Origin of the sequence: Wenzhouxiangella limi (assembly GCF_010499265.1) — a bacterium.
Taxonomy (GTDB): domain Bacteria; phylum Pseudomonadota; class Gammaproteobacteria; order Xanthomonadales; family Wenzhouxiangellaceae; genus Wenzhouxiangella; species Wenzhouxiangella limi.
The window spans coordinates 30,779-88,449 of sequence record NZ_JAAGSC010000039.1; the positions used below are offsets into that span (position 1 = coordinate 30,779).

Below are 57,671 nucleotides of genomic sequence, written 5' to 3' on the forward strand. Positions count from 1 at the left end.
GGTGCGTCCACTTGCATGACCTCGCCAGAAACACCGTCCTGTCGTCCCGGACGTGATCCGGGACCTGTACCACACCAACCCCTCCAGCACCGAGCACGGGATCCTGTTCCGAACCGGAGGGCGCGGAAACCAGCACGCCCCCATCCGCGCGCCCAGCCAGGCGGCCAAGCCCACAGCGCGCAGCCCGCCAGAACCCTCGTCAGCGCCATTCGCTCGGCACCCAGGCGCCTCCAGCCCAAGCTCAACCACCAACAGCGTTCGCCCGCAGCGCCGGGGCAGGATCACGTGCTCGGGCCCCCGGCACCAACCCCTCCAGCACCGAGCACGGGATTCTGTTCCGAACCGGAGGGCGCGGAATGCAGCACGACCCATCCGCGCGCCCAGCCAGGCGACCAAGCCCGCAGCGCGCAGCCTGTCAGAACCCTCACCAACGCCATTCGCCCGGCACCCAGGCGCCACCAGCCCACGCCTTACCACCAACCGCGTTCGCCCGGAGCGCCGGGACAGGATCACGTGCTCAGCGCCCCGGCACCAACCCCTCCAGCACCGAGCACGGGATCCTGTTCCGAACCGGAGGGCGCGGAAACCAGCACGCCCCATCCGCGCGCCCAGCCAGACAACCGAGCCATCAGCGAACAACCTGCCAGAACCCTCGCCAACGCCATTCGCCTGGCACCCGGGCGCCACCAGCCCACGCCTAACCACCAACAGCGTTCGCCCGCAGCGCCGGGACAGGATCACGTGCTCGGGCCCCGGCACCAACCCCTCCAGCACCGAGCGCGGGATCCTGTTTCGAACCGGAGGGCGCGGAAACCAGCACGCCCCATCCGCGCGCCCAGCCAGACAACCGAGCCATCAGCGAGCAGCCCGCCAGAAATCTCGCCAACGATATTCGCCTGGCACCCAGGCGCCACCAGCCCACGCCTTACCACCAACAGCGTTCGCCCGCAGCGCCGGGGCAGGATCACGTGCTCGGGGCCTGCCACCAGCCCAAGCTTAACCACCGACCGCGTTCGTCCGGAGTCCGATCACCTGCCCGGCGCCCGGGCACCCACCCAGGCAATCCCCAGCGCCAGAAAAAACGGCACCAGCCGCTCGATCGCGTTGCCCGGCACCTGCGGAAAAAAGCTGATGAAAATGGTCAACAGGGCGCCGGTGAGCATCGCCGCGAGGCGATAGCGGGCCTCGACGGGGCCGAAGAACAGCAGCACGATCAGCAGCGGCCCGAAACCGTTGCCCATCACCTGCCAGGCAAACAGCACGCGCTCGAAGATACTGGCCGGGAAGAACAGCGCCAGGGCCACCGCGGCCAGCCCAAGGAGCACGATCACCGTGCGGTCCAGCGCCAGCGAGAGATTGCCGCGGCGCAGATCATGGCTGACCGCGCTGCCGGCGACCAGCAGCTGCGAGTCCGAGGTCGACATGATCGCCGCCAGCACCCCGCCGGTGACCAGCCCGCCGAGCACCGCCGGGAGCAGATCCACCGTCAGCACCAGCAGCACCGACTCGCCGTCGGCCAAGCTGGGCAGGAGCACCCGACCCGACAAGCCCAGCAAGACCATGCCCAGATAAATCAGCGTCGCCCAGGTCAGGGCAATGCGGCGCGCTGCGCGAATTTCGTCGGCCGAGCGCAGCGCCATGAAGCGGTTGACCACGTGCGGCTGGCCCGGATAGCCCAGGCCGATGCCGAACAGCCCGGCCACGAACACCATCGCCAGCAGCAGCGACGGCTGATCGACCAGGCGCAGCAGGCCGGGGTCGTCCAGCGCCTGCAGGCCGCTCCACAGCGCGCCGGGCCCGCCGACGGCCGCAAGTGCGACCAGCGGCAGGACCATGGCGACCGCCAGCATCATCAACCCCTGCACCGCATCGGTGACGCTGGCCGCCCAGAAGCCGCCGAGAAAGACGTAGGCGATGACGATGGCCGCGCCGATCAGCATCGCCGTGCTCGCACCGACCGGCGTGGCCGTACTGATCGCCGTGCCGGCGGCCTGGAACTGCGAGGCGATGTAGAGGGTGAAGCAAAACAGCACGATGACCGCGCCGATGACGCGCAGCCGGGCCTCGTCACGCTCCGGCGTGCCGCGGGCCAGGAACTCGACCAGGGTCAGCGCGCCGTTGGCGCGGCTGGCCGGCTGCAGCCGCGGCGCGATAAACACCCAGTTGATGAAAAAGCCCAGCACCACGGCCGGCGCAAGCCAGATCGCCTGCAGGCCCCAGGCGTAGGCCGCTCCGCTCACGCCCAGTAAGGTCCAGGCCGAGGCCGAGCTGGCCGACGCGCTCAGGGCTGCCACCACCGGCCCCATGCGGCGACCGGCGAGGTGAAAATCCTCGCTGTCTCCGACCCGGTTGCGGGCCCAGATGCCGATACCCAGCAAGACGATGAGATACACGATCAGGGTCGCGGCAACCATGGGGATTCCGATGCAGGCCTGGCCGCATGGTAAACCGCTTCGACATGAAACAAAAAAGACCCGTTGACGGCAGCGGCTGCTGCAAGGCGCTACCCTGAGCGTCAATCAATGTCCCGGAGGCTACGTCATGACCGTCCGCCTGCTGATGCTGGTTACCCTGCTCGCGCTGGCCGCCTGGCTGGTGCCCGGCCAGGGCAATGACGACGAACGCCGCCTGGCGGTGCCGCCCGAAGACCTGATCGCGGTAGAGCTGGCCTCGGTCGGCATGGTGCCCATGACCGGTGCCCCGGTGGTCCTGCTGCGCGAGCCCGAGAGCGGCTCGGTGGTACCGATCTTCATCGGCCCGAACGAGGCCCGAGCGATCATCGCCGCCCAGCGCGCGATCGAGATGCCGCGGCCCATGACCCACGATCTGGCCACCGCGCTGATCGCCGGGCTGGGCGGCACGCTCGAGCGGGTGATCGTCGACGAACTGCGCGACGGCACGTATTACGGCGCGCTGGAGGTCTCGCGGCCCGACGACGGAGCGGTGCTGATCGACTCGCGCCCCAGCGACGGTCTGGCGCTGGCGGCGCGCACCGGCGCGGCGATCCTCGTTGCCCCGGACGTGCTCGAAGCCGGCGCCGATATCCCGTTCGAAGGCCTGGGCGGGGACGAGGATGTGGTCACCGCGCTGGGCATTACCGTCATGCAGCCCGACGATGATCTGCGCGCGGCGCTGGACCTGCCCGAAGGCCCCGGCGTGCTGGTCAGCGCCGCGGTCGGCCTGGCTGCCTTGAGCGGCATCGAGCCCGGCGCTTTCATCACCCGGATCAACGACACCGAGGTGTCCACTCCGCTGGACTTTCTGGATCAGATCAACGCCACCCCGCGCGGCGAAAAGGCGGTCCTGGAATTCCAGGTCGGCGAGCAGACCCGAACCGTGGAACTGGACGTCGACGTTCCCGCCGTCGCACCCCGCCGCGAGCGCCGCGACAGCCTCTGACCGTTCGTGCGCCAATTCAGGCGGTTCAGGCGGGTTGTGCCTGGAAAACCCGTTGCCGCAACATGCCTGACACCTTCCGGGTGTAACCTTGCCGACCCTATAAAAGTGTTCAACCTCGATATCTCAAGGATCTGTTTCATGATGCGAAAACTCCTGCTGTCCGCCCTGCTCTCCTGCGCCACCATCGCGCCCCTTTACGCCGTTGCGGCCAACGCCGTGTTCATCCATCCCGACGGCACCGGACTGGGCCACTGGAACGCCGCCCGGCTGCTCTACGCCGGCCCCGACGGCCAGCTCAACTGGGACCGCATGGCGCGCCTTGCCGCCTACCGCGTGCACCAGGAAAACTGGCTGTCGACCACCTCGCACGCCGGCGCGACCGTGCATGCCTACGGCAAGAAGGTCCACCACGATTCGTACGGGCTGGACCGCGATCAGCCGCTGGTGGCGGCCTCGGGCGAACCGATGAGCCTGATGCACGAAGCCATGGCCGCCGGCAAGCGCGTCGGCGTGGTCAACTCCGGCCATATCGGCGAGCCCGGCACGGGGGTGTTTCTGACCAGCAACGAAAGCCGCGGCAACGTTGCCGAGATTGCCGCCGGGGTGATGGAAAGCGGCGCCGACCTGATCTTTCTCGGCGGCGAAATCTTTCTGCTGCCAACCGACGTGGTCGGCGAACACGGCCAGCGCGGGGTTCGCGACGACGGCCGCAACCTGATCACCGAGGCCCGCTCGCGCGGCTACACCGTGATCTTCAGCCGCGACGAGCTGCTCGACCTGGATCCGGCCACCGACAAGGTCATCGGCATCTTTGCCGCCGTCGACACCTACAACGATGTGCGCGAGGAACGCCTGGCCGCGAGCGGGCTGGAGACCTACAACCCGGACCAGCCGAGCTTTGACGAGATGGTCGCCAAGGCGCTGGAAGTGCTCAGCGCCGACGCCGACCGCGAGTTCTTCCTGGTCGCCGAAGAAGAAGGCACCGACAACTTCTCCAACAAGGCCAATGCGCGCGGCATGCTCGATGCCATGGGTCGAGCCGACAAGGCCATCGGGGTCACCCTGGACTTTATCGAGGCCAACCCCGACCGCCCCACCCTGCTGCTGGTTGGCGCCGACAGCGACGCCGGCAGCCCCGGCATCTGGGCGCCGCGCGAGCCCGAAGAGGACTACCAGCTGCCGGAGCAAAGCTCAAGCGGCGCCGAGCTCGACGGCCCGGACGGCACCGGCGGCCGTCCCTTCGTCAGCCAGCCCGACCAGTTCGGCAACCGCCACGTCTTCGGCATCGCCTGGGCGATGGAAGGTGACCAGCAGGGCAGCACCGTGGCCAAGGCCCACGGTTATCGCAGCGATCTGCTGCCGGTCGATCTGGACAACACCGGCGTCTACAAGATCCTGCACACCGTGCTGTTCGAGGACTGAGCGGCTTTAGCTACAAGGGAAACAGCAAGGGCACCACCGCCAGCGTGGCCAACAGCATGACGACCTGCAGCGGCACGCCGACGCGGACAAAATCCATGAAGCGGTAGCCGCCGGCGCTCAAGACCAGGGTGTTGACCGGCGAGGCGACCGGAGTGGCAAAGGCGCTGGAGGCAGCGATGGCAATCGTCATCAGCATCGCGTACGGGCTGACCTCCAGCGCCAGCGCTGCCTGCAGAGCCACCGGCGCGACCAGAACGGTGGTCGCGGTATTGGAAATCACCTGGCTCAGGCCCGCGGTGAACACGAACAGCACGGCCATGACCGCCAGCGGCCCGAACTGGCCGCTGGCGCTCATGAGCGCCTCGGAGGCAATGGCCAGGCCGCCGGTCTTGTCCAGCGCCGTGGCCATGGGCAGGATGGCCGCGATCAGCACCACGGCCTCGAAGTTGATGCTGCGGTAGGCCTCCTCAATGCGCACGCAGCCGCTGATCACCAGCGCGACCGCGGCCAGCATCACCGCGATCACGTTGCTGACCAGACCGGTCGTCATCAGCGCCATCATGGCCAGCATGATGGCGATGGCGACCGGCGCTCGATGGGCGCGCTCGCTGCCGTCTTCCTGCAGATCTTCCAGCAGCACCAGGTCATGGCGCGAGCGCGCGGTCTCGCGCAGCGCCCTCGGGCTGCCGGTCAGCAGCAGGGCATCGCCGGCCGCCAGCGGCCGGTCCAGGTCCAGCAGCAGTTCCTCGGAGCCTGCCGTTCGCTGCGCCAGTACGGTCACCCCGGCGCCGCTGTGCAGGCGCAGCTGGCGCAGCGTTCGGCCGATGAAGGCCGAGCGCGGCGGCACCACGGCGTCGACCAGCAGCAGCGAAGCCGGCAACTCGGCCCGCTCGGCCACCACGCGCAGGCCGAAACGCTCGACCACCCCGGCAATGGCCCCGGACCGGCCGACCACGTACAGATCGTCCTCATCGCGGATCATGGTGCCCGGCTCGGCCTTGCGCACGAACCGTCCCCTGGCCGTGGTGCTGGCAATCGCCAGTACGGTCACGCCGAAGCGCGAGCGCAGCTCGCTGCTGCTGACGTCGGCGGCCGCCAGCAGCGACCCGCGCGGCACCCGCAGCTGCTGCAGCTGCTCGTTGAGCCCATACTGGGCAAACAGCTCGATCCACTCAGGGTCGGACCGGCCCCGGGACTCGGACTCGGCCTGCCGCTCGGGGAGCAGCAAGCGACCCAGCAGCAGCATATAGGCCATGCCGATCAGCAGCATGACCAGCCCGGGCGCGAGAAACGAGAAAAAGCCGAACCCCGCCATCCCCGACTGGACCAGCTGGCCGCTGACGATCAGGTTCGGCGGCGTGCCGATCAGGGTCAGCATCCCGCCCAGCAGCGCCGCGTAGGCCACCGGCATCAGCAACAGCGAGGGGCTGATGCCGCGCCGACGGGCGATGGCCAGCACCACCGGCAGCATCACCGCGACCGTGCCGGTCGAGCTCAGCAGCCCCGACAACACGGCGGTGACCAGCATGACGACGGCCGTCAGGCGCGCCGTGCTGCCGCCGGCCAGCACTTCGACCTGCCGCCCCATGGCGTCGGCCACCCCGGTCCGGAACAGGCCGGCGCCGACCACGAACAAGCCGGCAATCATCAGCACCACCGGGTCGGAAAAACCGGCCACGGCCTCGGTGGTCGTGATCACCCCGGTCAGCACCAGCGCGAGCAGGCCCACCAGCGCAACCAGGTCCAGGCGCCAGCGATTGCTGACGAACAGCGCCAGCATGCCGGCCAGCACGGCCAGGGCAATGGTCAGATCCGTGGACATCTCCAGTAGGCCGTTGGCGGATGGCTCAGGCGTTCGATTCGGCCGTACTCAGACGTCCGGCCGCAGCCAGCCGGGCGAGGCAGTCGCCCACGTCTTCCGGAGCAAAGGGCTTGGGCAGGAAATCGTCGGCGCCGATCTGGCCGAGAAAGAACTGGTCGGTGGCCTGCGGGTTGCCGCTGATCATCACCACCGGCACATCGGCCATGGCCGGGTCTTTGCGCAATTGTCGCAAGGTGGCAAATCCGTTGATGCCCGGCAGCAGAATATCAAGAAATATCAGTTCCGGCACTTGCGCGCAAGCCCGCTCCAGCCCCTGCTCACCGCTGTCGGCGGTCTCGACCTCATGGCCGGACTGTTCCAGAATCCGGCTGAGCGTTTCGCGCACGGTCGATGAGTCGTCGATCACCAGGATGCGGCGACGCAATGCGGCCGAGGGTTCAACGGATTCCACCGGCTCCTGCGGCTGCACCGGCGGCGTCGGACCGGCATCCGGGCGCCGGCCAAAAAGCTTGCGCAGACCCGAAAAACGCCAGCGCGACCCGGGCGAGACCAGCGGCTCGTCGGCGCCGTCAGGATCCTCGGCCGCATCGGGGGCCGAAGGCTCGCCGGCCTCGTAGAGCCGCATCAAGGCGCCGGTCAGGGCCCGCATGCTGATGTTTTCAGCACCGTCGGGCAGGATGTCGCGAATGCCGATCCGGCCCTCGTCATCGTCCTCGAACTGGGCCGCCAGTTCCTGCTGCGGCCCCAGCACCAGTTGACCTTCGACCCGCCGCACCGAGCGAACCACGGGCCGCTGTTTCGAGCCCGAGCGCATGTTCATCACCACGCCCAGTTCATCGTTGACCAGGCGGACCAGCGTGCCGGGCGGCACCCATCCCAGAAACTGAATGAAAGCCTCGACCAGGGCGGGTTCGAACTGGCTGCCACGCGCGCGCCAGAGTTCGCCCAGCGCGCGCTGGTGGGACCGGGCGGCACCATGCGGTCGAACCGAGGTGATGGCGTCATAGGCATCGACCACGGCAATCAATCGGGCCATCACCGGAATGGCGTTCCCATTCAATCCATGGGGGTAGCCGCTGCCATCCGGGCGCTCATGGCTGCTGCGAACCGCGCTGGCGACTTCCATGGGCACATCCGGATGGCTTTTGAGCAGATCGAAGCCCACGATCACATGACGGCGGACCTCCTCGATCTCCGAATCACTTAGCGGACCCGCCTTGTCGAGCAGGGCGTGATCCAGCCGCGCCTTGCCGATATCGTGCAGCATGCCGACCTGACCGGCGGTCTCGATCCGCTCCCGCCGCCAGCGCATGCCAAAGGTCAGACCCATGCTGAGAATGGCGGTGTTGACGACGTGCTGGGCGGTGTAGTGCTGCGCTTCCTTGATCCGGGTCAGCCAGACCAGGCCGGCCAGACAGTCGTCCAGCGCGTCAGCCAGATTCCGGACCACCTCGTTGACCGCCGCCATGTCCAACCGCGCGGAATCCTGAAAGGTCTGCAGCAATAGCGCGGTTTTTTCATTGAGCTCGCGGTGCAGTGCCCAGGCACGCCGCAGTTGCGACGGTCCGATCCGGCTGTCCTGCAGGGCCCGGATCTGATCCGGGATGGCCGGCAGAGGTTCGTAGATCGGATCGGCATACCGTCCCGGCGGACGGAAAAGGTTGCGGCTGCGGCGCAGATCGATGATGACCCAGCGGCAATGCTCGACCATCCACTGCTTCTGCTCCGGGCTTTCCAGCAGCAGCCCGGTCGGGTCGGGATAAGGTGTTTTACTCCACGCAATATCCAGACGTGCGACCATATGCCCCGTCTTGAGCTGGGAAGGCAGCGTACGAATCAGGTGTTCGGCGGCATCGCCGCGGTCGAGTCCGTCTGCCGTCAGAGGCTTGATTGCATTCTCCCCAAACTCGGAGCTGTTCGAAACCTCATGCAACTTTTGCGCCAATATGGGAAAATCCTCGAAAAATGACCCCTGACTATCGGTACCCACCTGTTTTCAGAGTGTTTGTTTCCGGCACTGGCATCGGCAAGGTGCCGCTTTTGGGCCATAGCGGCCTTGAAACGTCAGCGGCAAGCAACTCGAGGCATCCCGGTCACGGCCAGGCTTTCAGCGGGAGAAGCCGGTGACAGACTTGGGCAAAGCCTTTGCGCTGATTGCATTGACGGTTCTAAGCGCCGGCGGTATCGCGGCCGATAAGCCAGCCGAAGAGGAAGCCGAGCCCACGCTGTGGTTGATCGAATACGAAAACGACCTGGTCGCCGGGGAGGACCGCTACTACACGAGCGGCATTCGCTTCCAGCGCATCGCCGAGGCGCGCTCGGCGCCGGACTGGCTGGCCTCGGTCGCACGCCGCTTTCCGGGCTTCTCGGAAGCCGATGCCCTGCCCTACGCCTTCTCGATCAACCACAACATCTTCACCCCGGCCGACATCGAGAATCCGCAGTTCCCGCCGGATGACCGGCCCTACGCCGCCTGGCTCAACGTCGCCTTTGCCACCGGCACCCTGCAACCGCGCGGGGCCGATCGCGTGCGCGTCGGCCTGGGCGTGGTCGGGCCGGCTGCGCTCGGTGAGCAGATCCAGAAAGGCGTGCACGAAATCATGGACGCGCCCGAGCCGGTGGGCTGGGACACCCAGCTGCGCAACGAACCCACGCTGCTGCTCGGCTACGATCGCTTCCGCCGGCTGCTTGACGGTCGCAACGACGACGGTCTGGGCTACGATCTGACCGGTTTCGGCGGGCTGACCCTGGGCAACGTCTACACCAACCTCGCCGCCGGCCTGTTCGCGCGCTTCGGCCACAACCTGGCCAATGACTACGGCCCGCCGCGGATCACGCCGGCGGTGTCGGGCACCGGCTACTTCCAGCCAGGCCGCGACCGGACCTGGTATTTCTTCGTCGGTACCGAGGGACGCGCGGTCGGTCGCGACCTGTTCATCGAAGGCAACACCTTCGGCGGTCGCGACGGCGTCGAACCCCGGCGCCTGGTCGACGAGCTATTCGCCGGCTTCCAGTACAGTCACGACCGCTTCAGAGTGGCCTACACCCACGTCTGGCGCAGCCGCGAGTTCGAAGGCCAGATCAGCGGCCAGGATTACGGCTCGATTTCGATTTCGCTTTGGTGGTAGCCGGCCGGAGGGCGCCGGGCGCGCCTTACTTGCCCGTCCGGGCGGCCGCCTTGCGCGCACCGCGTACCATCAGCCCGAAATAAGTCTCCGGCAGCCAGCGCCGCATCCGGTGCAACCAGCGCGTGTTGCCGTGGGTGAGCAGCATGAAGCGCGGCTTCTCGACCGCACCCAGGACCACCTCGGCCACGTCCTCGGCCGACACCCCGGACTTGTCCATCCAGCGCTCGACCCGGCGCTGATAGCCTTCGTCGGGCGCGCGCATGGTCTCGGTCAGGCGGGTCCTGACGAAGGCCGGACACAGCACCGAGACCTCGACCCCGCTGTCGGCCAGCTCGGCCCGAAGCATCTCCGACATCGCGATCACCCCGGCCTTGGCGGTGCCGTAGGCGTTGATGCCGGGCGCGGCGGCAAAGCCGGCGAACGAGGCGACGTTGATGATGTGGCCGGAGGCCCGCTCTCGCATCAGCGGGGCGAAGGTCTTGCAGCCGATCACCACCCCCATCAGATCGATCTCCATCACCCAGCGCCAGTCCTCGAGCGAGGTTTCTTCCAGCGTGCCACCCACGGCCACGCCGGCGTTGTTGATCAAAACGTCCAGCGCGCCGAAGCGCTGCTCGATGGTCGCGGCCACGCGCCGCCAATCGTCCTCGGTGGTCACATCCATGGCCAGCGCCAGGGCATCGCCGCCGATCTCTTCGGCCACGGCCCGGGCGCGCTGCTCGTCGAGGTCGGCGATGATCGGCGTCCAGCCGGCCTCGGCAAAGCGCCGCGCCATGGCCGCGCCCAGCCCGGCGCCGCCGCCGGTGATCAGCACCGTCCAGTGTTCGGCTTCGGTTTCACTCATGTCGATTTCGGGTTCTCGCTCCTGGTTCATTGAAAATCCAGCCAGACCGCGCCGATCAGCGTCAGGGCGGCGAAGGCAAACAGCTTGAGCATCAGCGGCCAGGCAAATTTCAACCACTGGGCATAGGAAATCCCGGCCATGCCCAGAATCCCCATCAGAATGGCGTTGGTGGGAATGATCATGTTGGTAAACCCGTCGCCGAGCTGGTAGGCCAAAACCGAGACCTGGCGCGAAACGCCGACCAGGTCACCCAGCGGCGCCATCAGCGGCATGGTCACGAAAGCCTGGCCTGAGCCCGACGGGATGAAGAAGTTGAGCAGCGACTGAATCGCCAGCATGCCAACCGCAGAGAGCTCGGCGCCGACCAGCGACAGCGGCAGCGACAGGTAGTGGACGATGGTATGCAGGATCTGGCCGTCCTCCATGATCAGCGCAATCCCGCGCGCCACGCCCACCAGCAGCGCGGTCTCGGTCAGCTCTTTGGCGCCCTGGATGAATTTCTCGGCGGTCAGGCTGGGCCCCAGGCCGCCGATGACGGCAGCCGCCAGCCCGAGAATCAGAAAAGCCGCGCCGAGCTCGTTCAGGTACCAGCCGCGCGTGGCGATCCCCCACACGGCCGTACCCAGGGCCAGAAAGAAGCCGATGACGATCGCCACGTGGCCGCCGTGCATGGCCGGGTAATCGCTCGGCGGCTGAACAGGCTCGACCGGGGCATCGTCGTAAACCAGGCTGGCGCTCGGGTCGCGGCGCACCCGCTCGGCGTACGACCAGACGTGATGAACGGCAATCAGCACAAACGGCACCAGCAGCGCCAGTCGCACCGGCCAGCCGGAATAGGTCGGCAGCTCGGCCACGCCCTGGGCCACCACGACGGTGTAGGGGTTGAACGCCGCCACCCCGTAGCCCACGCCGTAACCGCTGACAATCATGGCCACGGCCGTCATCGGGTCCATCCGCATGGCCCGGCACAGCGCCACCAGGATCAGCACGAACGGGATGTACTCCCCCGACGAGCCGATCGCGCTGGAGGCCAGGGCAAACACGAAGATCACGGCGGTAATCAGCAGCGCCGGCCGGGTGCCGAATCGCGCCAGCAGCTGGCCGAGCAAGGCGTCGATGGTGCCGGTCGCGCGAATCACGGCCAGCACACCGCCGATGATGAACAGAAAGAAGATGATGTCGCTGGCCGAAGCAAACGCCCGCGGCACCGCGGTGAACAACTCCAGCGGGCTCATCAACTCGCGCTCTTCGACGACCTCGAACGAACCCGGCACAACCATTTCCCGTCCCTGGGCGTTGAGTTCAGTGTCGAATGCACCCTGCGGAATCACCCAGGTCGCAACCAGCGCCGCCACCATCAGGAAAAACAGCAGAGCCAGGGTGTTCGGAACGCGAAAGGTCATGGCGGCAGGGTGCGGGGCAAAGCGTGCGATTGTAGCGCGTCGGGCCGGGTCGGTTGGTGGTGGGGCTGGGCTCGGATGGTGGCACGCGCCAAGCACGGAATCCTGTCCCGGCGCTACGGGCGAACGCTGTTGGTGGTTGGGCTTGAGGTGGTGCGAGGCACCGAGCACGTGATCCTGCCCCGGCGCTGCGGGCGAACGCTGTTGGTGGTAAGGCATGGGCTGGTGGCGCCTGGGTGCCGGGCGAATGGCGTTGCCGAGGGTTCTGACAGGCTGCGCGCTGCGGGCTTGGCCGCCTGGCTGGGCGTGCGGATGGGGGTGCTGTATTCCGCGCCCTCCGGTTCGGAACAGGATCCCGCGCTCGGTGCTTGAGGGGTGGGTGGGTGTTCAGGTCCCGGATCGAGTCCGGGACGACGGGACGGTGTTTCTGGCGAGGTCATGCAAGATGACGCACCTGTCATCCCGGCCGGAGCGCAGCGCAGAGCCGGGATCTCCTGCCAGATCGATAGCACGGCGCACGCCCCGCAGCCAGCCTCTCAGAAAACCCTTCGCCAAGCTGCCATAGCAGCCAATTCCGGTCACCCCGCAACAGGCGCCCGAAAAACCTTCCACAAACCTGTCAGATCGGGTGGTGGTGGACGCCCCGCCGCCGCAGACGGCAGCGGAAATCAGCACGGAGCCATCCGCCCATCATCCGCGGCATCTGCCTTCAGCCGAAACCGGATCCCGCCCCGCGCCAGAGACCAGACCTACAGGCGCCCAAAAGCCACCGCGCGATCGGTATCCACCCACATCGATGCCGCCGGAGGCGGCGGGGCGTCCGCCACCACCCGATCCGTCTCCATCCTCCGGCACCACCCGATCCTTCTCCTCCTTAATGCGGCAACCCGTATCATGGCGCTTCAGCAATCGAGAAATCCGCTCAATGACCGATTTCAAGACCTTGATCGAGCAGCGCCTGCGCGAGCTCGAGGATCGGGCCGAAGCCAGCCAGGCGGCCACGGCCACGGTCGAACTCGACCAGACCCGCCAGGGTCGTCTGAGTCGGATGGACGCTTTGCAGGGTCAGGAAATGGCCAAGGCGGCCGAGCAGCGTCGCAGCGTTTCGGTGCAGCGGCTCAAGGCCGCGCTGGGTCGCCTTGAGCGCGGCGAATTCGGTGAATGCCTGGAATGCGGCCAACCCGTTGCCGAAGCCCGGCTGCGGGCCGATCCGGCCACCACGCTGTGCCTGCACTGTGCCGAAGACCGGGAGCGCGCCCGCTGATGGTCAGCCGCAAGCGCGCGCCGGCGCGCGAGATCTTCGGCTGGGCGATGTTCGACTTCGCCAACCAGGCCTACACCCTGCTCATCATCACCGTCGTCTTCGGCGACCTGTTTACCCGCGTCATCGTCGGCGACGGGCCCGACTACCGCCTCGGCAACCTGCTCTGGAGTCTGGCGCTGGCGATCAGCTACCTGATGGTCGTCGTTGCCAACCCGGTGTGCGGAGCGATCATGGACCACTCGCGCCTGCGCAAGCGCTTCCTGTTTGCCAGCTACCTGGCCACCGTGGTCACGACCGCACTGCTGTGGTTCATCGAGCCCGGCTGGATCGTGCCGGCGATGATCCTGATCGTGCTGTCGAACTTTTCCTACGCCATCGGCGAGGCCTTCATCGCCAGCTTCCTGCCCGGGCTGGGGCCCAAGCGGGATCTGGGCTGGATCTCGGGGCTGGGCTGGGGGCTGGGCTACATCGGCGGCCTGGTTTCGACGATCTTCGCCCTGGCCTTCCTGGGCGAAGTCAGCGCCGAGAACTACGAGCGCGTGCGCCTGGTCGGCCCGTTCGCGGCCGTCTTCTTTCTGCTGACAGCCATCCCCACCTTCGCCTTTGTGCGCGAACGCGGGCGCCGAAGGACGCTGCCCGAGCACCAGGGGCTGTTAAAAACGGGCTTCAAGCGAATTCTAGGAACAGCCGGTAACTTGCAACATTTCAGTGACCTGCGAAACCTTCTTGTCTCGATTTTTTTCATGATGGCCGGCATCTACATCATCATCAGTTTCTCGTTCATCTACGGCAGCCAGGTCATCGGCTGGGATGAAGACGTGCGCGTGCTGATGTTCGTCACCGTCCAGATCACCGCCGCGGTCGGCGCGCTGACCTTCGGCTTCATCCAGAGCCGGATCGGCGCGCGCCGCACCTACCTGATCACCCTGTGGCTGTGGCTGGCGGCGATTCTGGCGATCTGGCAGACCCCGCTGCTGACCCGGCTGGCCGCCAGCCTGCTGGGGGTGGAGTGGCAGGCGCAGTACGTGTTTCTGTTCGCCGGCGTGCTGTCGGGGCTGAGCCTGGGCTCCTCGCAGTCGGCCGGGCGGGCCCTGGTGGGGATTCTCACGCCCAACGGCAAGGCCGCGGAATTCTTCGGCTTCTGGGGCACGGCGTCCAAACTCGCCGCCGTGTTCGGCATTCTTGGTCTCGGCTTGCTCCAGGCCCTGTTCGGCCTGGCCACGGCGATCGTGTTCTGCCTGCTGCTGTTCGCCCTTGCGATCGTCAGCGTGCTGCCGGTCGATGAGCAGCGCGGCAGCCGCATCGCCGACGGCTGGCACCGCCCGGATCAAAAGCCCGTAACCCGTAACCCGTAACCCCGTAAACTACCGCCACCACGAACCGTTCTGCCAACCATGCCCGAAACGATCACCCGCCCGACCGAATCACCCGCCATCGGCCTGGTCTCCCTGGGCTGTCCCAAGGCCCTGGTCGATTCCGAAGACATCGTCTCGCGCCTGCGCGCGGAAGGCTACCGGCTGGTGCCGAGCTATGAGCAGGCCGACCTGGTGGTGGTCAACACCTGCGGATTCATCGACTCGGCCAAGGCCGAATCGCTGGAGACCATCGGCGAGGCCCTGGCCGAAAACGGCAAGGTGCTGGTCACCGGCTGCCTCGGCGCCACGCCGGACGAAATCACCCGCATCCACCCCAAGGTGCTGGGCGTGAGCGGCCCGCATCAGGCCGACGCGGTGCTGGCCTCGGTCCACCGACACCTGCCGCGGCCGCACGATCCGCGCATCGACCTGGTGCCGCCCGGCGGCCTGAAGCTCACCCCGTCGCACTATGCGTATCTAAAGATTTCAGAAGGTTGCAACCACAAGTGCAGTTTTTGCATTATCCCCGATATGCGCGGCAGGCTGCGCTCGCGGCCGATCGGCATGGTCCTGCGCGAGGCCGAGCAGCTGGCCGAGCGCGGGGTCAGGGAGCTGCTGGTGATCTCGCAGGACACCAGCGCCTACGGGGTTGATCTGCGCTACCAGTCCGACTACTGGAAAGGCCGGCCGATCGAAACGCGCCTGTTCGACCTGGCCGCAGCGCTCGGCGAGCTGGGGGTGTGGGTGCGGCTGCACTACGTCTACCCCTACCCGCACGTGGACAGGATCATTCCGCTGATGAGCGAGGGCCGAATCCTGCCCTACCTGGATATCCCGTTTCAGCACGCCAGCCAGCGCGTGCTCAAAGCCATGCGCCGGCCCGCGGCGGCCGAGAACACCCTCCAGCGCATCGAGCAGTGGCGCGCCGACTGCCCCGAGCTGACCCTGCGCTCGACCTTCATCGTCGGCTTTCCCGGCGAGACCGAGAACGATTTCTCAGAACTGCTCGACTGGCTGGCCGAGGCCCGACTGGACCGGGTCGGCTGTTTTACCTACTCGGCCGTGGAGGGTGCGCGCGCCAACGCCCTCGCCGACCCGGTACCCGAGCAGGTCAAGCAGGAGCGCTGGGAACGCTTCATGCAGGCCCAGGCCGAGATCAGCGCCGAGCGCCTGCAAGACCGCGTCGGCGGAATTGAAACGGTGCTTGTCGACGAGGTCGAATCCGACCACGCCATCGCGCGCAGCCGCTCCGATGCCCCGGAAATCGACGGCCAGGTCATCATCGAAGATGCCGGGCATCTGGCCCCCGGCGACTGGGCCGAAGTGGTCATTCACGGCGCCGACCGCTACGACCTGTTTGCCCGAATCACTGCAGGCCGGGAACTGTCGGCCAACGTGCCCCTCTAACGCCAGTAATTTCCCGAACCCATGTTTGCAAAAGCGGAGTTCCCAGCAGTGAAAAAAGCAGTGACCCTATTGTTTGCGGCCGTCTTTATAAGCGCCTGCTCGTCCGAGCCCGAAGAACCGGCGGTGCCCGAAACCACCCAGCAAGACCAGACCGAAGCGGTCAGCGACCGCGTGACCCGCATGCGCTCCCAGGCCGGCGAGGCGCCGGAAGAGCCCGTCCAGGATCTGGGCGATCCCGAGCGCGATTTGCCCCGCCTCCAGGGTCAGTTCGCCGAACCGGGCATGGGCCTGGCCAACCTGGTCGACGGCACCTCGCCAGAGGCCTTTGCCGAAAGCCTGCAGCGCATTGCCTCCGAAACCTCGCCGGACCAGTACCGCGAGCTCGACTCCTCGCTGCGCTACCTGCGCATGTACTCCTCGGCCGCCTGGGGCGGACTGCCTGGGCTATACGAGAGCCTGGACAGCATGAGCGGCGAGGAAATCATCGCCCACGCGCGCCGGCTCCAGGCCGAACGCCGCAGCCGCTAGCGGGCTGATACAGCTAACCGACCATCGCGTCAACCAAAAAACCCGCCTTCTTGGCGGGTTTTTTCTTGCCGGAACTGGCCTGCCCGAGGGCGCCTATTTCGCTTCGTTGGCTATGCCGTGCGGCACGTGCCCGGTCGCGACTTCCTGACTGGCGGTGGAGCAGTGCATCTGCTGGTCGTCGAAGAAAATGTCGGCGCCGAAGGCTCTCAGAAACGGCGCCTTGGCCCGACCGCCGAGGAACATCGCCTCGTCGATGCGAATCCCCCAGGCCCGCAGGGTGAGAATCACGCGCTTGTGGGCCGGTGCCGAACGGGCGGTGACCAGCGCGGTGCGGATCGGGTTTTCTTCCATCGGATAGGCCGACTGGATGCGATGGATCCCTTCGAGCACGCGCTTGAAAGGGCCCGCGGCCAGGGGATTGAGCGCCGCCCGCCGCTCGCTGTCGGAAAACGCTTCCAGTCCCTGCTCCTTGTAGACCCGCTCGGCCTCGTCGGAAAAGATCACCGCGTCGCCGTCGAACGCCAGCCGCAGCTGGGTTGAACGATTCTCGCGCGTGGCCGAGGGCAAAATGGTGGCGGCGGCGTAGCCGGCCATCAGCACGCGGCGAACGTCTTCTTCGTTGGACGACAGAAACAGCTGCGCACCGGACGGCTCGATGTAGAGCGACGGCGAGGCACCGCTGGTAAACATGGCGCGCTGAATATTGAGGCCGTGATGCTCGATGGAATTGAAGATGCGCAGACCGATGTCGGCGTTGTTACGCGACAGCAAGATGACCTCCACCCCGGGGTGGTCCATGCCACCCTCGTTGAGCGCCAGCAGCTTGCGCACCAGGTTGAAAGCCACACCGGGCTGCAGGATTTCATCTTCTCGCTGGAGCTGATAATCCATGTAGGCTTCCAGCCCGCCTTCTTCGTAGACCTTGTGGCTGCTGTCGAGGTCAAACAGGGCGCGCGAGGAGATGCCCACCTTGAGTGGGCCTGGATCTGCGGGCTTGTGGCTGGATTCCGACATGGCAGCGGCAAGATATCACAGTAGGTTGGTGGCCGGCACCGAGCACGTGATCCTCTCCCGGCGCTGCGGGCGAACGCTGTTGGTGTTTAGGCGTGGGCTGGTGGCGCCTGGGTGCCGGGCGAATGGCGTTGGTGAGGGTTCTGGCAGGCTGCGCGCTGCGGGCGTGGCCGCCTGGCTGGGCGCGCGGATGGGTTGTGCTGCATTCCGCGCCCTCCGGTTCGGAACAGGATCCCGTGCTCGGTGCTGGAGGGGTTGGTGGGGGTTGAGGTCCCGGATCGAGTCCGGGACGACAGGGGTGGCGTTTTTGGCGAGGTGATTGAAGCAGGCAAACCTGTCATCCCGGCCGGAGCGCAGCGCAGAGCCGGGATCTCCTGCCAGATCGATAGCACGGCGCACGCCCGGCAGCCACCCTCTCAGAAAACCCTTCGCCAAGCTGCCATAGCAGCCAATTCCGGTCACCCCGCAACAGGCGCCCGAAAAACCTTCCACAAACCTGTCAGATCGGGTGGTGGTGGACGCCCCGCCGCCGCAGACGGCAGCGGAACCGGGCACGAACCCATCCGCCCGCCATCCGCGGCACCTGCGTCCAGCAGCAAGCAGATCCCGACCCGCGCCAGAGACCAGACCTACAGGCGCCCAAAAGCCACCGCGCTATCCGCATCCACCCACAGCGATGCCGACGGAGGCGACGGGGCGTCCGGCACCACCCGATCCATCTCCGTCCTCCGGCACCACCCGATCCCTCTCCATCCCCCCCAATGCCGAAGGAGGTCGCGGGGCGTCCGGCACCACCCGATCCGTCTCCGCCCTCCCGCACCACCCGATCCTTCTTCGTCCCGATACCGTCGGAAGCGGCGAGGCGTTCTCCACCACCCGGCCCTTCTCGATCCTGAAGCCGCCGGAGGCGGCGGGGCGTCCACCACCACGCGATCCATCTCCCTGTCCCCGATCCATCTCCACCCTCTTATCCGTCGGGAATCAGGAACTGCTCCTTCAGGATCCGCTCCTCCAGCGAATGTTCCGGGTCGAACAGCAGGCGCGGGCCGATCTTGCGGTCCAGCGACACCCAGACCCGGCTAACGTCACGCACCTCGTCGTAATCGGCCGTGGCGCTGACCGGGCGACGCTTTGGTTGCAGCACCTCCAGCTCGATCTCAGCCTTGGCCGGCAGAATCGCGCCCTGCCAACGCCGCGGGCGAAACGGGCTGATCGGGGTCAACACCACCGCTTCGGTGCCCAGCGGCAGGATCGGGCCGTGGGCCGACAGGTTGTAGGCGGTCGAGCCGGCGGCGGTGGCCACCAGCACGCCGTCGGCCACCAGCCGCTCCAGGCGTTCGCGGCCGTTGACCACGATACGAACATGGGCGGCCTGGTTGATCTGGCGCAGCAGAGAGACCTCGTTGAACGCCAGCGCCTCGAAGCGCTCGCCCGCCTTCGTTTCACAGACCATCCGCAGCGGATTGAGCGTGACCGCGCGCGCCGCGCTGATGCGTTCCGGCAAGTCTTCAGGGGCGTAGCGGTTCATCAGGAAGCCGACCTCCCCCAGGCGCATGCCGAAGACGGGGAGATCCAGCTCGGCGTGCTCGTGCAGGGTGTGCAGCATGAAACCGTCGCCGCCAAGCACAACCAGCACGTCGGCCTTTTCCGGGGCCACCCGACCGTATCGATTCTCCAGCTCGATCACCGCCTCGCGCGCCCCGGGATGCTCGCTGGCCAGCAAGGAGATGGCCGGCGCTACGGTCATTGCGCGGTGGCCTTGAGCAGCTGATCGATCCCGTTCAGCGCCACCTGCAACGACGGGTAATCACCGGCCGAGGTGTTGCGCATTTCCTCCAGCATCACCGCCACTCGGGCGGTCTCGGCCTGGTAGTCGCCGAACCAGGCCGCGACCGGATCGGCTTCTTCGCCTTTTTCGGCCAGTATCCGCCGGGTCAGCTGACGGTGATAACCATAAAGCGTATCGCGCAGATTGCCGCGGGCATGGGCGTGCCACTGCCGCTCCACCGGCAGCTGCTCGATCTGTGAACGCAGCCACTTCAGGCACAGCCGATCGATCAGGCCGAAGTAGATCGCCGCTACCCGACCGACGGGCAGATCCTGGCTGGCCGCCTCGTCGACAATGTCCAGCGACGGTTGCAGATAGCGGATCGCCGTGACTCGGGAAGCCAGATCTTCGGGGAAACCGTCTTCGACCAGCCCCTGGCGCCGCTCGGCCAGCTGGGCGCACAGTTCCTCGTCCAGCAGATCGGGCAGCTGGGCCTCGTACTCGGCCAGCCCCGGCGCGAAACGGTCGACCTTGCTCGAGATGTCAATCGCGCGGCCGCCGGGCAGCGCGATCAATCGACGCGTGGCCTGGCGCAGCAGGTTCCACATTTCCAGCACCGCCTCGGTCTGCTGCGCGGCCGGCACCTGGTTGTCCAGCGCCTCGATCCGGGCCCAGTAGTCGCGCGCCCGGAAAACTTCGCGCGCGACCGTGTAGGCCTTGGCCATGGTGGCCGAATCGGCGCCGGTGTCTTCGCGAATGCGGGTCGCGAAATGCGCCCCCATGCGGTTGACGATGGAGTTGGTCACTCGCGTAGCGATGATTTCGCGCCACAGGCGATGGCCGGGCATCATGTCGGCAAAGCGCTCGGTAAGCGGCGCCGGGAAATAGTCCTCGAGCTCGCGCGACAGGTAGGGATCCTCGGGCACGTCGGAGTCGAGCACGTCCTGATACAGCGTGATCTTGCTGTAGGACATCAGCAGGGCCAGCTCCGGCCGGGTCAGGCCGACCCCGCGGGCGACGCGCTCGCGCAGCTGCTCCTCATCGGGCAGGTCCTCCAGATCGCGATCCAGCACGCCCTTGCGGTCCAGCATGGCGATCAGGTGGGCCTCGGCACCCAGCCGGTTGCTGGTCAGGCTCTCCATCATGCTGATGGCCTGGGTCTGGAGATAGTTGCTGCGCAGCACCAGCGATGCCACCTCGTCGGTCATTTCGGCCAGCAGTTCGTTGCGCTCGGCCGGCGCCAGGCGGTCTTCCTTGACCGCCTGGTCAAGCAGGATCTTGATATTGACCTCGTGGTCGGAGCAGTCGACCCCGGCCGAGTTGTCGATGAAATCGGTGTTGAGCCGCCCGCCGGCCAGGGCGTACTCGATCCGCCCACGCTGGGTCAGACCCAGGTTGCCGCCCTCGCCCACCACCCGGCAGCGCAGGTCGCGCCCGTCGACGCGCACCAGGTTGTTGGCCAGGTCGCCGACGTCGGCGTGCGATTCGCCGGCCGCCTTGACGTAGGTGCCGATACCGCCGTTCCAGAGCAGATCGACCGGACTGGCCAGCAGCGCGCGGATCAGCTCGTGCGGCGCCATGCTCTCGGTCTCCACGCCCAGCCAATCGCGCACCGGCTGTGACAGCGGGATCGACTTGGCCTGGCGCGAGTACACGCCGCCGCCTTCGGAGATCAGCGCCTCGTCGTAATCGGCCCAGGTCGAGCGCGGCAGCTTGAACAGGCGCTCGCGCTCGCCGAAGCTCGCGTCCGGGTCCGGATCGGGGTCAAGAAAGATGTGCATATGATTGAAGGCGGCTTTCAGGCAGATCTGGCGCGAGAGCAACATGCCGTTGCCGAACACGTCGCCGGCCATGTCGCCGATGCCGACCACCGTGAACGGCTGGCGCTGGATGTCGGTGCCGAGCTCGCGAAAATGGCGCTTGACCGACTCCCAGGCGCCGCGGGCGGTGATCCCCATGGCCTTGTGGTCGTAGCCGTTGGAACCGCCGGAGGCGAAGGCATCGCCCAGCCAGAAGCCGTGCTCGGCCGAGATCGCGTTGGCGATGTCGGAGAACGTGGCCGTGCCCTTGTCGGCCGCGACCACCAGGTAGGGATCGTCGCCGTCGTGGCGGACGACGTCACGCGGCGGCTTGACGTCTTCCCCGTCGAGGTTGTCGGTGATGTCGAGCAGGCCGTTGATGAAACTTCGGTAGCAGTGAACCACCTCGGCCATGAGCGCGTCGCGGTCGTCGCCGGGCGGCGGCTGCTTGACCACGAACCCGCCCTTGGCGCCAACCGGGACAATCATGGTGTTCTTGACGCTCTGGGCACGCATCAGGCCGAGCACTTCGGTGCGGAAATCGGCCAGCCGGTCCGACCAGCGCAGGCCGCCGCGGGCCACGCTGCCGCCTCTGAGGTGGATGCCCTCGGTACGCGGCGAGTAAACCCAGACCTCGCGGTCCGGGCGCGGCCGCGGCAGATCGGGTACCCGGGTCGAGTCGAGCTTAAAGGCGACGTAATCGCGCGGCTCGCCGCGCCGGTCCTGCTGGAAATAGCCGGTGCGCAGAATGGCGCGTACCAGGTCGCAGAAAGCCCGCAGGATGCGATCCTGGTCGGCCGAGGCCACGCTGTCGAGCACGCGCAGAATGGTCTTGCGCACCAGCTTCGCACCCTCCTTGTCGGGCGCTGCATCCCGCGTGCAACAGACCTCTTCGAGGTATTCGCCCAGCACGGCGTCGTCGTAGCCGTCGGCCAGTTTCTTACAGTGGGTCTCCAGGGTGCGGCGGGCGGTCGCGCGCTGGGCTTTTCCTTCATGGTGGCGGGCCGGATCCAGGCGGCGCTCGAAATACTCGACCAGCAGGCGCGCGACCAGCGGCGACGAGGCCAGGGTCTGTTCCATGTAGGCCTGCGAGAACGGCATCCCGGTCTGGAGCAGATACTTGGCCAGGGCGCGCAGCAGGCTAGCCTGGCGCCAGTCCAGCTGGGCCAGCAAAATCAGGCGGTTGAATCCGTCGTTTTCGCAGCGCCCGCGCCAGATCTGTTCGAAGGCGGCCTGGAAATTATCGCGCACGGCGGCCAGGTTGATCTCCTGGCTGCCGGCCGGGTGCATATCGAAATCCTGGATCCACAACGGGTGGCCGGTCGCCAGCTTGAGCTGATACGGCCGCTCGGAAACGATCCGCAGACCCAGGTTTTCCAGCATCGGCAGTACTTCGCTGAGCGGAATCGGCTGGCCGTGCTTGAACAGCTTGAAGCGCAGGCTGTTGTCGCTGCGGTTGCCGTTATCGCCGCGCTGACGCGGTCGGTACAGGCTCATGCGCAGATCGTCCAGGTTGCGCAGGCTGGCCGCGTGGGCGACGTCATAGCTGGCCACGTGCGGCGAGACTTCTTCGGTATAGGAGGCCGGAAACGCCTCGCCGAAGCGCCGGCTGAGTTCCAATCCCTGGTCTTCGCCGTGTTCGCGCACGAGGATTTCAGCCAGTTCGTCGGACCAGGAACGGATTGCCTGCTTGATGCGCTGCTCGATGGCCTGCAGGTCGAATTCGACCGGTCCGTCAGCGCGCGGACGGACGATGACGTTGACCCGGGCGAGCTTGGACTCGCCGACCTGGACGGTGAAGTCCAGGCGCTCGCCCTTGAGCGATCGCTTGAGGATCGCCTGGATCTTTTCGCGGTTTTCGGTATTGAAGCGGTCGCGGGGGATGAACACCAGGCAGGAGAAAAAGCGGCCGAAGCGCTCGCGCCGGATGAACAGGCGCGTCTGGCTGCGCTCCTGCAGGTCGAGAATACCGGTGCCCAGCTCCAGCAGTTCATCGGCGCTGGCCTGGAACAACTCATCGCGCGGCAGCGATTCCAGGATGTGGACCAGGGCCTTGCCGGCGTGGCTGTTGGACCGCAGCCCCGAGGCCTGCATGACCTCTTCGACCTTGCGCCGGACCAGGGGGGTGTCCTGGCAGCGGCGGATGTAGGCGCCCGAGGTGAACAGGCCGATGATGCGCTTCTCGCCGGTCACCTCGCCGGCCTCGTTGAAGTCCAGCACCGAGATGTAGTCCATGTAGCCGCCGCGATGGACGGTGGACTTGGCGTTGGTCTTGGTGATGATGATCGGGTTGTCCGCGGTCTGGCGCTCGGCGCCGCGCGACAGTTCGCGCAGCGACCGGGTCGGCGCCGAGCGATGATCGGGGTGCATGATGCCCAGCCCGGTTTCGGGCAGCGCGCGCAACACCCGTTCGCCGTCGCGCTCTTCGATGCGGTACTCGCGGTAACCCAGGAAGGTGAAATGATCGTCGGCCAGCCAGATGAAGAAGTCGTGTGCCTCCCGGCAGGTGAGCTGTCCGATCCGGTCGTCCTTGCCGCCGAAATCCCGGGCGATGGCGCGGGCGCGCTCGCACATCGCCGGCCAGTCGGTCACCGCCCGGCGCACGTCGGCCAGGCCGTCGCCGATGCTTTGCTCGATTTCCGACAGGGTTTCGGGGTAGGACTGACGGTCGATCTGGACGTGCATCATCGACTCGCCGTTGATGTCGGTCTCGGCCGGACACATCTCCAGCCAGTGACCGCCCTGGTCGCGACGGATCCTGAGCACCGGATGGATGATCAGCTGGGCCGAAATACCCAGCCGGGTCAGCGCCAGAACGACCGAGTCGACCAGAAACGGCATGTCGTCGTTGATGATTTCGACCACGGTGTGCGGGCTTTGCCAGCCGTCACGCTCGCGCTCGGGGTTGTAGACCCGGACGCGCGCCGCGCCCGGCAGGCGCTGGCGGGCAAACTCGCGCATGCCGCGCGCCATGGCGGCCAGCTCTTCCACCCCCGCCTCGGCCAGCTCGGCCGGCGGCACTCGCTGCAAAAACGCATGCGCAAAGCCGGCGTCGGCCTCGCTACCGCCGCGCTCGATGATTTCCCGGCCGACAGCGTCGAGACGCTCGCGCTTGACCGCTTCTTCCGATGCACTCATGTCCAGCCCCGACTCTGGATGTTTTTGTTGTCGTGTCCGGCGGCCGATCCTCTCTCGTCCAACCGCCTTCTTGTTCTGCTGCCTAGCGCAAGCCCGTCTCGCTGCGGGCGATCACCATGCGCTGGATCTCGCTGGTGCCTTCGTAGATTTCCGTGATCTTGGCGTCGCGGAAATAGCGTTCAACCGGCATCTCCTTACTGTAGCCCATACCGCCGTGCAGCTGTACCGCCTGGTGGGCGATCCACATCGCGGCCTCGGAGGCAAACAGCTTGGCCATGGAACCGTCAACGGTAAAACGCGCCCCGGTCTTTTGTGCCTGCTGTTTGGCCCAGGCCGCGTGCAGCGTCAGCAGACGCGCCGCTTCCAGCTTGGTCTTCATGTCGGCCAGTTTTTGCTGGATCATCTGGAAAGTGCCGATTTCGGCCCCGAAGGCCTTGCGCTCGCGGGCGTAGCTCAGCGAGGCCTCATAGGCCGCCTGGGCGATGCCCACAGCCTGGGCGGCAATGCCGATGCGGCCGGCATCAAGCACGCCCATGGCGATCTTGAAGCCCTCGCCTTCTTCACCCAGACGATGCGCCACCGGGCAGCGGTAATCGGCCAGCTCGATCTCGCACGTCGCCGAGGCGCGGATGCCGAGCTTGGGCTCGGTCTTGCCGCGGCTGAATCCAGGCTCCTCGGTATCGATGATGAAGGCGGTAATACCCTTGGCCCCGGCCTCGGGCTTGGTCGAGGCAAACAGCACCAGGTAGCGCGCGTAAGGGCCGGAGGTGATCCAGGACTTGCGCGCGTTGATCAGGTAATGACTGCCGTCTTCGGACAGAACAGCGCGCGATTTCATGGTCGAGGCATCCGAACCCGACTGCGGCTCGGTCAGGGCATAGGCACCGATTTCCTCACCCGACGCGATGGCGCGCACGAAACGCTGCTTCTGGTCTTCGCTACCGTGCTTGAGGATGCCGTTGCAAAACAGCGAATTGTTGACCGACATGATGGTCCCGTGCGAGGCGTCGGCCGCGCTGACCTCGATCATCGCCAGCACGTAGCCAATGGTGTCCAGTCCGGCGCCACCGTAGCTGTCGGGGACTTCGATGCCCATCAGGCCCAGGTCGCCCATCTTGCGAATATTGTCCAGCGGGAATTCGGCCGATGCGTCCAGTTCAGCGGCAACCGGCGCGATCTCGTTGACGGCAAAATCCCGCGCAGCCTCCTGAATCATCTGCTGTTCTTCAGTCAGTTGAAAATCCATGCCTGTTCTTCATTGCAAAAACAGCCGCAATTATAACGGTCTGGCGGCGCCTTCCCGTGGACGACATCACCGGCGCACACCCCACCTTGTTCGTGCAAAAAACCCATCTGATCGGCAAAAGTGTGCTTGACATCTCGCTTCATGGTCGTAAAATGAGAATTCCGGACTGGGGGATCCCCCTTCCCCGCCGGGATCGTGGCCGAGGTTCCCCCCCTTGCCTCGGCCACACTTATCCCAAAAGGCGACCGTTGCGGCGGTCGCCTTTTGCGTGGTGGCGGCGGAGAAATGGATGACAAAAGCGCCCCGAATGCTTATAATGCGCGGCTTGCTGGATCAACTCCAGCGCATCGCGACACTGCCCACTCGGGCAGCACCTGTGCCCAGGTGGCGGAATTGGTAGACGCGCTAGCTTCAGGTGCTAGTATTCGTAAGAATGTGGGAGTTCGAGTCTCCCCCTGGGCACCACGATCCTGATTCCGCTCCCCTATCCCAGCACCTGAAGCGCAAGAACCAATATCGCAGCGGGGGCGGCTTTTCGCGCCAGCGAAATGAAGCCCGCGCGCAGCACCGCAGCTAGTCGCTAGTCGTAAGAATGCTGGTGCCGAGGAGAGGACTCGAACCTCCACGCCCAAAGGGCACCAGGACCTAAACCTAGCGCGTCTACCAATTCCGCCACCTCGGCAGGGGCACTTTTAAAGAATTTTAGCAGGGAACCAGGCGCCCCACCGGGCGCCCGGTGAACGGGCAGGTGTTGCAAAAAGCGAGCGCTTCAGTCCTCGATCAGGCCGCGGCGCTCGAGCAGCGGCTCGATGCCGGGAACGCGGCCGGCGAAGTCCTGGTAGAGCTCCATGGCCTCCTTGCTGCCGCCTTTGGACAGCACGGTATCGCGCAGGCGCTGGCCGGTTTCGCGATCCAGGCCACCGTTTTCGCGGATCCAGAGCACGCTGTCGGCGTCCAGCACCTCGGCCCAGAAATACGAGTAGTAGCCGGCCGAGTAACCGCCCATGCTGTGCGAAAAGTAAGGCGTGCGGTAGCGCGGCGGGACCGGGTCGTAATCCATGCCGGCCGCGGCCAGGACCTCGGCCTCGAACGCCATCACCTCATCCGGGCCCGGGACCTCGTCGGGGCCAAGCTGGTGCATGGCCATGTCGAGGACCGATGCGGCCAGGTACTCGGTGGTGCGGAAGCCCTCGTTGAACAGCGCGGCCTCCATCACCCGGTCGAGCAACTCCTGCGGGATCGGCTCGCCGGTCTCGTAGTGGATGGCGTAGTTGGCCAGCACTTCCGGCCAGTCGGCCCACATTTCATAGACCTGCGAGGGATACTCGACGAAATCGCGCGGCACCGAGGTGGCGGCAAAGGTCGGGAAGCGCACGTCCGAGAACAGGCCATGGACGGCGTGGCCGAACTCGTGGAACATGGTCACGACCTCGTCCCAGGTCAAAAGCGTGGGCTCGCCTTCCGGCGGCTTGGGGACGTTCAAGTGGTTGCCGACCACCGGATAGCCGCCGAGCAGGCCGGAGTGGACCCGGTAGGAGTTCATCCAGGCCCCGCCGCGCTTGGACGAGCGGGCGTAGAAGTCGGTGATGAACAGGCCCATGCCCTCGCCATCGGCGTCAAAAACTTCCCAGACGGTGGTGTCAGGGTGGTAGCTGGGCAGGTCCTCACGCTCGACGAAGGTAATGCCGAACAGTTTTTCGGCCGAATAGAACACGCCGTTGACCAGCACGTTGCGCATCTCGAAGTACGGGCGCACTTCGGCATCGTCGAAATCGAAGCGCTGCTGGCGCAGCTTTTCGGTGTAGTAGGCCCAGTCCCAGGAAGCCAGCTCGAACGGCTCTTCGCCGCTTTCTTCGGCGGCCTCGTCGATCAGGGCCTGCAGCGCCTCGCCCTCGCGCCGGGCGTTGGCCACGGCGATCGGACCGACCCGCTCGTGCAGCTCGTTGACGGTCTCGACGCTGCCGGCGGTCTGCTCTTCGAGCACGTAGTCGGCGTGGGTGTCGTAGCCCAGCATGCGGGCGCGCTCGGCGCGCAGCGCCAGGATCTGGCTGACGGTGGCAGTGGTGTCGTGCTCGTTGCCGCGGCTGCCGCGATCGAGCGAGGCGGTGTGCAGGCGCTCGCGCGCGGCCCGGTTGTCCATGGACGCCAGCGGCGGCTGACCCGAAGTATTGAGCAAGGTGATGACATAGTTGCCCTCGCCCTGCTCTCGCTCGACGGCCTCGCTGGCGGCCGACTCGATGCGCGAATCGCTCAGGCCGGCCAGCATGTCGACGTCGTCGTAGACCACGGCCGAGTCGTTGACCTCGGCCAGCACCTTCTGGCTGAACTCCGTGCCCAGCGCGGCCAGCTCGGAGTTGATCTCGCGCAGACGCGCCTTGCCGTCTTCGTCCAGCCGGGCGCCGGCGCGGACGAACTGGCGATACACGTGCTCGAGCAGGCGCAGCGACTCGGCGTCCAGCTCCAGCGAGTCGCGGTCCTCGTAGAGGGTCTCGATGCGGGCAAACAGGTTCGGGTTAAGCAGGATGGCGTCGCGGTGCGCCGCCAGCCGCGGCGAGACCTCGCGCTGGACGGCCTGCAGGTCGGGGTTGGTGTGGGCCCCGCTCAAGTTCCCGAACACGCGCTGCACGCCGGCCAGGGTCTGCCCGGCCCGCTCCAGGGCAACAATGGTGTTGTCGAAGGTCGGCGGCTCCGAGTTGTCGGCAATCGCCTCGATTTCCTGGATCTGCTCATCCATGCCCTGCTCGAAGGCGGGCAGGAAGTGCTCGTTGCGGATCTGATCGAACGGCGGCAGGCCGTAGGGCAGATCGCTGTCGGCCAGCAGCGGATTGATTTCTTCCGGCTCGGGGATGACGTCCTCGGGCTCGGCTTCGGTACCCATCGGCGCGGTCGGCGCTTCAGGCATGGGCGGTGGCTCGGACTCCGAGCAGGCGACCAGCAGCAGCGCTGCCGGCAAAGCTAACAAAAGGGTTCGGTTCACGGTTTCATGGGTCCATGCGAATCAACAAGCGGCAAATCATACCACCGGCAGGGCTTGCCCAATCAGCGCCGGGCCCGGAAGAAGGCGCGCAACATCGCGGCCGATTCTTCGGCCAGCACCCCGGACACGACCTCGCAGCGGTGATTCAACGCCGGGCTGTCGAGTACCCGGAAAACCGAGCGCGCGGCGCCGGTGCGCGGATCGTCAGCACCGTAGACCACGCGAGCGATGCGGGCCTGGACGATCGCGCCGGCGCACATCGCGCACGGCTCCAGGGTGACATAGAGGGTGGCGCCGGGGAGGCGGTAATTGCCCACGCGAGCCGCCGCGGCCCGGATCGCGATCATCTCGGCGTGGGCTGACGGGTCGTGGTCGCGGATCAGGGTATTGAAGCCCTCCCCCAGTACCTCGTCGTCGCGCACCAGCACGGCACCCACCGGCACCTCGCCGATGGCTTCGGCCTTGCGCGCCAGGGCCAAGGCGTGGTGCATCCAGTCGCGCTCGCTGTTCATCGGGCTGGCCGCCAATCCAGCGCGGCGTTCGCCAGCCAGACCGCAAATTCCATCGCCGTCGCGATCAGCCGCAGCCACAAAGCACTGACCAGGGCCGCTTCCGGCGACAGACCGGAGGCGAGAAAAACAAAAGCCCCCTCCCGTACGCCGATGCCGGCGGGAATCACCACCACCCCCTGACCAATGATGCGAGCCGCGGCATAGGCGCAGATCACCGACACCATGCCTGAAAGATTCAGCTGTTGATCGGCCTCGGCGACCGCCTGCCAAAGCGGAATCAGTGCCCCACCTTGCAACACTCCGACGAGGATGAACAAGGCGAACCCAACCGCCCACTGGCCCACCGACCCTTCGAACACCAGGTGCTGCCGCCATCGGGCCGGCAGCGGCAGGCTGCGCTGGGCGACGGCAAACAACGGGCGTGGCGCCAGTGCCCAGGTCAGCGCCGCGGCCAGGGCGGCGGCCAGACCAATCTTGGCCGTGGTGCTCAAGGATTGAGCTTGCGACAGCAACAAAGGCAGGCTGCCGATGGCCAAAACGGCGGCGCTGGCCGTCAGATGCATCTGGGCCAGCAAGTAGCTGCGCAGTGCAGGCGCCGGCGCAACCAGGTCGGCCAACCGGTCGCACAGGACAACGGCCGGCCAAACCTTGCCCGGAACATAGCGGCTGATGAATGACTGCATGAAGGCGGAAAAAAGCCCTCGCGGCCCCGCTGGCGTCACGGTCCCTGCATGAAAGCGCAGCATCCACCACCAGCCGGCCATCATGGTCAGCAACCACAGCAGACTGAGTGCGGCTGACAGCATGACCGCGTCCAGCCCCGGCACGACGGTCTGCTCGACCACAGACCCGCGCAGCTGCAACAAACGCTGGCTCAAAAAGCCCAGCGCCAGCGCCAGCAAGACGTAACCCAGCGCGCGCCTGAGCCAACGCCAGTGCGTCATCAGCGATTGACCGGCAGTGGTCCCAGCGTGCGCAGCGCCAGCTTGCGCCGAATCACGCAGGGGATGTAGCCAGTACGGTGGGTGGCGTAGTGACGCACTTGCGCTGCCAGGCCGACCAAACGCCGGGCCGCGAAACCGGATCGAGGGAGCCAGCCCGGCCGCAGTCCGCCGCCGGTCTGGCGCGCGTAGCCCAGCTCATCCATCAAATCACCGCAAATCGACTCGACCAGCGCGATCTGAGAGGAGTCAGTCCGGCTTTGCCAGGCATGGACCGAGCGCGCCGAAACCGGCTGCGCCAGACCGGCGTGAATCCCCTGGTAATAGCTGCCGTAAGCATCGGGTGCGCGTTGATGGTATTCGAGCATGGCCGGTTGAAAATCGAGGTCCAGAAAGGCACACACGCTTCGCAGCACGACCTCCGGCTCATTCACCAGACGCTCATAGGTAATGCGCAGCACCTCGTCGGGATGATCGCGTTCGAAATCCAGACCGGCAGCCACGTCATTCTTCCAGCGGCACGCGGCGTGGTACCAGGTCGAGCGATGCACCTCCGAGCGGACCAAAGAACTGGCGACAGCGCGCGGATCACGGACAACATGCACGAAGCGCGCTCCCGGAAAGTGCGTTCTCAGCAAACGCATATAGCGCACGAAGCGAGGGGTTTTCTGCCCCCAGCGCTGCTTTTGTTGGCGGTTCAGGTAGAGTCGGTGAACGCGGTCAACAAGCTGCGCAGCCGACCGACAATTGTTCAAATCAGCTGTGGTACAGGACAGTCCCCATTCCTTGAGCTCGTATTCTTTCGGTAACAGTCGCTGCAGCGCCGGCAGCGGCCGCCGTGCATTGAGATAATCAATGATGAACAGCGACTCCAGCGGCACGCCGACCAGTGAATGACTGTCGAGCATGGAACGCAATAGCGTGGTTCCGGAACGACCACAGCCGACTATAAAAAACGGAGCAGAAAACATCCGGATTATTTCGCCTGCCAGGGCTGCTGCTTGTCGGAGTGTCGCTCTGCTGACATTGTCCGGACGGTGGTGAACCAGTTGCCGGAAACAACCTCGAAGCCTTCCAGTGCATGGTAGCTCTCCGCCACAGCACGCAACTCTGCCCGTCGTTCGTCGGCTGGTGGCCAGGTATAGCTGTCCCAACGCATATGGAAATGGGGCACGACCAACACGTCGAAGTCCACCTCGTTGAGCAGTTGCGCGCGCTGCGCCGCGCTGGCTGATTGCGTCAGCCGCTCGCGCAGCGCCTCCGGCCAGGAAGCGACTGCCAGGCGGCGGGGCTTGTCGCCGGAGACGTTGAAGGTCCGGCATCCTGCACGCGCGCACAAGTAGGTCGAAAAAAACTCGTTGCCGTAGCGGTCACCGGCCACGAAGACCACGCGCTCACCTGGACTGACCAGCGTTGACAGTTCTTCGATTGCAGCGGAATCGAGCTGCCGGAAAGCGTTCGAAAAACCTTCGCTTAATGCCAGACGATGAGAAAAATCGGGAAAATACTCAGCAGCTACCCAGAGCAGCAGCGTGATGGCAACAGCATTGCCCGGGCGGCCGCGTCCAGTTAACTCCTGGAAAAAGAGCATCAGCATAGCCACCAGTCCTATGGCAACCAGGAGGTACCAACGCGAGACCGATCGCATATTGGAAAACGGCGCGATCTCGTAAACAAACGCATGGGGCAAACCCACCACCGCAGCCTCGGCGGGCATTCGATAGGTATCAAAGGTCACGGGGGCATCAGCAACACGGTCTTCAGCCACCGAGGCAATTTTCAGCGAAGGCCCGAGCGCCATCAGAAAGGCGGCCACCACTGAAACCAGCAAGACCATATGCAACGTATTTCGCCAGGGTCGCACCAAAATGACGAATCCCAGCAGACCCATCGCCAATCCGAGACCCAGGTAACTGTGAGCGGTCATCTCACCGTCGGTGTAAAAAAGCGCGGGCTCGAGAGCGCCGACACCCCACAGCGGACCCAGTGCGTACAACGCAGGATTTCGCGACAGAAAGGCCAAAAGATCGATACCCTGCCCGCGAAAATAGTCCATCGGCATAACCGCGTAATCCGCCCCGCCAGGAATGTATTGACGATAGAGAAAAACGGCGAGCAGTGCGGCGGCCAGCCAAACCAGGACACGAAGCACCTTAGACGGCCAGCTTGCGCGTGCGGCGGTCAGTAACTGCGCAATAGCCAGCCAGCCACCGAAGGTAAGCGCCATGACCAGACTGTAGGGCTCCTGGAACAGGGCCAACGAAAAAACCACCGCCAGCAACGCAAAAGCGAATACATGATTGTGTAAACGCCAAGCCACTAACTGGGCCCAAAGCACCGCCGGCAGCAGAGCAAAACCCCACAGCATGAGCGGGTAGCCACTCTTGGCAAAAACGATCGGCAGCGCAAGAAACAGGATCGAACCCGCCACCGCCAACCAGACATTTACGCCAATTGCGCGGAGAAACCCCTGGCTTCCCAGACCGGCCACATACAACACCAGCAACGAGGCCAGGTTCCATGCCGTGAGCAAATCAACCGGGGCCAGTCTGCGGATCAAACCAGCCACCTGCACCATCGGCAATCCATAGGTCAGCGCATGCTGCTCACCCAGCGAGGTCAGCGGGCAGTAAAACCAGGCGCCAGTCTGAGCAAAGCATTCGATCGCGCCCAGCGCCGGCAGCATCAGGCCCAGCGACATCAGGTGATCCAGCGGCCAGGTCCCGTAGAGCGGTGCCAGGGAAAGCACCGGCAACCCCAGTAGCGCCAGGAACCACAGTCCGGAATCAGAGGAGTCCCGGCTCAAATCTTCTTACCGGATCGATCATAGTCGTTACGAAGCATGCGCGAGCGAATCTGCTGCAGCAGCAGCCGGTTGGCGGCCAGCTGATCGGCCAGAAAAGCCACCAGCACGGTCTGGAAGCCAGCGATCAGCAGCACCGCGGCCAGGATCAGCGACTGGACATGGCCGTCACCCTCGCCCAGCAGCCAGTAGACCAGGAAACGCAGCCCGAGCAGCGCGCCGAGCAACAAGCTGACCGAACCGATCGCCGCAAAGAAACGAAACGGCCGATAGATCACGAAGATCCGCACGATCGTGATCATCGAACGCTTGATGTAAGACGGTATGCTCTTGACCAGTCGCGAGGGCCGCAGGTCGTCGTTGACCCGCACCGGCACCGAGGCGATGGCCATGTTGCGCTGGCCGGCCTGGATGATGGTCTCAAGCGTGTAGGTGTAGTTATTGAATACGTTGAGCTCGGTGGCCGCCGCCCGGCTGATGGCGCGAAAGCCCGAGGGCGCGTCGGGAACCTCGGTGTCGCTGGCCTTGCGCACCACCCAGCTGCCCAGCTTCTGCAGCTGCTTCTTGAGCCAGGAGAAGTGTTCGATATGGCTGATGGGGCGCTCGCCGATGACCAGGTCAGCCTCCTTGGCCACCACGGGCGCGACCAGTTTTTCGATATCGCCGCCGTGATACTGGTTGTCGGCGTCGGTGTTGACGATGACATCGGCGCCCAGCTCCAGCCCGCGCTCCAGACCGGTCATGAACGCCCGCGCCAGACCCTGGTTGCGCGTATGGCGAACCACATGATCCACACCGTGGGCGCGCGCGATCTCGGCCGTGTCGTCGCTGGACCCATCGTCGATGATCAGCCATTCAACGACATCACAGCCGGGCACCTCGCGCGGCAGTTCAGCCAGCGCCAGCGGCAGGGTTTCCGCCTCATTGAAGCAGGGAATCTGGATGATGAGTTTCACGAAATGTCAGCGCCCGAAGAGTTCACGGGAAAGTGTAGCCCATCCATCCAGCCGGACTGGATCGGCGATGAAAACATGCACTAATCAGGCTGGGAATTCCGACCGGAACGGATCATCATTGGCCCAGACACTGCTTCGGGGTGTCGGCTCACGTTCATCAACTAAGGAGAAAACATGGCTGGCAAATTCGAGATCTACAAGGACAAGGCCGGGGAATTTCGCTTTCGGTTAAAGGCCGGCAACGGCCAGAACATCCTCGGCAGCGAGGGCTACGGCCAAAAGGCCAGCTGCCTGAACGGGATCGAATCGGTCAAGAAGAATTCGCAGAACCCGGACCGCTTCGAATGCAACCAGACCGCCACCGGCAAATGGACCTTCAGGCTCAAGGCCAGCAACGGCCAGGTCATCGGCACCAGCCAGACCTATGCCTCGGAATCGGGCTGCCGCAACGGCATGAAGAGCGTGGCAACGCAGTCGGCAGACGCGAGCGTCGACGACCAGACCTGAGCGCTCACTCCCACTCGATGGTCGCCGGCGGCTTGCCGGAGATGTCGTAGACCACGCGCGAGACCCCCCCGCACTCGTTGATGATGCGGCGCGAAACGTGGTCTAAAAACGCGTGGTCCAGGTAGGCCCAGCGTGCGGTCATGAAGTCCACGGTCTCGACCGCGCGCAGCGCAATCACGTACTCGTAGCGGCGTGCGTCACCGACCACGCCCACCGACTTGACCGGCAAGAACACCGCGAAGGCCTGGCTGACCTGGTCGTACAAATTTGCCTGGCGCAGCTCGCTGATGAAGATGTGGTCGGCCTTTTGAAGCGGCTCGACAAACTCCGGCCGGACCTCGCCCAGAATCCGCACGCCCAGCCCCGGCCCCGGGAAGGGGTGGCGCATGACCAGCTCGCGCGGCAGGCCCAGCTCGATGCCGATGCGGCGCACCTCGTCCTTGAACAGCTCTCTCAAGGGCTCGACCAGCTTCAGGTTCATCTCCTCGGGCAGGCCGCCGACGTTGTGGTGCGACTTGATCACCTTGGCCTTGCCGGTCTTGGCCCCGGCCGACTCGATCACGTCCGGGTAAATCGTGCCCTGGGCCAGCCAGGCGGCTTCCTGGTGGGTCTTGGCCGCGGCTTCGAATACCCGGATGAACTCGCGGCCGATGATCTTGCGCTTTTCCTCCGGATCCGACACCCCGGCCAGCGCGTCCATGAACTGCTTTTGCGCGTTGACCCGCTCGACGCGAACGCCCAGGTGCTCGGCAAACGTGGCCATGACCTGGTCACCTTCCTGATAGCGCAACAGGCCGGTGTCGACGAAGATGCACAGCAGTTGATTACCGATCGCCTCGTGCAGCAGGGCCGCGACTACGGAGGAGTCGACCCCGCCCGAAAGGCCCAGCAGCACGGTATCCGAGCCGACCTGCTCGCGCACGCGCTCAAGCTGGTCGTCGATGATCGCCTCGGTGGTCCAGGTCGCGCCGCAGCCGCAGATCTCGTGGACGAAGCGCTCGAGGATGCGCTTGCCCTGGGCGGTGTGGGTCACCTCGGGGTGGAACTGCAGGCCGTAGTAATGACGCTCGTCGTCGCCCATGCCGGCAATCGGCGCTGACGGGGTGGTACACAGGGTCTTAAAGCCCAGCGGCAGCTCGGTGACCTTGTCGCCGTGGCTCATCCAGACTTCCAGCAGCGCCCTTCCATCGGCGTCGATGCGATCCTCGATGCCGCGGAACAGCTCGCCCGGCTCGTGCAGGGCCACCTCGGCGTAGCCGAATTCCTTTTCATCCGACGGGCTGACCGTGCCGCCGAAATGCGTGGCCATGGCCTGCATGCCGTAGCAGATCCCCAAAAGCGGCACGCCCAGCTCGAACACCACCGGCGGAATGCGCGGACTGTCGTCGAAGGCCACCGACTCCGGCCCGCCCGACAGGATGATGCCCGAGGCGGCGAAATCGGCAATCGCCTGATCGCCAACGTCAAACGGCATGATCTCGGAATACACCCCGATCTCGCGCACCCGACGCGCGATCAGCTGGGTGTACTGCGAGCCGAAGTCCAGAATCAGAATCCGGTCGGCGTGAATATCGGCCGTCATAGCGACAAAGCTCCTAAAGAAACCGCAGATGAACGCAGATCAACGCAGATAAAAACCAGAGAAATTCAAATCCGCGTTCATCTGCGTTCATCTGCGGTTCCCTTAAGTTTTTTGACCTTGGCAAGCCCATCAACCCAGCTTGTAGTTGGGTGCTTCCTTGGTAATCGTCACATCATGCGCGTGCGACTCGCGCACGCCCGAGGCGGTGATGCGCACGAAGCGCGGGCGGGTGCGCATCTCGTCGATGGTCGCGCAGCCCACGTAGCCCATGCTCGAGCGCAAGCCGCCCATGAGCTGGTGGACCACGCCTTCCATCGAGCCCTTGTACGGCACCCGGCCCTCGATACCCTCGGGCACGAGTTTTTCGGCCGAGGTGTCGGCCTGGAAATAGCGGTCCTTGGAGCCCAGCTGCATCGCGCCCAGCGAGCCCATGCCGCGGTAGCTCTTGTACGACCGGCCCTGGAACAGCTCGACCTCGCCGGGCGCTTCCTCGGTGCCGGCCAGCAGGCTGCCGATCATCACCGCCGAGGCGCCGGCGGCGATCGACTTGGCCAGATCGCCGGAAAAGCGGATACCGCCGTCGGCGATCACTGGCACCGACAGCTCTCTGAGCGCCTCGGCGGCGGCCGCAACGGCGGTGACCTGCGGTACGCCGACGCCGGCCACCACCCGGGTGGTGCAGATCGAGCCCGGTCCCTGGCCGATCTTGACCCCGTCGGCACCGGCCTCGGCCAGCGCCTGGGCGCCGTCGCCGGTCGAGACGTTGCCGCCGATGATCTGCACGTCCGGATAGTGTTGCTTGACCCAGCGGATGCGCTCAAGCACGCCGCTGGAGTGGCCATGCGCGGTGTCGACCACGACGATGTCGAGGCCGGCCTCGACCAGGGCTGCAATCCGGTCTTCGGTATCGCCGCCCGTGGCCACCGCCGCGGCGACCAGCAACTGCTCCGAACTGTCCTTGGCGGCGTTGGGGAAATCCTTGGACTTCTGGATGTCCTTGACCGTGATCAGACCCCGGAGCTCGAAACGCTTGTTGACCACCAGCACCTTCTCGATGCGATAGCGATGCAGCAGCCCGAGCACCTCTTCCTGGCTGGCACCCTCCTGGACCGTGACCAGCTTGTCCTTGCGCGTCATGATGTTGCGTACCGGATCGTCGAGGCGGGTCTCGAAGCGCATGTCGCGGCTGGTGACAATGCCGACCAGCTCGTCGTGGTCGACCACCGGCACGCCGGAGATGTTGTGCAGGCGGGTCAGGTCGATGACCTCGCGGATGGTGGTGTACGGGCTGACCGTGATCGGGTTCTTGATCACGCCGGCCTCGTATTTCTTTACGATGCGGACCTGCTCGGCCTGGTGCTCGATGGACATGTTCTTGTGGATCACCCCGACGCCGCCGGCCTGGGCCATGGCGATCGCCAGGCGGGCCTCGGTGACGGTGTCCATGGCCGCCGAGGCCAGCGGCACGTTCAGGCGCAGATCGCGGGTGATGCGGGTCGACAGGTCGACGTCGCGCGGCAGGATATCGGAGTAGGCCGGCACCAGCGAGACGTCGTCAAAGGTCAGGGCTTCTTCGATCAGGCGCATGGCAAATCACTCCGGCAGGTCAATTTCCCATTATAACAGTCAGCCCCGATTGGCCGGCTTGCTACCATACTCACGCATAGCCGGCAGCAGCCTATCGGCTCTCCACTCACCCGAGGACGCAATCCATGGCAGAAAAAGGCGCAATCATCGAGCTCGTCGCCCTGATCCGCCTGGAGCGGGCCGAGGAAATGGCCGAGAAACTCGAGGAGATGGCCGTCCAGGACATCGCCGATGCCATGGGCGAGCTGGAAGCCGAAGAGCGCATCGCGGTGCTCCGTACGCTGCCGCCGGAGCGCCGGACCGACACCTTCTCCTACCTGACCCCGGGCCTGCAGCGCGAGGTCATCGACAGCCTCGAGCAAAACGAGGCCCGCCGGCTACTCAGGGAAATGGTGCCCGACGACCGCACCGCGTTCCTGGAAAATCTCGAGCCCGAAGATCTCGAGAACTTCCTGAAACTGCTCAGCCCGGACGACCTCAAGCAGTCGCTCAAGCTGCTCGGCTACCCGGAAGAATCCATCGGCCGACTGATGACCCCGCGCTTCGTCGCCGTGCGGCCGACCTGGACGGTGGCCCGGGCGCTCGACCATATCCGCCACGAAGCCCATCGAGGCGAGACCATCAACTTCGTGTTCGTCACCGACGCCCGCGGCCACCTGCTCGACGCGGTCAAGCTCAAGGATTTCATCCTCGCCCGCCAAGACGCCAAGGTCGAGACCCTGATGGACGAGGAGTACTACTCCGTCCACGCCGCCGCCGACCGCGAGGAGGCCGTCCAGGTCATCCAGCGCTACGACATCAACACCCTGGCGGTAACCGACAAGAACGGGGTCATGCTCGGCATCGTCACCGTCGACGACATCATGGACGTGGCCGAGCAGGAAACCACCGAGGACTTCCACAAGCTCGGCGGCACCGGCAGCCTCAACGTTTCCCTGCGCGAGGCCTCGGCCGGCTTTCTGTACCGCAAGCGCATCGGCTGGCTGCTGATCCTGGTGCTGGTCAACCTGGTCTCCGGGCTGTCGATCGCCCTGTTCGAGCCGGCCATCGAAGCGGTCATCGCGCTGGTATTCTTCCTGCCGCTGATCATCGCCGGCAGCGGCAACGCCGGCAGCCAGTCGGCCACCCTGATGGTGCGCGCCCTGGCCACGGGTGATGTCGAGGCCAAGGACTGGCTGAAAATGTGGGGCAAGGAATTTGCCGTCGCCCTGGGCCTGGGCCTGACCATGGGTGTGGCCGTGGCCGCGGTCGGCGCCTGGCGCGGCGGTCCCGAGCTGGGCCTGGAGCTGGCGCTGGTGGTCGGCCTGGCGATGCTGGCGGTGGTCATCATGGGCGCGATGATCGGCGTGCTGCTGCCGTTCATCCTGCAGCGGCTGAACATGGACCCGGCCACGGCCAGCACCCCGCTGATCACCTCGGTAGCCGACGTGCTGGGGATTCTGGTTTACTTTTCGATCGCCAGTGCGATTTTGAGTTTTTAGGGTTCAGGGTTCAGGGTTAAGGTTTCGGGAAAAGCAGATAGGAAACTACCTGAACCCTGAACCCTGAACCCTGAACCCTGAACCCCGAAACCTGAAACCTTTACCCCCGAACCCATTTAAAAAACCGCATCGGCGGAACGTTCAGAGCTTCAACCTCGATATCCGGCTGCCCCAAGACTTCGCGCCCCATGCGGCCGACGTGGCCGCGGAACTGGTAGGCGACGAATACCCCGCCGGGCGCCAGGCGGTCGCGGACGGCCTCCAGCACCGCGTTACCGATCTGGCGCGGCATGGTCGAAAAAGGGATGCCGGAAACGACCGCGTCCGGTGCGGGCAGATTGTGCAGATCAAGAATCTCGCCAAGCTCGGCCGCGCTGCCAGTATGCGAGATCAGGCGCGGGTCGTCGATCTCGGACAGCAGCTCGGCAAAGCGGGCGTCGAGCTCGATCGTCAAAAGCTTCGCGTCGGCCGGCATCCCCGCCAGCAACGCCCGCGTGGTGCCGCCGGTTCCGGGACCGAGCTCGACCACGCAGCGCGCCTGCCCCACCCCGGCCAGCCGCACCAGGCGCTGCTCCAGGAAACGCGAACTCGGCACCACCGAACCCACCTGCTCCGGACTGCGCAGAAAACCGCGGAAGAACGCCACCACACCGCTGCCGCGGTGACTGCGTTCACGTTGAGGTTCCTCGAGCATCCAGCGCGCCTGCTGACTAACAATCCGCAGTCTAACACCGCGAAAGGGTTTACCTGAAACCCCACAAACGGTATCCTTGCGGGCTTCGATGGAAAACGGCATGCGCCGATGCCATCGAACGGATGCGACAATAAGTCTTACGGAGAGGTGGCCGAGTGGCTGAAGGCGCTCCCCTGCTAAGGGAGTATGGGGTTTGTAGCCTCATCGAGGGTTCGAATCCCTCCCTCTCCGCCATCATCAAAGAAAGCCCGCCGCGCGCGGGCTTTTTTGATGATCGCTGCGAGGGAGGATCGATTCAACCCCTGCGGTTCGAACCGAGCCGAAGGCGAGGACGATGCGGCGCAGCCGCACCCGAAGGGCAAGCGCCGCAGGCGCGCAGTCAATCCCTCCCTCTCCAAGCACGCTGTTTCCAAAGAACCTGCCTCTAGCAGGCTGGAGATCCCGGCTCTTTGGCCGGGATGACAGGGCCAGCGCGGATTATTTTAGCTATTCCGGGCTCGGTTAGCACAAAAGTCTGGGACTGTGCCTGGTCAACCCTTTGCGTGGTCGCCGAGAATCACCCGCACCAGTTCCTCCGCCAATTCCTCCGCCCTCGCCTCCACCGTCTTCAGCACCATCTCGGCGTTTTCCGGCACCTCGTACGGCGCGCTGATGCCGGTAAAGTTCGGAATCAGGCCGGCGCGGGCCTTGGCGTACAGGCCCTTGACGTCGCGCTGCTCGCAGACCTCCAGCGGGGTGTCGACGAACACCTCGATGAACTCGCCGTCAGGGAAACGCTCGCGCACCATGCGCCGCTCGGAGCGGTAGGGGGCAATGAAGCTGACCAGCACGATCAGGCCGGCGTCGGTCATCAGGCGGGCGACCTCGCCGACCCGGCGGATATTTTCGATCCGGTCGGTCTCGGTGAACCCTAAGTCGCGGTTGAGCCCGTGGCGGACGTTGTCGCCGTCGAGCAGGTAGGTGTGGTGGCCCAGGGTCAGGAGCTTTTTTTCGGCCAGGTTGGCAATGGTCGACTTGCCCGAGCCCGACAGACCCGTCAGCCAGACGCACTTCGGCACCTGGCCTTTCTGGCGGGCACGCACGCTTTGATCGACATCAACCGCCTGCCAGTGGACGTTCTGGGCGCGCCGCAGGGCATAGTCGATCACCCCGGCCCCGACCGTGCCGTTGGTCTGGCGGTCGATGATCACGAAGCTGCCCAGGTCGCGATTGAGCGCATAGGGCTCAAACGGGACGGCGCGGTCAAGTTCCAGATCGACCCGGGCGACGGCGTTGAGTGAGAGCTCGCGCGCGGCCAGCTCCTCCTGGGTATTGACGTCGATCTGGTGCTTGATCTCGCTGACCCGGCCGCCGACCACGCTGGTGCCGGTCTGGATCCAGTAGTTGCGCCCGGGTTTGAGCGGCTCGGCGTCCATCCACAACAGATGCACGCCGAACTGGTCGGAGACCTCCGGCGGATCGGCCGCCGCGGCCAGCACGTCGCCGCGGCTGACGTCGATTTCCTCGGTCAACTCGACGATCACGGACTGGCCGGCAAGCGCCTGGTCGACCGTCTCGGACCCCACGTGCAGCCCGGCGACAGTCGAGCGCCGCCCCGAGGGCAGTGCCACGACCGCATCGCCGACCTTCAGCGGCCCGCCCAGCAGCGGTCCGGCAAAACCGCGAAAGTTCTGATTCGGGCGACATACCCACTGCACCGGCAAACGGAACGCGCCGTCGGGGGCCTGGCCCTGCTCTGCCGCGGCCGCCTCCAGCGCCGCCAGCAGACTCGGGCCCTTGTACCAGGGCGTGTTGAGCGAGCCCTGGATGACGTTGTCACCATCCAGGCCCGAGATCGGAATGGCCGTCACCCGCGCGATGCCCAGTTGATCGGCCAGGAAGCGGTAGTCGGCCACGATTCGCTCGAACACGGCGCGATCAAAGTCGACCAGGTCCATCTTGTTGACCGCCAGCAGCACGTGGTCGATACCCAGCAGCGAACAAATGTAGCTGTGCCGCCGGGTCTGGGTCAGCACCCCTTTGCGCGCATCGATCAGCACCACCGCCAGCCGCGCGGTCGACGCACCCGTGGCCATGTTGCGGGTGTACTGCTCGTGCCCGGGGCAGTCGGCGACGATGAACTTGGCCGCGTCGGTATCGAAAAAGCGGTAGGCGACGTCAATCGTGATGCCCTGCTCGCGCTCGGCGGCCAGGCCATCGACCAGCAGGGCGAAATCCAGCTTCTCGTTCTGGGTGCCGTGGCGCCGACTGTCGGCTTCCAGGGTCGCGAGCTGATCGGCGAACAGGCGCTTGGAGTCATACAGCAGCCGGCCAATCAGCGTGCTCTTGCCGTCATCGACGCTGCCGCAGGTAATAAAGCGCAGCAGGGGTTTGGTTTCGTGGGTTTCCAGGCGCGCCTGGACGGGGGATAGGGTCGTCATTGCAAAAGGGTCAGTTTATCGGTAATCCATAGTGCCGGGCAAACTCCGCAAAGGGCGCCGGTCGGTCGAAAAGATAGCCCTGAAACACCGGGCAGCCCAGCTGCTTGAGCAGATCGCGGTGGGCCTCGGTTTCCACGCCTTCGGCCACCACGTCCATGTTCAGCGTCTTGGCCAGGGCGATGATGGTTTCGGTGATGCCGCGGTCGTTTTCATCAACCATCAGGTCGCGCACAAAGCCCTGATCGATCTTGACCTGACCGATCGGAAGGCGCTTCAGGTAGGCCAGCGAAGAGTACCCGGTCCCGAAATCATCCAGCGAGAAGCCAAGACCCAGGTCGCGTAGCGCCTTCATGCGGGCAGAAATCTCTCCCAGATCGCGGGCCAGGGCACTTTCGGTGATTTCAAGCTTCAGCGACGACGGGCGCAGGGGCTGATCGGCCAGCGTATCGGCCAGTTTTTCCATGGCAAAGAACTGATCGACTTCCTTTGCATTGATATCCAGCTGTAGCGCCGAAGACCGCAGTGGCTGATCGGCCAGTATGCCCGCCAGCTGTTCGACGAAATCGGGCTGCTCGAAGTGCTTGGCGCTGATGTTGACCGAAAGAGACAGCTGACGGGTGCGCTCGTCGGCGGCCCAGTGTAGCAACTGCTGCACTGCCATTCGCACCACTTTGTACCCAAGCTCCACGATCAGACCGCTGGCCTCGGCGATGGGAATGAATTCTCCGGGCGCAAGCAGTCCGCGCTCGGGATGCTGCCAGCGAATCAGCAGTTCCGCGCCCACCAGCCGACCTTCGGCATCGACCTGGCCCTGGTAGAAAGGCACCAGTTGCTCGGATTGAATCGCCTCGCGCAACTCGACTTCGATGCGGTGACGCTGGAGCAGGCCCGACTGCACCTGGGGATCGAAAAAAGCAAACGTGTTCTTGCCGGCCGACTTGGCCTGGTACATCGCGATGTCGGACTGCTGCATCAGTTCGTCGATGGACTGCTCCTGGCCAACGAACAGCACCGCACCCATGCTGGCGGTCACGCGATGCTCCAGCCGGCCATGCCCGAACGGCTCGGCGAGCGCGCTGAGGATCTTTTCGGCCACGCGCTCGACCCGCTCGGCAGCGTCCACCGGGTCGATCGAAAGATCGGCCAGCACCACCACGAACTCATCCCCGCCCAGCCGGGCGACCATGTCGGACTCGTACAGCGTGTTGGTCAGCGTGCGGGCAACGCGAATCAACAAGTCATCGCCCTGGCGCGGACCCAGGGTGTCGTTGATCAGCTTGAAATTATCGAGATCCAGAAACAGCAGCGCGTTGTACTGACGGCTGCGCTGCGATCCGGCCATACGGAACTTCAGCTGCTCCTCCACCAGACGGCGGTTGGGCAGGCCGGTCAGCGCATCCTGGAAGGACAATTGCTCGATGCGCTCCTGGAAACGCTTGTTTTCGGTGATGTCGGTCTGCAGGGCCATGAAGCCATCAAGTCTGCCCTCGCGGTCGAGCACCGGCGAGCAGGCGATATGCAGCCAGTATTCGCGGCCCGATTTCGTGTAATTGATGACTTCAACCCGGAACCCCTCGCCGGCGGCCAGCTGGCGGGCCATGTGCGCCACCGTTTCGGGATCGGTGTTTTCACCCTGTAGCAGATCACCGGGCTTTTGCCCTTGCATTTCTTCGAGGGAAAACCCGGTCATGCGCTCAGTGCCGTCGTTGACCCAGGTCACCCGCCCTTCGGCATCGGTAAAGATCACGCCATGCTGGGTCTGGGCAACGACCTCCGAAAGCTGCTCCAGCATGGTCTCCTGGGACTTGAATCCGGAAATGTCCTGCACCGTCGTGACCTTGAAGTGCCGGCCGTCGGCCGTGACCACGCGCCCCGCCGTGACCATCACGTTGCGGATCTCGCCGTTCTTGTGCTGGACGCGCCACTCACCGGCACTTTCCTCACCGCCGTCGATGTAATCATCGTGGGCGCGCCCCGCCGTCTCGCGCAGGTCTTCCGGCAGCACCTTGGTAAAGGGCTGCCCGATCAGCTCCTGGCGCTCGTAGCCGTAGGTGCGGCAGTAGGCGTCGTTGACCAGCACGAACCGGCGATGCTCGTCGGTCACGCAGATTCCGATATTGGCCGAGTTGTAGACACTCTGAAGAAAAACCAGCCGCTCGTTGGCCGGTATCCGAAGATCCCGGCTGACCGGATCGTCCACCTAGAAGTAACCTTCCATCTTTTTCTTCTCCATCGATGCCGACTCGTCGCGGTCGATCGCCCGGCCCTGACGCTCGGACGACGTCACGGCCAGCATTTCGGCGATCACCGCCTCCATCGTATCAGCATCCGACTCCACCGCCCCGGTAAAGGGGTAGCAGCCCAGCGTGCGGAAGCGCACCTTGCGCATCTTCACCTCGTCCGGGTCGACCGGCAGGCGGTCGTCGTCGACCATGATGATCAACCCGTCGCGGATCACGGTCGGGCGCTCGGCGGCCAGATAAAGCGCCGGGACCTGCACGTTTTCGCGGTAGATATACAGCCAGATATCGAGCTCGGTCCAGTTCGACAGCGGGAACACGCGCACGCTCTCACCGGAGTGGATGCGGGCGTTGTAGAGGTTCCACAGCTCCGGGCGCTGGTTTTTCGGGTCCCAGCGGTGCTGGGCGGTGCGGAAGGAAAACACCCGCTCCTTGGCGCGAGATTTTTCCTCATCGCGGCGCGCCCCACCCAGCGCGGCGTCGACCTTGTGCCGGGTCAGCGCCTGGCGCAGCGACTGGGTCAGCATCACGTCGGTGTGCACCGTGGCGCCGTGATCAATGGGGTTGATGCCCTGATCAAGGCCGTCCTGGTTCATGTGCGCGATCAGCCGGCAGCCGGTCTCCTCGGCGCGGCGGTCGCGAAACCCGATCATCTCGCCGAAATTCCAGCCGGTGTCGATGTGCATCAGCGTGATCGGCGGTGGTGCCGGGTAAAACGCCTTGACCAGCAGGTGCAGCAGGACCGAGGAGTCCTTGCCGACCGAATAGAGCATGATCGGGTTCTTGAAGCCGGCCGCGACTTCGCGAATGATGTGGATCGCCTCGGCTTCGAGGCGGTCGAGATGGCTGAGGTTCATTCCGGTGGTCGGCAAAATAGTCCCTTGGAGATTATCCCACAAACTCTCCCTGCTGTAGCGCGGTCTGGATCGTTCCATCGCGATCGACTCTGCTACACTTTCCTTAGGCGTAACAGGGGAGCAATCAGCATGCTCACCATGCGGGAATGCGCGTGATCGGACCTTTATCTGTTCAAAGCTGGCTGGCCGTGGGCGCAGGCTTCGTGTTTGTGTCCTTCCTGATTCCGCTGCTTTGCAGACCGGCCGAGTATTTGGGCTTGCTTGACCTGCCCAATGAACGTAAATTGCACGGAGAGCCGGTACCCATGATCGGCGGCATCGGCATGTTCATAGCCTTCTGTGCCAGTCTGCTGTTGATTCCAGAGCCGTTGCGGCCTTATGCCAGCCTGGTCATTGGTATGGGAATCCTGCTTGCCACCGGTCTGGTAGATGATGCCCTGGACATTACTCCAGCCTCCAAGCTGATCTTGCAGTTGTTGGCGGCTGTACTAATGGTTTCGTGGGGCGAGGTACAAGTCCATTCGTTCGGAGACCTGTTCGGCACTGGCGAGATCGAATTAGGCGAATGGGCTATTCCATTTACCGTTTTGGCCACGGTGTTCATGATCAACTCGATGAATATGGCTGACGGCACAGACGGCCTAGCGGGCGGGCTTTCGGTCCTGATTCTGGTATTTCTGGCCATTCTTGGAGCCGTAACTGGCGCACGCGAAGGCTTTGTCGCACTGAACCTGCTACTGGCCTCAACCACCTGCGGCTTTCTGCTTTTCAATCTGCGTACCCCATGGCGCAAAAAAGCCAGCGTCTTCATGGGTGATGCCGGCGCAATGATGCTGGGGTTTGCCATTGCCTGGCTGTCCGTTCACCTGGGACAGAAGTCTGCCGGAACGGTCTATCCCATCACTATCGCATGGGTGTTGGTTCTGCCCGTGACGGATCTGGTGACCAGTTATTTCCGACGTCTGATACGCGGCCAGAGTCCCTTTTCAGCCGACAGCGAGCATCTGCACCACATCCTCTTGCGGGCCGGATTTTCGGTTGGTGCGGTGGTCGGTTTGTTGTTCAGTTTCCAGATCTTGTTTTCGCTGATCGGACTAATGGGCTGGTATTTCGGGTGGCCCGAGAGCTACTTGTTTCTCGGACTGGCCTCAGTTTTCGTTCTACATTATGGGCTATCGATACGAGCCTGGAAACTCATGAAGTGGCTCAAAGTACATCGATAAGGGGACGGCGTTGGCCGAACTGGCCTTAACAGAAGCGTTGACTCTGCTGGCATTTTTGATATTGCCCTGCCTCGCCGTAATGCTGGTTGTAAGTCAGCTGCTCGATGCTAAAAAACCCGGTACCCGGTCAATAAAAATAGGCACCGCCCTGATCTTCGGCCCCTTGATGACGGCCCCGGCACTTGTGACCGCAAACGCCATCGGGCTTCGGATATCAACTTCGTCTGCTCTGACCGGTCTTTTCATAATCGCACTGGCAATATACTTGCCGACCTGGCTCGCAGGAGGCAAAAACCGGGTAGGACACTCCGAAAAACGCTCCACCGCTCAATTGCCGATTCTGATTTCAGAACGCACCGACCGGATGGTGATTGCGATAATGTTTGGCCTGATAGTCCTGCGACTTGCCTCCATACTGCCGGATCTTCTGCTCCGCCCTGTATTTCCCTGGGACGCTTGGAAAACCTGGGTCTGGAAAGCACGAGCATGGTTTGAAATCGGCGAAATCATTTCGTTCGCCAACGCCCGCGAATGGCTGTCTGCCCCGGCCAACGTCCATATCGTTGAGGGGACCAACCACCCGGACACAATATCGCTGGTGATGCTCTGGTCAGCCCTAGCCTTGGGCCGCTGGGATGATTCTCTGCTGGGCCTACCGTGGATTATGTGCACCATCGGCACAATGCTGTCTATTTACGGCGCTCTGCGTAGTCAGGGCCTGCCACCCGTACTAGCCTTAATCGGGCCTTACTTGTTCGTCTCGCTGCCGATGATAGCCACCCATACCGCGCTGTACGGATACGCGGACCTCTGGATGGCCGCGCTGTTTGCCGTGCTGACTGTCGGCATATTGCAGCAACAGATGACAGGCGGATTATTCGGCCTGCATCTAATCGGGGCCAGTATGATATTCATGGCTTTTGTCAAAGATACGGGTAGCTACTGGATCCCGATAATCATCGCGGCTCTATTGGCTAACGCGCTACCCAACCGATGGCTTTTTCGGCTGGGGCTAATTGGTTCGGGGATCGGACTCTCCCTGCTGGCACTGGGCATGGACCCCATAGCGTGGCTAACGCAGGAACGCTTTCATCTAGATCCTCAATCAGTTACCGCAGTATTCAGCGGTATCGCCCGCCATCTACTCCTATGGCACGACTGGCATTTGCTAGGCTACCTGCTGCCCTTTATTTTTTTGGCAGCTGCATTAGTAGGAACGCAGTCCCAACCAATACGCTCACTCCTTATTCTCGTGCTGATGTGCTTGGCTGGTCTACTGGTAGCATTTACCTTCTCACGAGCAGGGCAGTACGCAATCATCGGTACCCTTTTTAGCCGTATGTTCATGCACTTGGTACCCGCCGTTATTATTTTATCTACCCTCACGGCTTGGGAGTGGAAACTGGCAGCTACAAAAGGGAATAAGGAATGCACTGGCCCCTTCCTCTGATTCTGCGGTTGCCGCTCGCCATGTTGGTGACTGCCGTGGCCTTATGGGGCGGCTTTGTCGCCTGGGCACTGCATGGGGAAAATTACGGGACTTTGTTCCCGGATCTGATGATTGAACCGGATCCGCTGGATTGGCGTTTGACTGAGGGCAAGGGCGCTTTGTCGCCAGAAGGAATGGAAATTCATGAACCCGGTGATCGCGCGCGCTGGGTTCTTGCCATCAGACTCCCAACTATTTTGCATGCGAAAAGATATGACCGACTACAGGTGCTCACCAACAACGCTGGTCTTAATCATACATTGACGGTTCACTGGAGCCGTACCCCTCAATATCTGCCCGCTGGAGGCCTGCCACTTTCCGTTACCGAAAATGGTGTCTACGAGACTCGCCTTAGCGATCTTACGGGCTGGCAAGATCAAATATACTTTTTGGGATTAGAAAGCTTCGGAGCGCCAAGAAACCAATTTTCCATCAAAGCTCTACGGCTGCATCAGGCCAAGCCGGATCTGAGAAGCCTGCACCGACGCATCGCTGAAGATTGGTTTGCATTTCCAAGCTGGTCCCAACAAAGTATCAATTTCATCCGATCCGGTGCGGAGAAAAGCCACCTTTCGCTTCTAGTTGCCATAGCAATCTGGGTGCTTGCCACCGGGCTTGCATTGATGGCTCTGTCAACGAGCCGATGCCGTCAGGCGTTACCATGGTTAACTGTTCCCTTGGTATTTGGCTGGTTGATACTCGATCTGCGTTGGCAGATCACGCTGCTGGCCAATAGCGCTCAAGCCGTCACGCAACTTGCCTCACTGAGTTTAGACGAGAAACGGGAGGTTGGCCATGATGAAAATCTCTACCGCTTTCTGAATGCACTTTCGGATCTGGCTAACCCAGAGTTCGGCGGCCGAGTCTTCGCCATCGGCCGCAATGAATACTGGCGGACCCGTGTTCGATACCATCTACTTCCGCTTTCGGTCCGTACAGCAGGAAGCAATGAATGGAACCAAAATGTGGTCTCGGCGATGCAGCCAGGCGACGTCATCCTACTGCTCGACACGCCGGGCATCTCTAAAGATAAGCTGCCAGACGAACTGCGGTACCGAATTTTTCCAAATCAGGGTAAGAATACCTATCTCTTGGTCGAGCTAATAGCAAATACTGGCGACTTCAAAGCGTTCCGAGTACTGGAAAAGGCTGCGCGGCAGGAATCGTGAAGAGTTCAGTTGCCATTGCGATACCCACGAAGCGAATTAAGCACATGCGCTCCCAGCAATCTAATACTCCGACTCCACCCCAAGCATTCCTGGTTGCGATAGATCCGGTAAATATCCGCCGCCTTGCGTAACTTGGCTGTGGAAAGAGAATGAGCTTGAACCGAATAAACCGCTTCTACACCAGGATAGCGACGGGCAACGACACCGTCGCGCGTCAAGGCCAGCCAAAGGCCCCAGTCGTGGCCGCGCCTCACATTTGGCATGAAGCACTTCCCCAGTGAATTTTGATCGTAGGCTACGGTCAAGCATCCAATCGGACAGCCCTTCAGAAAGTCGGAATGACTTAGCTGGTCGGGTGCCAACACTGTTCCCAGAATGACACCAGAGCGTTGATCCCGTCGCATGTAGTCGCCGTAAGAAAACAGCGTGCCCGTCTCCTGCATGAACGCAATCTGGCGCGCGAGTTTAGACGAACCCCATTCGTCGTCGCTGTCAAGGAAGGCTATAAACCGGCCCTGGCAGCGTTCAATAGCGCGATTCCTGGCAGCTGCTGCGCCCAGATTTCCTTGTCGGACCACCGTCAAGTGGGGGTGTTCGTCTTGAAGCCGCTCAAGTACCTCGGCGGTCCCGTCGGTTGAGCCGTCGTCAACGATGATGTGCTCAAGGACCGGCAGCGTTTGCTCGGAAACAGAGCGTACTGTTCTTTCGATATCAGCACAAGCGTTGTAGGCGGGTGTGACCACGGAAACAGCGCTCGAATCAAGATCCGATCGCCCGGCCGAAAGCTTTGTTTCCAATTTTTGGCTCATTGCTGATATTGTATCCTCGCAGCCGGCCGCTCGGCTTCTGCCAGCGGGTTGCGTACCGCTATCACTTTTTATCCGGTAGACCGACGGAACTGACCATGTTCAACCTTGTCCATGAGACCAAGCTGGCCCTATCCTGGGTGTGGCGGGTATTGGCTGCTTTTTTCAGGGTCAGGCCATGGACCACAGCAGCGCTGATTAGCGCTTTTGCACTGAAGAACATCTTCTCCTTGCTGGCCGGTTTTCTGCCTCTAAAAGTCATTTTATTGGCAGGCTCAGACGGGGTTCCCCGCTACTTTCGCTTTTTTATGCCGGTCGATGCGGACAAGGTCCCTTGGATTATTGGCTTCAGCGCAGCCGCGGTGATCTTCTTTTTGCTTGTTATGGTCATGGAGGCCGTAGCGAAGAAACTATCCGCAACCGGTAGCTACGAGGTTTTGCAGGGCGCCAATGAGTTGGCCGTTGCAAGCAAGCAGCGAGAGGAAGCCGGGGGATATTTTTCTCAGTTTAGCGAGATTGCGGCCAACGTAGTGATCGCCTCGTTCGCGCTGACCTTGCTTGCAGCTGTCAACCTGGCAATATTTGTCACTTTCACCGGCCTGCTTTTGCTCGAATATCTTTTTACCGCCGGCGTGATGGCATTTACCGACCCACTCAAACCGGGAGCAATTCGAAAAGCGATTCAAAGCAAGGTTCGAAATTATCTAGGCTTGCTATTCTCTTTGAACTTCCTGGCCTGCTTTTTTGTATTACTTGTTCCTTTCCTGACCGGGGTGGGCGGTAACTTATTGCTCGCGATCCTGACTTTGCTGTTGCTGCGTCAAGCCAGCGGTGCGGTCGGCGGAATCATTCAGCACATCCGTAAGTTGTGGACCAAGCGCGCCGAGGTGAGCCCGCTCGTTTTTCGCGAGGAACGGACTCGCGAGAGCGAAAAGCTGACGACTCGAGAATTACGGCTGATGTTTGCACCTCGGCTGCGTACTGCGACAACCCTGAAACGGCTGAAGGCTACCGGAATTCCCGTCCGTTCCGTGGAGTCATGTTGGCAGGACCCGAAAATTCGTGGTGCTTACACCTTCCACGTCAAGGCGGAAATGGAAGAATCGGTAAAAAAAACCAAGGTCAGGCATTTCCAGCACCAGGTCTTCCCCGTTAGGCAATTGCATCTGCTTGAACACGAAGAGTTTCTTTTTTCCCGGATTTCCCGAAAATCGGTGCGCGCCCCCCTTGTGCTGAGTCGGTATGAAGATGAACCGTTTGCTTGCCAGGTCTGCGAATACGGCACCGGCAAAATCGTTGACGTGAAAGGCTGGCAGCGAAAATCGCTAGAAGTACTCGAAGAGCTCTGGTGCCTTGATTTATCGCGTGAACTGATTTCCGCTTATCGAACTGCGCATCCAGGCCTGGAAGCGCGCCTTTTGCCGGAGTTTCTGCAGCGCCTGGAGGTCGTGCTCGAAAGTGCAAGTCTGCAGCACGTATACCATACATTCCTTGATGCTTTGCCCCGCCTGCACTCAGTGGTCAGCCAAGTGCCACTGCATTTGCACAACCCGGACATGACTAATTCCCACGTCGTACTGGATGATGATGATCAGCCGCTGATAATGACGTGGACGCGCTGGCAATTGCTACCACTTGGTAGCGCATTGCCCGCCAACCTGACCCGGGAGCTACTGAAAGAAATGCTGGAACGGGTGTGTCTTAAGCGCAAAATCGATCCTGATTCACTTTTGCCCGCGCATCTTTTGCTGGTCAGGGACTGTCAAAAACTTGAAGACACCGTAAAGCGCGAACACTATCGGTCGGCTTTCTCGATCATGGAAAGCATCCTCGCCAATGAACTTGTGCTCGAGGCCATCGATCAGTGATATTCCGCCAAGCAGTCAAGGCCATCCCGGGTGCGGTCTGGCTGAAAAGAAAGCTTTTCGGCCTCGGTTTTTCTGGCACCGTCCACGTGCCGCTACGTCGCGCCAGCGACAGGGGCGCAGTTCCGGCAAGAAAACGCATTCCACGGCCACCGGACTTTCCCGCACAACCGCGTTTCGTGCTGTATCGCATTATCGGAAATGATCTGGTGCCGCGCCACCGAAAAGGCCAGGCGCGCGCGAACCTCCCATTCATCCTGCGGCACGAATCGAATTGGCCTGATTGCGAAAAATGGTTTTTAGTCAACCGCATCGTCGACAAGGACGAAGAGGCTGCCATCATCAGGCTACTGGAAAACGCTGGCTGTCGCTACCTGCACATTCCCTTCGAACACCAGGAATATGCCTCCTTTGGCTGGGACTTAAAGGGGGTTCCCCCAAGCTTCCTGCCAACCAACGGCGACTTTTATCGCTTGAAACCTGAGCAAAAAGCCCGCGTCATCGCGCGCTTAAACCGCCTGAAAATCAACTATTTCACCCACAATAACGGCGCCCGAAACATTGCGCTCGAACATGGCAGGTCACGCGCGGACTGGATATTGCCTTGGGACGGCAATTGTTTCCTAAGCGATGAAGCTTGGCATGAAATCCGCTCTGCGCTGCTTGAAAAGCCGGACACGCCTTACTGGCTTGTGCCAATGGCTCGCTGCACGGACAACAATTTGTTGTTGCAGTCGGACTTCCGTCCCCTGGCAACAGACGAACCACAGATAATATTTCGACGGGATGCCGAGGAATGTTTCGACGAGGAGTTCATCTATGGCCGGCGACCCAAGGTGGAGTTATTCTGGCGGCTTGGCGTGCCCGGGCCCTGGGATGACTGGGGGATAGAACCATGGGATCACCCATGCCCGCCTTTTTCTCCGGATGCGGGCGCATGGTCACAAACGGGATGGGTTGCGAGGCTATCGTCCGGCCGCCGGGATCTGGAAGCGAGCAAGAGCAGTGATTCCATTACCCCTGATTCGAACCGGGCCCTTATTCGGGCACAAGCCTGCATGGGACTGGTCGACCGGCTTGATCAAGAACTTATTTCAAGAAAGCTCAATAACGCACAACCCCTTCTAGGCACTAACAACACGCCGCCCCATGCACCGGAGGTGGTCAACCAGGCGCTGCGATATGCCGGATCGGCCTTCGCGCTTTGGGATGGAAGTCGTCAAAACATTGCGATGAGAAGCGCAATGCAGGCCTGTTTCACGCTGACACTGGCGTGCACCTACGATCGTGAGAAGGCAGATAAGGAGGCGACCAACGCCAACGGGCGGGAGCAGAAGGTCAGGCGCACGCTGGCTGAGCTGGTCGGCAGACTGACTGAAATAAGCAACTGCGATAAACGCCGGTTTCGCGTGCCGCGTTCGAGGCGTTCGCGTGACAAATTTTTTCCGGAGCTGGTTTTCATGCTCGATTGTCTCCGCTTAATGAAGGCATCTGACCCAGCATTTCATGAGATTGATCAGGGCCTTGCTGAATGGCTGCCAGCACGGGCGACTGCTTTGCAAGCCGCCTATCCTCTGGAGGGCGATGATCTAGCAGGCAGCTTGATGGAGAAAATAGCAATACACTACTATCTCGGCGATCTGATCGGCTTGAGAGATACGCTAAGGGACGCACAAGCCTGGCGACAGACCGGTGGGTCACAGATCGGTGGAAACGCACGTCAAAGGTCGGCGGCCCTGCTGCTTGATCTTGTGGGCCGACGCACATACGGCTTATCAAGCTGGCCCTCAATCGAGCAAACTCGTGACAATCAAACTGCAGAGGCTGGCGGAGCTATGGCTTGCACGCCTGTCACTCTCCAAACCTTGCGCATTCTGCAAGACAGTCGATTACGTCTCAGGGCTGACTCTGGGACTGCAACAAGCTCTCCAGCCGACCCAGCCAGAGACCAATAATGATGCCCCCGAATCCGGCCAATAAATTGGTCAACCAATCAGTCAGGCTCGCTTCCCGAAATGGCGTCCAGACCTGGACTCCTTCAAAAATCAGAGTCACAAAAAGGACGATCGCAGCCACAGTCAATCCAGGACGCGCCTGGAGCTGGAAAGCCAGCATTACCATCAGAGCAACAAAGGAGAATGCCAGGCTTTCCGGGGCACGGCCGGGTAAGAAATTCAACGCATTACCCACACCCGGCCACAGCAACCCCAGAAGCACGCCAAGAAAAACACCTGACAATGCCACAAAGACCAGTGTAAATGCGGTCAACTGATTTTTCTTGTGGGCGAGAATCATGATAAACAGATTGTAATGCAAATGTCGCCATCTGATCGACATGATCAGCTTTCGTTCGTTTTCTCCATCCCGCTGATCCCGCGTGCGCGGGCAAACGACTGGAACAAGGTCGTCCTGAATCTCTCGCTGACCCTGCAGAGTTTGCAGAATCAAACCGACCCAGACTGGATGGCCGTCATTTGCGGCCATGAAACCCCGGATGTTCCGGAGCTCAACGACCCGCGAATTCATGCGTTGCAGACACCCCAATTACCGGTCGAATCAATAGCGCAAGGTTCTACCGACAAGTACCGAAAGCGCAGGCATATTGCCTCATGGCTGAAGCAAAATGACTATTGCAATGTCATGATTTTTGGGCTTGATGCAGACGATTGGGTTCATTACGAGTTCGTTCGTACATGCAAGCGCCTGACACGTTCCGGCATAAAAGGCCTCCTGATCAACGCGGGATATCGGGTGGATTTTCTATCAGGACGGGGTGAAATCATTAGTCAGAACTTCTTCAAAGGATGCGGGTCTTGCTTTGTAGGACAATTTGGCTGTGAAGATCTGCCAGAAAGCCACGCCGATAGAAAAGCAAGCTACAGCCAGATTGCCTGTGGTCATCATGCTCGGCAGGGTGAACGAGCGGAAAAACTGGGCTTCTCGGTCGGTGCGGTCGATTGGCCGTGCATTGCCTATACAATCAATCACTCCGAGAGCCTTCGCGGGCTCAAGACAGGGGGTCGCATTAGGTCATTGATGCGCCATCGAGAACAGCTCTCTCGAAAATTCATGGGAAAAATCATTCGCGATGAATTTGGCGTACTGCCGCCTGTACTGGAACGTAGTCGACTGATGCGTTCATTACATTTTGTTCGGTATTCATCTACTGTGCTGTTCAAAAGAGCGATAAGAGTGATGAAACGAATAAGTTAAAACAACGTTTTACATCCCGGGCTTGTATTTGAATTCATCAAATACTGCCATGCATTGATCCGCGTCCACTGATGGTGGCCGAACAAATTCCGCCATGCCGCCATGAATAGCCTTTGGACGAATCAGTTGCTCAATGACGTGATAGCGAGGCCTTTTCGCATAGTCATCGAACAATAATGTGGTGCCAGGGTTTGCCTTCAACATTGAATACGCCAGACACGAGACTCGAAAGCGGCCGTCAATGAGAATCAGGCTGGGTGAGTGGCGCACACTCTCTACATAAGACCAGACCTGGGTTGCGTACCCAGGCCATTGAAGCTTTTTGGAAGAATCAACGGGATAGCCAAGTTTCTTCGTGGGTCCGATATCAACGTAGACCGAAACAATCTGGGTCTTTTTGTTGTAACTTCTGGCCTGTTCAGCCGTTTTGTCCAGAAACGCCCGGTCTGATTCGACGGAATAAACATGAGCACAACCGCAATACGCGGCTAGCAGTGTCGATCCACCCGACCCATACTCCAGGTAAGTTTCTGCATTATTGAGGGCATTATGCAGAAATTCGACTGCCGAATCCGGCATCCAGGGTGCCGGAGCTTTGACTTTCCGGAACAGCTGGAAGCCGGGTTTTTTCAGTTTCCACATGAAATTATTCCACCGTCACGCTCTTGGCCAGGTTGCGCGGCATGTCGACGTCGTTGCCGAGCCGGACGGCGATCTCCAGCGCCAGCAGCTGAAGGACGACCATCATCTCGAAAAACTCGAGCATGGGGTGGTCGTAGGCCCGAATCTGGATGATGTCGTCGGCCAGCTCGAAGTACTCGGTGGTGATGGCGACGATGGTGGCATCGCGCGCCGAGAGCTCTTCGACGTTGCTCTTGATCTTTTCGTGCAGGCAGCTGCGCGGCATCAGGGCGACGGTGAACAGCTCGGCGTCGGCGAGCGCGATCGGGCCGTGCTTCATCTCGCCGGCCGGGTAGCCTTCGGCGTGCAGATAGCTGATTTCCTTAAGCTTTAGGGCGCCTTCCAGGGCCAGCGGGTAGAAGATATCGCGGCCGATGAAGAAAAATCCGTGGCCGTGCAGGTAGCGCTTGGACAGCCGGTGCAGGCGGTCGTGAACGCGCGGCTGAACCTTGACCGCCACGCGCACCCGGCGCAGGGCGTCGAGCTCGCGCGCCAGCGTCTCCTCACTCAACTCCGACCTGGCCTGCCCCCAGTAGATCGCCAGCAGCCACAACGCCATCACCTGGGCGGTAAAGGCCTTGGTCGAGGCCACGCCCTTCTCGATGCCGGCCCTGAGCAGCACGGTGTGCGAGGCCGCCCGGACGATGGAGCTGTTGTCGACGTTGCACAACGCCAGCGTCTCCAGGCCCTGGGCCGAGGCCAGCTTGAGCGCCTCGAGCGTATCGGCGGTCTCGCCGGACTGGGAAATGACGGCGAACAGGCCCGTGGGGTCCAGGATGGGCTCGCGATAGCGAAACTCGCTGGCGATCTCGACCCGGGTCGGCACCTTGGCCAGGCGCTCGAGCAGGTAGGCGCCGGTGAGGGCTGCGTGATAGCTGGTGCCGCAAGCACACAGGGTGATCGAGGAGAAGCGCTTGAGCCAGTCGGCGGGCAGCTCGTCAAGCCGGATTCCGCCCTTGCCGATGCGCCCGGTGAGGATGTCGGAGACCACGGCCGACTGCTCGTAGGTCTCCTTTTCCATAAAGTAGCGAAAGCCTTCTTTCTGCGCCGCCGCGCTGGTGGCCGGCAGCGGCTTAGGCTGCGGATCGACGGCCTGGCCACTGTCGTCAAATAGCTGAAGCGCATCGACGCCGGCCACGCCCCACTGCCCGTCTTCCAGGTACACCGCCTGCTCGCACCGGCCCACCATGGCGGCATCGGAAGAGGCGAAATGGCAGCCTGAGTCGGTCATGGAAAGCTGCAGCGGCGAGCCCTGGCGGGCGAAAAAGATCTCGCCGGGGCGGGTCTCGGTGACCAGCAAAATGGCGTACGCGCCGTGCAGCGCGTTGAGCGTGGCGCGAAAAGCCTTGAGCGCGGCCTCCTCGCCCGGCGCCTGCTGGGCCAGAAACGCCTCGAACAGGTGGACGATGACTTCCGTATCGGTCTGGCTCAAAAAATCGCCCGGCACCTGATCGCGCAGGGTCAGGTGGTTTTCGATAATGCCGTTGTGGACGACCTGGCTGTGGGTCAAACCGTGCGGATGGGCGTTGGCCTCGGTCGGCTTGCCGTGGGTGGCCCAGCGGGTGTGGCCGATGCCGGCCACGGCGCCGGAGGTGGTGTAATCACCGACCCGGTCGACCAGATGGTCCAGCTTGCCCACCGCCCGAAACCGCCGCAGGCCAGAGCCTTCCAGCAGCGCGATGCCGGCCGAGTCGTAGCCGCGGTACTCGAGCTCGCGCAGGCCCTCCAAAAGGATGGCGGTGGCCTCCTGCTGGCCTATGTAACCCACGATGCCGCACATGGCGCCGATCAGCTCCCTTGTTTTTGCCAATCGATAACGATACCACTGCCAGAGGCTATTCAGGCATATCCCGGCGCTGGAAAATAGCGGATCGGGAAAGATGTATGATCAGAGGGGTGAACCCGAAACGCGCCATCGGCAGCCTGCTCACCGCGACCCTGACGCTCGCAGCGGTCGGGGCTTTTGCTGGCGAGCCGAGCGGATGCACCTCGCTCGATGCGGTCGCCGTCACCTCAGCCGTGGACTTTAGCAGCGATATCCAGCCGATCTTCCATGCGCAGTGCACCTCCTGCCACCAGCCCGACAGCAGCGGCGATCTGAACCTGCTGCCCGGCGCTGCCTGGGATTCGCTGGTCG

The 57,671-nt window shown here is 63.3% G+C and carries 42 protein-coding genes and 3 tRNA genes (1 of these 45 cut by a window edge); 18 read left to right on the forward strand and 27 right to left on the reverse strand.

The genetic code is table 11. The features are described from left to right. Positions 1–1,028 precede the first annotated feature (1,028 nt). Positions 1,029–2,414, reverse strand: coding sequence for a sodium/proline symporter (locus tag G3I74_RS05880; protein WP_164210659.1), 1,386 nt, complete (start codon positions 2,412–2,414; stop codon positions 1,029–1,031). Between the two features lie 127 nt (positions 2,415–2,541). Between G3I74_RS05880 and G3I74_RS05885 the strand changes: the two genes are divergently transcribed. Both G3I74_RS05885 and G3I74_RS05890 read left to right on the forward strand, forming a co-directional pair. Then, positions 2,542–3,399, forward strand: a complete 858-nt coding sequence (locus G3I74_RS05885) for a bifunctional nuclease domain-containing protein (RefSeq protein ID WP_164210660.1) — start codon at positions 2,542–2,544, stop codon at positions 3,397–3,399. Between the two features lie 138 nt (positions 3,400–3,537). Further along, positions 3,538–4,821, forward strand: a complete 1,284-nt coding sequence (locus G3I74_RS05890; protein ID WP_164210661.1) for an alkaline phosphatase — start codon at positions 3,538–3,540, stop codon at positions 4,819–4,821. Between the two features lie 10 nt (positions 4,822–4,831). Here G3I74_RS05890 and G3I74_RS05895 read toward each other — a convergent pair whose 3' ends face one another. Continuing rightward, on the reverse strand, positions 4,832–6,643 hold the full coding sequence (locus tag G3I74_RS05895) for an SLC13 family permease (protein WP_164210662.1): 1,812 nt from the start codon (positions 6,641–6,643) through the stop codon (positions 4,832–4,834). A 25-nt stretch (positions 6,644–6,668) separates the two neighbouring features. After that, positions 6,669–8,588: a response regulator gene (locus G3I74_RS05900; protein ID WP_203594579.1), complete on the reverse strand. Its 1,920-nt coding sequence runs from the start codon at positions 8,586–8,588 to the stop codon at positions 6,669–6,671. 178 nt (positions 8,589–8,766) lie between these two features. On the opposite strand from G3I74_RS05900, the gene G3I74_RS05905 reads away from it, so the two are divergent. Then, positions 8,767–9,771, forward strand: coding sequence for a lipid A-modifier LpxR family protein (locus G3I74_RS05905; protein ID WP_164210664.1), 1,005 nt, complete (start codon positions 8,767–8,769; stop codon positions 9,769–9,771). 25 nt (positions 9,772–9,796) lie between these two features. On the opposite strand, the gene G3I74_RS05910 is transcribed toward G3I74_RS05905, so the two are convergent. After that, positions 9,797–10,615 (reverse strand): SDR family NAD(P)-dependent oxidoreductase, encoded by an 819-nt coding sequence (locus tag G3I74_RS05910; RefSeq protein WP_203594580.1) that lies wholly within the window; start codon positions 10,613–10,615, stop codon positions 9,797–9,799. Positions 10,616–10,641: 26 nt separating this feature from the next. Continuing rightward, positions 10,642–12,018: a YfcC family protein gene (locus tag G3I74_RS05915; protein WP_164210666.1), complete on the reverse strand. Its 1,377-nt coding sequence runs from the start codon at positions 12,016–12,018 to the stop codon at positions 10,642–10,644. A gap of 922 nt (positions 12,019–12,940) precedes the next feature. Here G3I74_RS05915 and G3I74_RS05920 point away from each other — a divergent pair. The 4 genes from G3I74_RS05920 to G3I74_RS05935 are packed head-to-tail and all read left to right on the forward strand — an operon-like array spanning position 12,941 to position 16,569. Further along, positions 12,941–13,279 (forward strand): TraR/DksA family transcriptional regulator, encoded by a 339-nt coding sequence (locus tag G3I74_RS05920; protein WP_164210667.1) that lies wholly within the window; start codon positions 12,941–12,943, stop codon positions 13,277–13,279. Continuing rightward, on the forward strand, positions 13,279–14,634 hold the full coding sequence (locus G3I74_RS05925) for an MFS transporter (protein WP_164210668.1): 1,356 nt from the start codon (positions 13,279–13,281) through the stop codon (positions 14,632–14,634). Before G3I74_RS05920 ends, G3I74_RS05925 begins: the two co-directional genes overlap by 1 nt. Positions 14,635–14,673: 39 nt before the next feature. Continuing rightward, complete coding sequence (gene rimO, locus G3I74_RS05930) at positions 14,674–16,041, forward strand: 30S ribosomal protein S12 methylthiotransferase RimO (RefSeq protein WP_164210669.1); 1,368 nt, start codon at positions 14,674–14,676, stop codon at positions 16,039–16,041. Between the two features lie 48 nt (positions 16,042–16,089). Continuing rightward, positions 16,090–16,569 carry a hypothetical protein gene (locus tag G3I74_RS05935; RefSeq protein WP_164210670.1) on the forward strand — a complete coding sequence of 160 codons (480 nt, stop codon included), beginning with the start codon at positions 16,090–16,092 and terminating at the stop codon, positions 16,567–16,569. A 93-nt stretch (positions 16,570–16,662) separates the two neighbouring features. On the opposite strand, the gene G3I74_RS05940 is transcribed toward G3I74_RS05935, so the two are convergent. The 5 genes from G3I74_RS05940 to G3I74_RS15685 all read right to left on the reverse strand — a co-directional run bounded on the left by G3I74_RS05940 (position 16,663) and on the right by G3I74_RS15685 (position 25,674). After that, positions 16,663–17,583, reverse strand: coding sequence for a 5'-nucleotidase (locus G3I74_RS05940; RefSeq protein ID WP_164210671.1), 921 nt, complete (start codon positions 17,581–17,583; stop codon positions 16,663–16,665). Between the two features lie 964 nt (positions 17,584–18,547). Further along, complete coding sequence (locus G3I74_RS05945) at positions 18,548–19,327, reverse strand: NAD kinase (protein WP_164210672.1); 780 nt, start codon at positions 19,325–19,327, stop codon at positions 18,548–18,550. Continuing rightward, positions 19,324–24,285 carry an NAD-glutamate dehydrogenase gene (locus G3I74_RS05950; protein WP_164210673.1) on the reverse strand — a complete coding sequence of 1,654 codons (4,962 nt, stop codon included), beginning with the start codon at positions 24,283–24,285 and terminating at the stop codon, positions 19,324–19,326. The genes G3I74_RS05945 and G3I74_RS05950 overlap by 4 nt, the downstream gene beginning before the upstream one ends. A gap of 82 nt (positions 24,286–24,367) precedes the next feature. Further along, positions 24,368–25,531, reverse strand: coding sequence for an acyl-CoA dehydrogenase family protein (locus G3I74_RS05955; RefSeq protein WP_164210674.1), 1,164 nt, complete (start codon positions 25,529–25,531; stop codon positions 24,368–24,370). Next, the gene (locus G3I74_RS15685; protein WP_203594581.1) at positions 25,516–25,674 is read right to left on the reverse strand and encodes a hypothetical protein; all 159 of its coding nucleotides are present in this window, start codon (positions 25,672–25,674) and stop codon (positions 25,516–25,518) included. The genes G3I74_RS05955 and G3I74_RS15685 overlap by 16 nt, the downstream gene beginning before the upstream one ends. Before the next feature lie 235 nt (positions 25,675–25,909). Here G3I74_RS15685 and G3I74_RS05960 point away from each other — a divergent pair. After that, positions 25,910–25,996 (forward strand) — tRNA-Leu (locus tag G3I74_RS05960). A 131-nt stretch (positions 25,997–26,127) separates the two neighbouring features. Here the strand turns inward: G3I74_RS05960 and G3I74_RS05965 are convergent. The 7 genes from G3I74_RS05965 to G3I74_RS05995 all read right to left on the reverse strand — a co-directional run bounded on the left by G3I74_RS05965 (position 26,128) and on the right by G3I74_RS05995 (position 33,720). Continuing rightward, positions 26,128–26,213: transfer RNA gene (locus G3I74_RS05965), tRNA-Leu, on the reverse strand. Between the two features lie 87 nt (positions 26,214–26,300). Further along, positions 26,301–28,508 (reverse strand): M3 family metallopeptidase, encoded by a 2,208-nt coding sequence (locus tag G3I74_RS16185; protein WP_203594582.1) that lies wholly within the window; start codon positions 28,506–28,508, stop codon positions 26,301–26,303. A 62-nt stretch (positions 28,509–28,570) separates the two neighbouring features. Beyond that, positions 28,571–29,020, reverse strand: coding sequence for a tRNA adenosine(34) deaminase TadA (gene tadA / locus G3I74_RS05975; RefSeq protein ID WP_164210675.1), 450 nt, complete (start codon positions 29,018–29,020; stop codon positions 28,571–28,573). Then, complete coding sequence (locus G3I74_RS05980; RefSeq protein WP_164210676.1) at positions 29,017–29,964, reverse strand: hypothetical protein; 948 nt, start codon at positions 29,962–29,964, stop codon at positions 29,017–29,019. The genes tadA and G3I74_RS05980 overlap by 4 nt, the downstream gene beginning before the upstream one ends. Continuing rightward, on the reverse strand, positions 29,964–30,932 hold the full coding sequence (locus G3I74_RS05985) for a sulfotransferase family protein (protein ID WP_275401492.1): 969 nt from the start codon (positions 30,930–30,932) through the stop codon (positions 29,964–29,966). The genes G3I74_RS05980 and G3I74_RS05985 overlap by 1 nt, the downstream gene beginning before the upstream one ends. Before the next feature lie 5 nt (positions 30,933–30,937). Next, positions 30,938–32,767: a DUF6311 domain-containing protein gene (locus G3I74_RS05990; RefSeq protein WP_203594583.1), complete on the reverse strand. Its 1,830-nt coding sequence runs from the start codon at positions 32,765–32,767 to the stop codon at positions 30,938–30,940. Beyond that, entirely contained in the window at positions 32,764–33,720 is a 957-nt protein-coding gene (locus tag G3I74_RS05995; RefSeq protein WP_164210679.1) for a glycosyltransferase, read from the reverse strand. Before G3I74_RS05995 ends, G3I74_RS05990 begins: the two co-directional genes overlap by 4 nt. Positions 33,721–33,894: 174 nt before the next feature. Between G3I74_RS05995 and G3I74_RS06000 the strand changes: the two genes are divergently transcribed. Beyond that, a complete protein-coding gene (locus G3I74_RS06000) occupies positions 33,895–34,227 on the forward strand; it encodes a YegP family protein (protein WP_164210680.1) in 333 nt (110 codons plus the stop codon). A gap of 4 nt (positions 34,228–34,231) precedes the next feature. Here the strand turns inward: G3I74_RS06000 and guaA are convergent, their stop codons facing one another. Together guaA and guaB are read right to left on the reverse strand one after the other, a co-directional pair. Continuing rightward, positions 34,232–35,809 carry a glutamine-hydrolyzing GMP synthase gene (gene guaA / locus G3I74_RS06005; protein ID WP_164210681.1) on the reverse strand — a complete coding sequence of 526 codons (1,578 nt, stop codon included), beginning with the start codon at positions 35,807–35,809 and terminating at the stop codon, positions 34,232–34,234. A 129-nt stretch (positions 35,810–35,938) separates the two neighbouring features. Next, positions 35,939–37,396, reverse strand: a complete 1,458-nt coding sequence (gene guaB, locus G3I74_RS06010; RefSeq protein ID WP_164210682.1) for an IMP dehydrogenase — start codon at positions 37,394–37,396, stop codon at positions 35,939–35,941. A gap of 125 nt (positions 37,397–37,521) precedes the next feature. Between guaB and mgtE the strand changes: the two genes are divergently transcribed. Then, positions 37,522–38,877 (forward strand): magnesium transporter, encoded by a 1,356-nt coding sequence (mgtE, locus tag G3I74_RS06015; RefSeq protein ID WP_164210683.1) that lies wholly within the window; start codon positions 37,522–37,524, stop codon positions 38,875–38,877. A gap of 100 nt (positions 38,878–38,977) precedes the next feature. Here the strand turns inward: mgtE and G3I74_RS06020 are convergent, their stop codons facing one another. Then, positions 38,978–39,673, reverse strand: coding sequence for a class I SAM-dependent methyltransferase (locus G3I74_RS06020; protein WP_203594584.1), 696 nt, complete (start codon positions 39,671–39,673; stop codon positions 38,978–38,980). A gap of 39 nt (positions 39,674–39,712) precedes the next feature. Here G3I74_RS06020 and G3I74_RS06025 point away from each other — a divergent pair. Further along, positions 39,713–39,805: transfer RNA gene (locus tag G3I74_RS06025), tRNA-Ser, on the forward strand. Positions 39,806–40,101: 296 nt separating this feature from the next. On the opposite strand, the gene cysN is transcribed toward G3I74_RS06025, so the two are convergent. From cysN to cysD, 3 genes are read right to left on the reverse strand one after another with little or no spacing between them, the layout of a single operon-like run. Beyond that, entirely contained in the window at positions 40,102–41,991 is a 1,890-nt protein-coding gene (gene cysN / locus G3I74_RS06030; protein ID WP_164210684.1) for a sulfate adenylyltransferase subunit CysN, read from the reverse strand. A gap of 10 nt (positions 41,992–42,001) precedes the next feature. Continuing rightward, entirely contained in the window at positions 42,002–44,191 is a 2,190-nt protein-coding gene (locus tag G3I74_RS06035; protein WP_164210685.1) for an EAL domain-containing protein, read from the reverse strand. After that, on the reverse strand, positions 44,192–45,088 hold the full coding sequence (gene cysD, locus G3I74_RS06040; protein WP_164210686.1) for a sulfate adenylyltransferase subunit CysD: 897 nt from the start codon (positions 45,086–45,088) through the stop codon (positions 44,192–44,194). Positions 45,089–45,234: 146 nt separating this feature from the next. Between cysD and G3I74_RS06045 the strand changes: the two genes are divergently transcribed. The 3 genes from G3I74_RS06045 to G3I74_RS06055 are packed head-to-tail and all read left to right on the forward strand — an operon-like array spanning position 45,235 to position 48,969. Next, positions 45,235–46,311 (forward strand): MraY family glycosyltransferase, encoded by a 1,077-nt coding sequence (locus G3I74_RS06045; RefSeq protein ID WP_164210687.1) that lies wholly within the window; start codon positions 45,235–45,237, stop codon positions 46,309–46,311. 10 nt (positions 46,312–46,321) lie between these two features. After that, entirely contained in the window at positions 46,322–47,761 is a 1,440-nt protein-coding gene (locus tag G3I74_RS06050) for a hypothetical protein (RefSeq protein ID WP_164210688.1), read from the forward strand. Then, complete coding sequence (locus G3I74_RS06055; protein WP_203594585.1) at positions 47,740–48,969, forward strand: hypothetical protein; 1,230 nt, start codon at positions 47,740–47,742, stop codon at positions 48,967–48,969. Before G3I74_RS06050 ends, G3I74_RS06055 begins: the two co-directional genes overlap by 22 nt. Positions 48,970–48,974: 5 nt before the next feature. Here G3I74_RS06055 and G3I74_RS06060 read toward each other — a convergent pair whose 3' ends face one another. Further along, the gene (locus G3I74_RS06060) at positions 48,975–49,778 is read right to left on the reverse strand and encodes a glycosyltransferase family 2 protein (protein WP_164210690.1); all 804 of its coding nucleotides are present in this window, start codon (positions 49,776–49,778) and stop codon (positions 48,975–48,977) included. A gap of 95 nt (positions 49,779–49,873) precedes the next feature. Here G3I74_RS06060 and G3I74_RS06065 point away from each other — a divergent pair, with 95 nt between their 5' ends. After that, the gene (locus G3I74_RS06065) at positions 49,874–51,643 is read left to right on the forward strand and encodes a hypothetical protein (protein ID WP_164210691.1); all 1,770 of its coding nucleotides are present in this window, start codon (positions 49,874–49,876) and stop codon (positions 51,641–51,643) included. Next, positions 51,640–53,595, forward strand: coding sequence for a hypothetical protein (locus G3I74_RS06070; RefSeq protein ID WP_164210692.1), 1,956 nt, complete (start codon positions 51,640–51,642; stop codon positions 53,593–53,595). The genes G3I74_RS06065 and G3I74_RS06070 overlap by 4 nt, the downstream gene beginning before the upstream one ends. Here the strand turns inward: G3I74_RS06070 and G3I74_RS06075 are convergent. Further along, entirely contained in the window at positions 53,537–53,977 is a 441-nt protein-coding gene (locus G3I74_RS06075; RefSeq protein ID WP_164210693.1) for a hypothetical protein, read from the reverse strand. The genes G3I74_RS06070 and G3I74_RS06075 overlap by 59 nt on opposite strands. Here G3I74_RS06075 and G3I74_RS06080 point away from each other — a divergent pair. Then, a complete protein-coding gene (locus tag G3I74_RS06080) occupies positions 53,957–54,853 on the forward strand; it encodes a glycosyltransferase (RefSeq protein ID WP_164210694.1) in 897 nt (298 codons plus the stop codon). The two genes, G3I74_RS06075 and G3I74_RS06080, sit on opposite strands and share 21 nt — an antisense overlap. A 9-nt stretch (positions 54,854–54,862) precedes the next feature. Here G3I74_RS06080 and G3I74_RS06085 read toward each other — a convergent pair whose 3' ends face one another. Next, a complete protein-coding gene (locus tag G3I74_RS06085) occupies positions 54,863–55,495 on the reverse strand; it encodes a hypothetical protein (RefSeq protein WP_164210695.1) in 633 nt (210 codons plus the stop codon). A 4-nt stretch (positions 55,496–55,499) separates the two neighbouring features. Continuing rightward, positions 55,500–57,344 carry a glutamine--fructose-6-phosphate transaminase (isomerizing) gene (gene glmS / locus G3I74_RS06090; RefSeq protein ID WP_239056661.1) on the reverse strand — a complete coding sequence of 615 codons (1,845 nt, stop codon included), beginning with the start codon at positions 57,342–57,344 and terminating at the stop codon, positions 55,500–55,502. 86 nt (positions 57,345–57,430) lie between these two features. Between glmS and G3I74_RS06095 the strand changes: the two genes are divergently transcribed. Continuing rightward, a protein-coding gene (locus G3I74_RS06095) for a PQQ-dependent sugar dehydrogenase (protein ID WP_164210696.1) crosses the window boundary here: on the forward strand, positions 57,431–57,671 show its 5' end (the start). 1,424 nt of this gene lie beyond the right edge of the window; only the first 241 of its 1,665 coding nucleotides appear in the window; it begins with the start codon at positions 57,431–57,433; its stop codon lies beyond the right edge, outside the window.

Bases quoted from the DNA above. Each gene is read 5' to 3' on its own strand.
- G3I74_RS06045 (WP_164210687.1), top strand. From the start codon at position 45,235: ATGCGCGTGATCGGACCTTTATCTGTTCAAAGCTGGCTGGCCGTGGGC.
- cysN (WP_164210684.1), bottom strand. From the start codon at position 41,991: ATGACGACCCTATCCCCCGTCCAGGCGCGCCTGGAAACCCACGAAACC.
- G3I74_RS06055 (WP_203594585.1), top strand. From the start codon at position 47,740: ATGCACTGGCCCCTTCCTCTGATTCTGCGGTTGCCGCTCGCCATGTTG.
- G3I74_RS05895 (WP_164210662.1), bottom strand. From the start codon at position 6,643: ATGTCCACGGATCTGACCATTGCCCTGGCCGTGCTGGCCGGCATGCTG.
- G3I74_RS05910 (WP_203594580.1), bottom strand. From the start codon at position 10,615: ATGAGTGAAACCGAAGCCGAACACTGGACGGTGCTGATCACCGGCGGC.
- G3I74_RS05925 (WP_164210668.1), top strand. From the start codon at position 13,279: ATGGTCAGCCGCAAGCGCGCGCCGGCGCGCGAGATCTTCGGCTGGGCG.
- G3I74_RS06065 (WP_164210691.1), top strand. From the start codon at position 49,874: ATGTTCAACCTTGTCCATGAGACCAAGCTGGCCCTATCCTGGGTGTGG.
- cysD (WP_164210686.1), bottom strand. From the start codon at position 45,088: ATGAACCTCAGCCATCTCGACCGCCTCGAAGCCGAGGCGATCCACATC.
- G3I74_RS05915 (WP_164210666.1), bottom strand. From the start codon at position 12,018: ATGACCTTTCGCGTTCCGAACACCCTGGCTCTGCTGTTTTTCCTGATG.
- G3I74_RS05955 (WP_164210674.1), bottom strand. From the start codon at position 25,531: ATGGATTTTCAACTGACTGAAGAACAGCAGATGATTCAGGAGGCTGCG.
- guaA (WP_164210681.1), bottom strand. From the start codon at position 35,809: ATGACGGCCGATATTCACGCCGACCGGATTCTGATTCTGGACTTCGGC.
- G3I74_RS05885 (WP_164210660.1), top strand. From the start codon at position 2,542: ATGACCGTCCGCCTGCTGATGCTGGTTACCCTGCTCGCGCTGGCCGCC.
- G3I74_RS05950 (WP_164210673.1), bottom strand. From the start codon at position 24,285: ATGAGTGCATCGGAAGAAGCGGTCAAGCGCGAGCGTCTCGACGCTGTC.
- G3I74_RS06080 (WP_164210694.1), top strand. From the start codon at position 53,957: ATGTCGCCATCTGATCGACATGATCAGCTTTCGTTCGTTTTCTCCATC.
- G3I74_RS15685 (WP_203594581.1), bottom strand. From the start codon at position 25,674: ATGAAGCGAGATGTCAAGCACACTTTTGCCGATCAGATGGGTTTTTTG.
- tadA (WP_164210675.1), bottom strand. From the start codon at position 29,020: ATGAACAGCGAGCGCGACTGGATGCACCACGCCTTGGCCCTGGCGCGC.
- G3I74_RS05940 (WP_164210671.1), bottom strand. From the start codon at position 17,583: ATGTCGGAATCCAGCCACAAGCCCGCAGATCCAGGCCCACTCAAGGTG.
- G3I74_RS05945 (WP_164210672.1), bottom strand. From the start codon at position 19,327: ATGACCGTAGCGCCGGCCATCTCCTTGCTGGCCAGCGAGCATCCCGGG.
- G3I74_RS05920 (WP_164210667.1), top strand. From the start codon at position 12,941: ATGACCGATTTCAAGACCTTGATCGAGCAGCGCCTGCGCGAGCTCGAG.
- guaB (WP_164210682.1), bottom strand. From the start codon at position 37,396: ATGCGCCTGATCGAAGAAGCCCTGACCTTTGACGACGTCTCGCTGGTG.
- G3I74_RS06060 (WP_164210690.1), bottom strand. From the start codon at position 49,778: ATGAGCCAAAAATTGGAAACAAAGCTTTCGGCCGGGCGATCGGATCTT.
- G3I74_RS05880 (WP_164210659.1), bottom strand. From the start codon at position 2,414: ATGGTTGCCGCGACCCTGATCGTGTATCTCATCGTCTTGCTGGGTATC.
- G3I74_RS06000 (WP_164210680.1), top strand. From the start codon at position 33,895: ATGGCTGGCAAATTCGAGATCTACAAGGACAAGGCCGGGGAATTTCGC.
- mgtE (WP_164210683.1), top strand. From the start codon at position 37,522: ATGGCAGAAAAAGGCGCAATCATCGAGCTCGTCGCCCTGATCCGCCTG.
- G3I74_RS05980 (WP_164210676.1), bottom strand. From the start codon at position 29,964: ATGACGCACTGGCGTTGGCTCAGGCGCGCGCTGGGTTACGTCTTGCTG.
- G3I74_RS05890 (WP_164210661.1), top strand. From the start codon at position 3,538: ATGATGCGAAAACTCCTGCTGTCCGCCCTGCTCTCCTGCGCCACCATC.
- rimO (WP_164210669.1), top strand. From the start codon at position 14,674: ATGCCCGAAACGATCACCCGCCCGACCGAATCACCCGCCATCGGCCTG.
- G3I74_RS05985 (WP_275401492.1), bottom strand. From the start codon at position 30,932: ATGTTTTCTGCTCCGTTTTTTATAGTCGGCTGTGGTCGTTCCGGAACC.
- G3I74_RS06085 (WP_164210695.1), bottom strand. From the start codon at position 55,495: ATGTGGAAACTGAAAAAACCCGGCTTCCAGCTGTTCCGGAAAGTCAAA.
- G3I74_RS06020 (WP_203594584.1), bottom strand. From the start codon at position 39,673: ATGCCGTTTTCCATCGAAGCCCGCAAGGATACCGTTTGTGGGGTTTCA.
- G3I74_RS06075 (WP_164210693.1), bottom strand. From the start codon at position 53,977: ATGTCGATCAGATGGCGACATTTGCATTACAATCTGTTTATCATGATT.